Here is a 46,779-nt window from a genome sequence, read left to right as displayed (position 1 = left end):
GTCTGTAAGATGAAGAAGGAGAGAGTTTGAGCAGGTACCAATCTAGCTATCTTATTGTCAGAATTCTGTGTGTTTCACAAACAATGGTGGAGAGACTTGATTATATATTAAAGCCAAAGCTAGATGCAAAAGAGCTCTTAAACGTTTTGAAGAAAGCCGCAAACAAAATCCCTTCATTTCAATTAAGCGAAAATAAGCTGGATATCAATCATTCAGTAGATCAAATCATCGAAAAGTTGATTTCCGGTTATGAGACCAGCTATAATTCAAAAATTATTTCCGAAGTTTTTCCTTACGATTATTACTGCTTATTAGGTGTATATCTTAAGAAACGTCCTTCCACAAGGATGGACGATTTTCCTAATCATGTTACAGAAAAAATTGAAACGTTACTGGGTAAAAGCTTAGGCCAGGCTGTTTGCCGATCCTTTACTACGGAAGATAATGTAACCGCATTCATTCTAAATATGAAAAAGAAGGAAATTTTAGAGATCATTGAATTTGCCAATCTCTTAGCAGAGTTCGAACCTGACTATGGATTCGTTCTAAGTGAGCAGTTTATAAATTTTTCAGAAGTTGGGAATATATACAAAGAAAGTTTTTTAAAATTGCTGCAATATCGATTTTATTTTCCGAACAAGTTACTTTTGTTGCAACAGAATCTTCCTAAACAAGCTCCTAACTGTGGCTCTTTTAATTTGGACTGGTTTACTGAGGAAATAAAGCATGAGCGTTTTGATTCAGCATTTAACTATTTAAAAGAACATACAACTGCACGATCTAATTGTTATACTATGGATATTTTTGAATATAAATCCTTTTATGGAAATATTATTTTTAACATCACCATTTTATTAGGGAATATGGAATATGAAGTAAAGGAACTGGAAGATTCAAAATATATCTATTTTAAATCTATTGAAGATGCCATAACTGCTGAGGAAGTGGATAAACTATTAAACCAATTTATTTCCGATGTGTACAAATGTATATCCAGCAAGAGAAAAGATTCTGGAAATTCAAATATAAAGTTGCTTTTAGACTATATCCATGAACATTATGCTGAACCACTTACTCTTGCAAGTGTGGCGAAGCATTTTCATTTTAATCCTTCCTATCTATCAAGCTATTTTGCCGCTCATAATAAAGAAGGAATTATTGAATATTTAAATAAAATACGAATTGAAGAAGCATCTAAACTGCTGCTAAAGAGTCCTGAAGCGATATCAGAAATAAGCGCAAGGGTTGGTTATTCGGACCACAGTTATTTTTGTAAGGTTTTTAAGAAAATAAAGGGGTTATCTCCAAGTAAATATCGGAGAAAAAATAGATAAAAGATGGGATATAAATGAGATTAATAAGGGATCAATTTAAACATAACAGTTTATTTATCGTCATGTTTCTTATATCTGTCATAAGTATTATTTCCGTTTCTATCATAATTACCTGGACAATCATTCGCATGTCTGAACAATTTTTTATTGAAAAGTTCAGCATCACAAACGCTAAGGTGATAAATCAGGTTAAGGAAAGCGCTGAGTCATTTAATTACTCGGTTGTAATAGCGTCCAATAACCTTCTGCATAGCGGGACACTTAAAACAATTCTCACTGAAAAGCAAACTAATGCTCATAAAATGAGCTCATATTTTACCATGAGTCAATTAATGAAGCGAAACAAATCAAACTTAGATGCCTTTAATATAAGTATCATGGTTACAGGCAGAAATGGTATGAACTATTCGACTGATCGCAGCTATTGGCCGATTACTGATAAGGAATTACAGAATAGTGACTTTACCCGCAAAACATTAAAAGAACCAAAAAAACTAATGTATCATTATGACGAACGAGAGAATTCCAATGAAAATACTGGGAAAGAATCGTATATTGTAGCAGCTAAGGCGTTAATGAATCGTTTTTCGGGAAATGTCTATGGCACTATGTATTTCGCTATTAACGAAAACGAATTTCGAAAGTTTTATACTAGCTATACTAGCCAGGGGAATGATGTTTTCGTAATTGATAGGTCTGGAATGATTGTTTCTAGCAATCGGAACGAGCTTATCGGAAAAAGTGAAAAGGACTTTCTAAGTTACGCGGAAGATCTTAATGACAAATCCAAAAACTATTTCATTAAAAGATTTATGGGAAAGGACCATATTTTTTTCGTAGAATACCTCCCATCCTTTGATATGTACCTCTTTAATGTAATCGACAAGCAAACGGCAATTGGTGGTTTAATTGACAAGAAACAACTTGCATTTATCTTTATAGGGATTATATTAGTGGCTTTAATTATTATCTTTTTTGTGTCTAGGAGATTGACAAACTCACTATCGAAGCTGGTAAAGGAAATTTCAAATGCATCAAAACACGATTTTCACCAATATGTTTCGGTAAACGGCACTTATGAGACAAGACAAATTGGTAATGCCTTCAATTCAATGCTCGAAGAACTTCATGAATATGTAGAAAAACTTGTTAAATCCCAAAAACAACAGCGTAATGCCGAACTTGCTGCGCTGCAGCAGCAAATTAACCCACATTTTTTATATAATACATTGACATCCATAAAGTTCATGGTACTGCAAGGAAATAGGGGAGAGGCTGAAGATGCGATTAATGCTTTTATATCATTACTGCAAAATACGATCGGTAATGTCGACGAAACTATTACTGTAAGGCAGGAAGTTGAGAATCTAAAAAATTACGTTTTAATTAATCAAAAACGCTATGGGAATAGAATTAAAGTGAACTATTTTATTGCACCTGATTGTATGGAACATTTTATACCAAAACTAATTTTGCAGCCTTTTATTGAAAATGCATTTTTTCATGGATTCAATCGTAAGCCTCAAGGCTATATAAATGTATTAGTGTGGAGGGAAAAAGAAGAACTAATTTGTGAGGTCTTAGACAATGGGGATGGAATGGAAATTTCCTTAGAAAGCAACCTCCCTATTTCTAAGCGGAAACAAGAACGTTTCACTGGAATCGGTGTACGAAATGTATTAGAACGGATTCAACTGATTTACGGGGAAGCTTATGGTGTGAATGTATCTAGTGAGTTGGGAAAGGGGACCAGGGTGCGGATCTCCTTTCCAATCAAATAATAGAAAAATGGGGTAGCGTCCCATACCCATCAAGCTAAGTTAAAATCATACCTTTAAAAGGAAAAAACGCTATGCTTATCGTAAGAAGTTTACGAGAAAGGATGGTGTTTTTTAATGAATCCTATCATTTTAAATGAACTGAAACTGTTCGCACAAGAGCTACAATTAGGAGACTTACAAGCCATTCATGATAAAGAGACTTTCTATATCTCGCGATTGAAGCTAAATACACGTATTTATATCAAGAACGCTGAGGCAGAATTCTTCAACAATGGCACGTTAAAAGCTTCTTGTTGGAAATATTTTAGTAACACGGCAAAGCCCAAACGGTTCGCTTCTGTTTTATTCCCCTTAGATATGTAATTCATTTGGCATTAACATAAAGTTGCTAAAAGTTCTTCTTTAGTCCAATTTTTCTTCACTTCCCCCTCTGATCTATATGTTTTTTTAACATCTAGGTAACGAAAAAAATCATCATAATTAAACAATTTTACTTTTATTGTAATTTATCTGACGGTCCGTTAAGAGTGGGATAAAAATAATTATAAAACCTAAATATATTACAAATTTCCATTATGTAAACGAATTCATTGTGTGAAAATAATACAAGTTTAAGAAAAAATCGTCCTAACCTGAAGACCCCGGCAAGTGATAACATTACAATTGCAGGATAGATAGCGCTTACATTAATAAATCATTTTATTTGGGGGAATATCGATGAAAAAAATACTTGCTCTACTTTTAGTCAGCATGATGGTGTTGACAGCATGCTCTTCTGGATCCACAAATGGTCAAACTGAAGAGGCTACAGATACAAACGAATTAACCGTTTGGGCATGGGATCCTAACTTTAACATTCAAGCAATGGAGTTGGCTGGTGAAGCATATCAATCGGAAGATTCAGATGTTAAGTTGAATATTATTGAAAATGCCCAAGATGATATCATTCAAAAGCTAAATACCAGCTTAAGTTCTGGTACAACAAAAGGGTTACCGAATATGGTCTTAATTGAAGATTATCGCGCGCAAAGCTTCCTTCAAGCTTATCCGGACGCGTTCTATGAGGTCACTGGTTCATTTAAACCAGATGATTTTGCCAAATACAAAGTTGCTGCTACTAGTATAGAAGATAAAAACTACGGAGTTCCGTTCGACTCAGGGGTAACGGGGCTATATGTTAGAACAGACTATTTAGAAGAAGCGGGATACACAGTAGAAGATTTAAAAAACATAGACTGGAATGAGTACATTGAAATTGGTAAAAAAGTAAAAGAAGCAACAGGCAAACATATGCTAACACTTGACCCCAATGATCTTGGACAAATTCGTATGATGATCCAATCAAGCGGCTCATGGTATTTAAAGGAAGATGGAGTTACACCTGACTTAGCTGGTAATGAAGCTCTTAAAAAAGCGTTCGAAGTATACAAAAAGCTTTTAGATGCTGATATTGTGAAGCCTGTCTCTGACTGGAGTCAATTTCTTGCTGGTTTTAACAGCGGCGAGGTTGCTAGCATACCTACTGGAAACTGGGTTACGGCTTCTGTAAAGGCAGAAGCTTCACAGTCTGGAAAGTGGGCAATCGTGCCCCAGCCTAGACTTCCAGGAATAGAGAATTCAGTAAACGCCTCTAACTTAGGGGGGAGCTCCTGGTATGTTCTTAACATCCCTGGTAAAGAAAAAGCTGTCGACTTCTTAGCAAAAACATTTGGTTCAAATGTAGATTTATACCAGAAGTTAGTCAAGGAAACGGGGGCAATTGGTGCATACAAACCAGCTGCTGAGGGAGAAGCATATAAAGCAGAAGATGAATTCTTTGGTGGACAATCGATCACTTCTGATTTCTTAGATTGGACAGAGCAAATTCCTCAAATTAATTACGGTATGCATACCTATGCAATTGAGGATATCTTGATTGTCGAAATGCAAAATTATCTTAACGGTAAAGATATTAATAAAGTACTTGAAGACGCCCAAAAACAAGCGGAGGGACAACTTTAATCAACCTCCCAGCTCCATTAATGATTCTTAAAAAATATATAGAGATTAATCCTCGGAAACTCTTAGTTTATTAGGAAGAACAGATTATCTAATCATCCAGGGGAAGAGTTCCGAGGTATTTTTATACAAATGGTAAGGAGTTGACAGGAAGTGATTACAGCAAAAACCAATCCGGTCATCCAGTCAGCCAGATCTAGAAAGAAGATGATTACAAAAAATGTTTTTATTGGCTGGTCTTTTATTACAGTTGCATCACTAATGATCTGCTTGTTTTATTTTTATCCAATGGTTCAGGCATTAATCATGTCTTTTCAATCAGGAGCAGGAACAAATTTGAAATTTACTGGGTTTGAAAATTATGCCCGCTTATTTACAGATCCAACATTTATCTCTGCCGTAACAAACACAGTGATTTACCTCTTGATTCAAGTACCGGTTATGATCTTGCTTGCTCTATTTTTATCTGTTTTGTTGAATGACAAAAAGCTGAAGCTAAAGGGTTTGTTTCGTACGGCAATATTTTTGCCATGTGTAACATCACTTGTTGCCTATTCAGTTATTTTTAAATATTTGTTTGGAGTCGATGGGATCATTAACATGATGCTGATGAAAGTATCTCTTATTTCAGAGCCAATAGAGTGGCTTACAGATCCTTTTTGGGCAAAAATAGCCATAATCGTCGCTATTACATGGCGTTGGACAGGCTATAACATGATTTTCTATCTTTCCTCACTACAAAACATTGATCAGTCTATATATGAAGCAGCTAAAATAGATGGCGCATCAGCTATTCAACAATTCTTTAAAATTACGATACCGATGTTGAAGCCTATTATTTTGTTTACATCCATAACTTCAACTATTGGTACACTTCAGCTGTTTGATGAAGTCATGAACATTACGAAGGGCGGTCCTGGAGACGCGACTATTACGATATCACAATACATCTATAATCTATCTTTTAAATACACGCCAGACTTTGGCTATGCTGCTACCGTCTCTTACGCTATCGTAATCATGATTGTCTTCTTCTCTATCATTCAGTTTAAAGTGGCAGGTGATAAAAAATGAGTAACCTTAAACGTATTTTTCCTTACGCAGTATTAACGATTGCTACAATCATCTCGGTCTTTCCCTTTTTATGGATGATCATCAGTGCAACAAATAAATCAGTAGATGTAACAAAAGGTAGATTATTACCGGGCAGTCATTTTTTTGAAAACTTTACCAACCTATTAGAAACGGTTAATATCGTACCCGCTTTAATAAATTCCGCAAAGATCTCTATTTCAACAACGGTGCTTTCGTTATTAATCTCATCATTGGCGGGCTACGGATTTGAAATTTATAAAAGCAGGGCAAAGGATATTGTCTTCAATATCCTGTTACTTTCCATGATGATTCCTTTTGCAGCTTTAATGGTTCCATTATTCCGTATGTTTGGAACAATCTCTCTAACTATTCCTTTTCTTGGAATTGATACTTTAACAGCAGCCGTTTTACCAACTATTACAACAGCATTTCTCATCTTTTTCTTTCGACAAAGTACAAAGATGTTTCCAAAGGACATTCTTGAAGCGGGGAGGATTGACGGTTTGAGTGAGTTGGGAGTGTTCTTCAGAATTTATGTTCCAACAATGAAAACTACTTATGCCGCAGCAGCTATTATTACTTTCATGGCAAGCTGGAACAATTATTTGTGGCCCCTTGTTGTATTGCAGTCTCCTGAGAATCAGACGATCCCGCTGCTCATATCCAACCTTGGATCAAGTTATTCACCTGACTTTGGTATCATTATGACTGCAATCGTCATAGCAACCTTACCCTCGGCCCTCATCTTTTTCATAATGCAAAAGCATTTTGTGGCTGGGATGATGGGTTCAGTAAAATAGTAGGATGAATCATTTGAAAGGAAGTGTGATAAATGACAACAACTCCAACAATAAGCTGGCTTTCTGACCCAAAAGTATTTTCGGTAAATCGGCTGTCTGCCCATTCTGATCATTGTTATTATGAAACGATGGACGAGGCAAGAAGCAGCTCACCAATGAAGATGCGACATAATTTAAATGGAAACTGGAAGTTTAACTATGCAGTAAACCCGCTAATTCGACCAGAATATTTTTATCAACTTGATTTCGATTCCTCAGGATGGGGAAATATTACTGTGCCGGGACACATTCAGTTACAGGGTTTCGGCAAACCGCAATATGTGAATACAATGTACCCATGGGACGGGCATAATCATATCCGTCCACCAGAAATTCCGTCTGATCATAATCCGGTTGGGAGCTATTTAAAGTCATTTTCCGTACCTGATAACATGATAAGCAAACCGGTATATATCTCTTTTCAAGGTGTAGAGTCTGCTTTCTTTGTATGGTTAAACGGTGAGTTTGTTGGATATAGTGAGGATTCATTTACACCTGCTGAATTCGAGCTTACGTCTTTTTTAACTGCAGGTGAGAACAAGCTTGCAGTTGAAGTGTACCAAAGGAGCACAGGAAGTTGGCTTGAGGATCAAGATTTTTGGAGATTTTCTGGGATTTTTCGAGATGTGTACCTCTATACTGTCCCGAAAGTACATGCCAGTGATGTACATGTGCGCACGGATTTGGACTCAACCTATACAAACGGGACCCTTAACGCTGATCTAAAGTTTCTATCACCGATTCCTAGCGATTTAAAAGTAGCAGCAGAGTTGTACGATGCAAACGGTCGTTTAGTAGTAAAGAAATACGGCGATCTTAGTGAATCGAAATGTTCACTCTCGATAGAACTTGATGAACCAAAGCTATGGAGTGCGGAAAATCCTTATTTATATAAATTATTTATTCAGATCTATGATTCTACTGGGAACTTGGTTGAAGTCATCCCTCAGAAAGTTGGCTTCAGAAAATTTGAGCTTATTGACAAAATTATGCATATCAATGGAAAAAGGATCGTATTCAAAGGTGTCAATCGCCATGAATTCAACTGCCGCAGCGGCCGTACAATTACTAAGGAAGATATGATATGGGACATTATAGCGCTAAAGCGAAATAACATAAATGCCGTTCGAACATCCCATTATCCGAATCAGAGCTTGTGGTATGAGTTGTGTGACGAATATGGAGTATATGTCATCGACGAAATGAACTTGGAAACCCATGGTTCTTGGCAAAAAATGGGTAAAGTTGAGCCATCCTGGAACATACCTGGAAATAAAAAAGAATGGGAGAACATCGTTTTAGACAGAGCAGTTTCAATGTTTGAGAGGGACAAAAATCATCCTTCTATCCTGATCTGGTCTTGCGGTAATGAATCTTATGCAGGTGAAGTCATTTTAAACGTCTCCAAATATTTTAAGTCAGTTGATCAAAGTCGTCTAGTTCATTACGAAGGGGTCTTCCATAATCGCGACTATAATGAAACGAGTGATATGGAAAGCCGTATGTATGCGAAACCGGCTGATATTAAAAAATATTTAACGGAAAATCCTGATAAGCCTTACATTAGCTGTGAATATATGCATGCTATGGGAAATTCGCTCGGAGGTATGAATAAATATACTGACTTGGAGAGTAAATATCCAATGTATCAGGGAGGTTTCATTTGGGACTTCATTGATCAATCTATTATTAAGAAAGACCGGTATGGAAAGGAATTCTTGGCATACGGAGGAGATTTTGGAGATCGTCCAACTGATTATGGCTTCTGTACCAATGGAATCGTTTACGCAAATCGAGAGCTGTCACCTAAAATGCAAGAAGTCAAATTTTTATACCAGAACTTTAAGCTTGCCCCAAACCAAAATGGGGTAACCATCCTAAACGAAAGTCTGTTTACTAATACGGCCGATTATGATTTAGAATATATCTTGTTCCTTGAAGGAAAGGAATTATATCGAAGCACGGTTCATGTTGATGTACGGCCTCAAAGTAAAGTCAGAGCAGAATTTGGATGGCCAGTTGGAATGATAGGTGAAGCAGGGGAGTATTGTATTCAGACTTCTTTTAAGTTGAAGGAAAATACACTTTGGGCAGACGCAGGGTATGAAATAGCTTTTGGTCAATTTGTATTTAAAGAAAGCAAAAAACAAGAACCAGAAAAAATTCATATTCAAAAGAGTGATTTAAGAGTTGTAAATGGCGATGTAAATATTGGTGTTCACGGAAAAGATTTTACAATCATGTTCTCCAAACAGGTTGGAAGCTTAATATCACTTAACTATGCTGGTAAAGAAATGATTGAGTCTCCACCCGCACCGTTGTTTTGGAGAGCTGCGACAGATAATGATAGAGGCTATTCACAAAGCTATTATTCAGGATGCTGGCTTACAGCCAGTCTTGCCCGAAAATGTGTTGGCATTGAGATAGAGGAAGAAAAGGATTCTGTAAGTGTAGGTTTTACCTATAACCTATCAATTAGTGATGATACTCAAGTGAAGATTTGTTATACGGTTTACCAGGATGGAGGCATGCGAGTCAAGTCAGCTTATCATGGGGCTGAGAATCTCCCGCAAATGCCGATCTTTGCAGTTTCTTTCAAGGTTCCAGCAGATTATACTCAACTAGAATGGTATGCGATGGGACCTGAAGAGAATTATTCTGACCGATCTATGGGAGCAAAGCTGAGTATATTTAAAAATCAAGTATCTGACAATCTATCCGGCTATGTTGTTCCGCAAGAATCAGGTAACCGTACTGGTGTTCGCTGGGTAAAACTAACTAATAGCGATGGACAAGGCATTAGCATTTCCTATTCAGTAGAACCATTAGAGTGCAATTTCTCCCCATATACTGCCCTGGAGCTGGAGAATGCACGCCATCATTACGAGCTTCCAAATGTTCACCATACAGTAGTTACAGTAGCAGGTAAACAAATGGGCGTTGGAGGAGACGACAGCTGGGGTGCACCAGTTCATGACGAATATCTAATAAAAGCAAACGAAGATTTGGAATTCGAATTTATGATAAATAGAATCTGAAAAGTATTAGTTTGTTCTAAGAGGTAAAGAGCTTGGTATCCCCAAGCTCTTTTTACTGTTGTATTTTTAACAATAAATTTTATCCTGAGTGAGAAAGTAGATGGATCATTTTTTTTGTTAATGAAATTATCACTTTTGAGTTGAAATATCTTTTTTTAAGAAGAAAAAAGAAAACATGATTTTGTCGCTTAACGTAAAAATAAAAAGGTGTGTTTATAAATTGAAGCAGTTTCAAGCTTTCAATCATAAAAAATGGGTTGACACTTGCATAGTATCATTCTATGTTTTTTATAAAGGAAATAATAAAAACATAGTAAGGAGGTTAAGAAAACTTGTTTGTGGTATAAAGTGAGAAAACCTGATTAAATGTGGTTATCAATCTCAAATAATTTAAATTTATTCAAGAATACTTCCTAATGTACTTTATAGAGAAAGAGTAGAGAGCCGGTGAGAAAATTGAAGGTTACAATAAAGGATATAGCAAATATTTGCGGGGTTTCACTTGGAACAGTAGATAGAGCTTTAAATAATCGCAATGGCATAAGTGAAAAAACTAGGAAAAAGGTGCTGCAGGTTGCGGAAGAATTGAATTATAAACCAGATTATATGGCAAGAAGCCTGGTGATGGGAAAAACAATGACAATAGGCGTTGTGCTTTTTGATTTATATAATCGATCTTTTGCACAATTGTTAAATGCAATTGAATTAAAAGCTAGAAAGCTTGGATACTTTGTCTATATTACGTTAACAGACAAAAATCCAGAGAATGAACTTCAATGTATTGAATATTTGGTTAATCGTAAAGTAGATGGCATTATTCTTTTCTCAGTAAACCAAGGGAATGAGTTTGATGAATATTTACGAAAATTGCAAATTCCCATTATAACAATTTTTAATTATATTTCGAATGAGTGGGAATATGTGGGTATTCAAGAACGTGAAGCAATGAAGGAGGCTACTAAATTCATTGCAAGTAGGGATTATAAACATTATGTATATATTTGTCCACCACTTGCCTATTCGGGTAAATCAAATATTTATACGCAAGAGGAACGGGTGAATGGATTTCTGGAAGGCCTTTCTGAAAGCAATATCGATTCCAAACCTCAGATCATAAAAAATAGGGAGTATATTCAAGCTTTAGAGAAAATGACGTTTAATGAGAAGGAGAGAACCGCTGTTATATGTTCCTGCGATTTGTATGCTCTTGAGGTCTTGAATTTTTTTAAGTCAAAAGGATATGAGATCCCAGAAAAAGTAGGAATTATGGGATTTGATGACATCGATATGTTGAAATATGTAACTCCAAGACTAACAACAGTCAAATACCCTATTGTTGAAATTGGAATAAAAGCTGTTGAAAGTCTAGTTCATAAAATTGATCAAGGACGTTATTTATCAACTCCATTACTAGAGTATGAGATAATTAAGGGTGAATCAATTTAAAAAAATTCAGAAAAATTACAAAAAGGGGATTGACTGCTTTCGATTCACGATGTTACTATTCATTTAACAAAAAGATTCTTCTCCTTAGAATTTTTCGTGTACGTACACGAAATTTTAACTTCGAATGTTTATTCAAGCAATAACATACTAGCAGCTACATTTTCTATTATTTTCAACTTTAAAATCTTAATACTAATAACTAAAAACGAACTTCTTAGAGCATTTAAAACCTATGAATTTAATCATTTTTAGATTTTTTCGTGCACGTACACGTTCCGCTATGTTTACAAGAGTTTATATTACTAGAACCTAATCAAGTGTTTTAGGGGGTGGTAAGACATTATCGTTTCAAATATAAAACGTTGATTGTAAGCGCTTAATTATAGTGAATGGAGGAGTAAGGATGCTAAAAAGAAGTTTGCTTTTTATGCTTATTGGATTAATGACACTATTATTAATAGCTTGTAACAAGAATTCAGCTACTTCTGGCGAAGCAGAAGAAACAGTTGTTATTGGGGATGAAGAAGATGCGACTGAATTAACATTTTGGACATTTGTTGAATTACATACTGATCTTTTTAAAGATTCAGTTGAACGGTGGAATAAAGAATTTCCTGATAAAAAAATTAAGCTAGTAGCTGAAACGTATCCATATGATAACATGCATAACAATTTACTCTTGGCATTACAATCAGGAAAAGGTGCTCCAGACATAGCTGATATTGAAATCTCTCGCTTTCCAAATTACTTGCAAGGGGAACCTCAGTTAGAGCCAATGAATGACTATGTAGAACCAGTAAAAGATAAATTTGTAGAATCACGATTTGATATTTATGCAAAAGATGAGAATTATTACGGTATTCCTACACATGTTGGAGCAACAGTCATGTATTACAATACAGAAATAATGGAAGAAGCTGGTGTAGACATTGATTCAATCAAAACGTGGGATGATTATGTTGAAGCTGGGAAAAAAGTTGTTGAGAATACAGACGCTGTAATGACAACAGTTGAGACAGAAGGATTTAATACGTATTGGGCAATGATTTCTCAACAAGACTCAGACTTTTTTGATAAAAATGGAGAAGTTATTATTGAAAACGAAACGAATGTAAAGACGTTACAATTTTTGAACGCCATGGTCCACAAGGACAAAATTGCTGAGATGACTCCTGGTGGTGAGAGCCATGCTGAGGAATATTATAAATTTATGAACGAAGGTGGAGCTGCTTCCATTGCGATGCCGATGTGGTATATGGGTAGATTCACAGATTACATGGAAGATTTGAAAGGGAAAATAACAATTCGTCCATTACCAGCTTGGGAGGAAGGTGGTAAACGTTCTGCAGGAATGGGTGGGACTGGTACTGTCATTACAAACCAATCTGAACATGCTGAGCTGGCAAAAGAATTTCTTGCATATACGAAGCTTTCTGAAAAAGGGAATATCGCATTGTGGAAGGTTTTAGGTTTTGATCCTCCGCGTTGGGATGTTTGGGAGCACAAAGCTATGAAAGAAGATAACAAGTTTTATCAATATTTCGGAACCAATATTTTTGATGTTCTTCTAGAAATTAAAGATGAAATTAATGCTGTTAATGTAACCGCAAAAACACCGCTCGTACAACAAAAATTTAATACAACTGTCTTTAATAATGTCATAAGACAGCAATCCCAAACGCCAGAAGAGGCACTGAAGCAAACAGCAGAAGAGGTTAGGAACAATTAAAGAATGAGCACAAAATACAAGGTGCTCATCTTTAGCACCTTGTATTCAGGATTAATATGAAATCAATAGAAGGAGTTGATTGTCATGGAACCAGTCGTGTCTCATGAAAAAGAGTACGTAAAAGCTCCTAGAAAACTTAATTTTCTATTTTCTCAAAAAGGTGCACCATATGTTTTTGTAGCCCCATTCATCCTTTCATTTTTACTTCTTTTTTTGTACCCGTTATTGAATGGGATCTTAATGAGCTTTCAAAGTATTTTACCTGGTCAAGTTACATTTGTAGGGTTAAGTAATTATATGAAAATCTTTAATTCTACGTTTTATCAAGCTCTTTATAACACAACTGTATATGTCATTTTAACAACCATTATCCTTGTGGTGGTTCCTATGATTTTGGCGACAATTTTAAGTTCAAGATTTATTAAATTTGCTGATTTTTTCCGAGCTGCACTATTTATACCTTCCCTGACGTCTGTGATTGTGGCCGGTGTTATTTTTCGTCTAATGTTTGGCGAGTCAGAGACCGGGTTAGCAAATGCTATTATTGGTCTTTTCGGAATGGATCCTGTTAAATGGCGTTATGGTGCAGGTACTGGAATGTTTTTAATGGTTTTACTTGCTTCATGGAAATGGATTGGTGTTAATGTCATTTATTTTATGGCAGGTCTAACAAATATTCAAAAAGAGTTGTACGAAGCAGCAGATATTGATGGGGCAGGTATGTTTCAGAAGTTTTATCATATAACGTTACCTTTATTAAAGCCTGTTACTCTTTATGTTGCAACCATAACGATTATTGGCGGCTTTCGAATGTATGAAGAAAGCTTCGTATTTTGGGAAAATGGCTCCCCCGGCAATATTGGTCTTACGGTAGTTGGGTACATATACCAACAAGGTTTCCAAATGAATAACATGGGTTTTGGCTCTGCAATCGGTGTGGTTCTCATGCTTATCATTTTAATTATCAGCTTTATTCAACTTAAATTCTTTGGTGCCCTAAAGAAGGAGGGGTAAGGAATTGAATAAAAAAGAAAAACTATTATCATGGATTCTTATCGTGATGATGGCAATTATTGCATTTCTTGCCATTTCTCCATTATTAAGCCTTTTGATTTCATCCTTACGTCCATCTGCAGAATTGATTAGAAATGGGATTACATTAACAATTCCATGGAATGAACTAAGTATAAAAAACTATATAAATATGTTTACAAATGCAGGAAACTATTGGACATGGTATCTAAATAGTCTTCTCATTTCAGGGCTTACAATTGTTCTATCCTTATTCTTTTCATCAATGGTTGGTTATGCTCTTGCCGTCTATAAATTTAAAGGTCAACAATTTATATTCATTTTGGTCCTTTTGATTCTCATGGTACCTTTCGAGATCTTAATGTTACCTTTATATCAATTAATGACAGCGTTAGGAATGATTGATAATTATATTGCCGTTATATTGCCGATGATTGTAGCACCTGTTGCGATTTTTTTCTTTAGGCAGTATGCGATTGGTCTACCAAAAGAATTAATGGAATCAGCACGAATGGACGGTTGTACGGAATATGGCATCTTTTTTAAAGTCATGGCTCCATTGATGCTGCCATCCTTTGCTGCAATGGCGATTCTTCAAGGGCTAGGCAGTTGGAACAACTTTTTATGGCCGTTAGTCGTCCTTCGTTCAAATACGATGTTTACGTTGCCGATTGGTTTGTCAACTCTCCTTACACCTTATGGCAATAACTATGATGTCTTGATCGCAGGTTCAGTAATGACCGTTTTACCAGTTATTGTTCTGTTTTTGATCTTCCAGCGTTATTTTATTTCAGGTTTAGCGGTTGGTGGAGTTAAGGGGTAATCATTCGCTCTAATGATTTACAAGTGGAAGCTGGGAGGTATTGCAGTGGAAGGAAACCTATTCATAACTAAACTTAATACGTTATTTTTATGGGTGACAAAATTAGCTTATTTAAACGGATTATGGATATTGTTTAGCTTAATAGGCTTAGTTATTGTTGGACTGTTTCCTGCTTCCGTGGCCATGCTGACTATTTGTAGAAAATGGTTACATGGAGAAAGCACCCTGCCTATTTTTAAAACCTTTGTAAAAACCTATAAATCTGCGCTTTTATCATCCAATCTTTTAGGATGGATTTTAGCCGGAGTTGGGATTCTGCTATATATTAATTTTCTAATCCTTCAGGCGAACACAGGGCAAATCAACATTGTAACGATTTCTGCGTTCTATCTGTTTCTGGTTTTTTTCCTGATTACAGTTTCACATGCTTTACCAGTATTTGTGCACTATCGCATTTCAATACTTAATTGTATACGACACGCGTTTATAATCGGTTTACTCAATGTACATCTTTCGATTGCGATTATGATAAGTCAATCATCATTCTTTTATTTGATGTTTTCATACCCTAGTTCAGCAGTGTTTTTCCTAGGAAGCATTCTCTCAATTATTCAAATGTGGCTTGCACTTTGTTCCTTCAAAAGAATAGATAAAAGGGCTATGAAGAAAAAATCGGTAAAAGCTTTTGCATAAAGAGGGTGTAAAGAGTAATCTCGATAAAAAAATAAATGAGGTTTTAAGAAAGGGAGAGCTATAATGACAGTAACCGCAAAAATGACCATTGATAAAGAATATAAAATAGGTCAGATTGATGAAAGAATTTATGGATCGTTTATCGAGCATTTAGGAAGAGCCGTTTACGAAGGAATTTATGAGCCGGATCACCCATCAGCTGATGAACAAGGCTTTCGTACAGATGTGATCGAGTTGGTAAAACAATTAAGAGTACCATTAGTTAGATATCCGGGGGGGAATTTTGTGTCCGGGTATAATTGGGAGGATGGAGTAGGTCCTGTTGGAGATCGCCCTCGAAGATTAGAGCTGGCGTGGAGAACAACTGAGACGAATCAAATTGGTACAAATGAATTTGTGGCTTGGGCAAAAAAGATTAATGCAGAGGTAAATATGGCTGTCAATCTAGGAACGCGCGGAATTGATGCAGCTCGCAATCTAGTTGAATACTGTAACCATCCATCTGGTTCGTATTGGAGTGATCTCCGTATTTCCCACGGATACAAGGATTCACACAAAATTAAAACATGGTGCTTAGGAAATGAAATGGATGGTCACTGGCAAATTGGACATAAAACAGCTGATGAATATGGACGGCTCGCAGTTGAAACAGCGAAAGCAATGAAGTGGATTGACCCAACAATTGAATTAGTAGCTTGTGGAAGCTCAAACAGACATATGGCTACTTTTGCTGAGTGGGAAGCAACAGTTTTAGAGCATACCTATGAGCATGTTGACTATATTTCCTTGCATACGTATTACGGAAATCGCGATAATGATTTAGGAAACTATTTAGCACAATCGATGGATATGGATCACTTTATTTATTCAGTCATTTCAACTGCGGACTATATAAAAGCGAAAAAACGAAGTAAGAAAACTATTAATCTATCCTTTGATGAGTGGAATGTTTGGTTTCATTCAAATGAAGCGGATAAAAAAATTGAGCCTTGGTCCATTGCACCTCCACAGCTTGAGGATATTTATACATTTGAAGATTCCTTATTAGTTGGAAGTATGCTCATTTCGATGTTAAAGCGAGCAGATCGATTGAAAATTGCTTGTCTTGCACAGCTTGTTAACGTTATTGCACCAATTATGACGGAAAAAGGCGGGGAAGCTTGGAAGCAAACAATCTTCTATCCGTACATGCATGCATCTGTCTTTGGAAGGGGGAATGCATTACATACGATTGTTGCATCTCCAAAATATGATAGTAAGGATTTCACTGATATTCCATATCTTGATACTGTTTCAGTTCATGATGAAGAAAATGAAACACTTACCATCTTTGCAGTGAATCGGCATCAAACAGATGTTTTAAGTCTTGATGCGGATGTAAGGAGCTTTGAAGGTTATAAAGTTATTGAACATATCGTTTTAGAAAATAAAGATGTAAAAGCAACAAATCAATATAATCGTTCAAATGTAACTCCACACAACAATGGAAATGCTCAAGTAGACAACGGTCTGCTAAATGCACATCTCCCTAAACTTTCTTGGAATGTTATTCGCTTGGCGAAATAAGAATAAAAGCAAAAAACCGTTACTATTTATAGGGTCTCTAAAATAGTAACGGTTTTTTAAAATATTGGAAATTACTTTCAATATACAGAAAATAAAAGAAGCTGACAGCCTGTTAGCTTCTTTTTCACTCACTAACAGGACTTTGCAATTATTGGGGCGTGGCAAGGATTTTAGATTGCCTATGTAAAAATACCAGTGTTTATCGTTACATTAGCAGGGATGCTTTTATTTAGATGGTTAACAATGCTTGTTCTAGAGGGTGAATCGATTGCCCTTTCCCAGAATCATTCCAAAAAGTAAGTTCTGGATTTATTCCTGATGTAGCAAGAATAATTCTTGAAAAAATAGTGAAAAGATGTTTTTTAGATTAACTGCTCATGGTGTATAATGAGCATAGTTGTACGAATAAGTTAATTTGGTAACATACAAGTTGAAAGTGGTGACATAATGGCTCAACAAACGAAAGCCGGCATGGTAAAACAAAAAGTAAAAGAATGGATTTTAGAAGGAAAAGTTTTGCCGGGCAACAAAATTTACTCAGAAAATGAGCTGGTGAAGATGTTTGGAGTAAGCAGGCATACCGTACGGCAAGCTGTCGGGGATCTTGTTCATGAAGGGTGGTTGTATAGAGAACAGGGAGCAGGTACTTTTGTCTCAAGCAGGTCAGCACAATCTCAAGCTCAACCCGAAAACTTAAGAAAAAACATTGGAGTCATAACAACCTATATTTCTGACTATATCTTTCCCTCTATCATTAAGGGAATTGAATCGTATTTGTCTGCACACGGATACTCTTTAACATTCGCATGTACTGATAATGATCCTGAAAAAGAAAAACAATGCTTAGAAGGAATGCTAAACCGCCAAATTGATGGTTTAATTGTAGAACCTACAAGAAGCGGAAGTTATAACCCAAATCTTCATTATTACTTAAAAATGGAGCAGTATAATATTCCCTATTTAATGATAAACCAATATTACCCTCAACTTAATCCACCGAATATTATTTTAAATGATGAAAAAGGTGGATTTATTGCAACTGAGCATTTGATTAAACTAGGACATAAAAAAGTGATCGGTTTGTTTAAGAGTGATGATACCCAAGGTTTGGATCGGATGAAGGGGTTTATAAGAGCTTTTAGAGAAAATAACATACCCGTTTTTCCTGAAATGATTGTAACCTTTACTACCGAAAATAAAGAAGCCTCGTTGTTGAATAGTCTGAAAGATATCCTCATGTCAGAAGAAAATAGACCGAGTGGAATCGTTTGTTACAACGATGAAATTGCTATAAATGTATTGAATTTATTAAGAGAATTGGAAATCAGAGTTCCAGGTGAACTCTCAATTATTGGTTATGATGATTCTTATTTAACTGAAGCTTCTGAAATAAAGCTTACCTCTGTTACACACCCAAAGATGGATATGGGAATTGAGGCTGCTAAATGGATTGTTGCTGCAGTAGAAAAGAAAGAACTTGAATCATTTGAAAACAGGCAGAAGGTCTATGAACCACAGTTAGTCGTAAGAAGCTCAACAAGTGCAATTAATAAGGGGAACGATGGAAATAAAATTGTTATTTAAATAAATACATCTGAATGGCTGTTCAAGACGTAGAAGATCATTCAGTTGTAGTTATTTGTTTTAAGGGAATTATTTGATGGTCGACTTACCTTTGGGATTTTCATTTGATTAGGGGGAACATAAAATGATCGCTTTAAACAAACTTTCGAGTCTGTCAAAGAAATGCAGGTGCGGAAACAACCATTATGATATTTCGATTGATCATATTGTTATTGACTATAATGCATTAAATCAAGCTGTTTCTTACATAACGAATCAATCGTTTCAGAAGGTTGCTATTATAGCTGATCAGACTACCTTTGAAGTGGCTGGACAGAGGCTTTCATACCTTTTAACAGAATCAAATGTTAACCATGAAACAGTGGTCATTCAAGTAAATGAAGTAAATGATGTTATTGCCGACGAAAGGTCTTTGATTGAGGCAATGTTAGGTATATCACAGGATACAGATGTTGTGATCGCCGTAGGGGCAGGGACGATCCATGATATTACAAGATTTGCAAGCTTTAAGATGGGAAAGCCTTTTATTTCAGTACCAACAGCTCCATCAGTAGATGGTTTTAATTCAATGGGTGCGCCAGTTGTAATAAAGGGAATGAAAATAACTTACCAAATGCAATCTCCGATTGCGTTATTTGCCGATATCACAATTTTAAAAGAAGCTCCGAAAGAAATGATAGCTGCTGGTTTTGGAGATATGAGCGGGAAATATACATCATTAGCTGATTGGAAGTTTTCGCACCTTATTGGAGATGAACCTTATTGTCAGCTCGCGGCTCAATTGACAAAAGAAGCACTAGAAGACTGTGTCAAAAATACTGATTTGATAATAAAAGCAGAAGATGATGGTATTAAGATCTTAATTGAAGCGCTTATCCAATCTGGTTTGGCGATGCTTTTAGTCGGCCATTCATCTCCAGCTTCAGGTAGTGAACACCATTTATCCCACTATTGGGAGATGGAATTTCTGAAGCAAAATCAAGCACAGGTGCTTCATGGTGCTAAGATCGGTGTTTCATCTCAACTTATTTTAAATTTATATAAGCATGATGTTTTAAAGCTTATATCTGATAAAAGTGGATTAGAGCAAATAAATACTAAAGATAAAGATATATTTCATAGAGTCATAGAAAAAAAGGATGACTTGGCTGATATTATAAACTCACTACCTGAAGCTGCTACTTTGACATTATTATTACAGAAATTATCAGGAGCAACACATCCAGCTGATCTAGGGATTAGTCCCGAACTTGTCCGCAATAGTTTAAACGAGGCTCACCGTTTAAGAAACAGGTATACCATGCTGAGATTTTGGAATGAACATGGAGGGGTACATCATTATGAATAGTATAAGAGAGGCAGAAGCCATTTTTTTTGATCTTGATGACACGCTCTATGACCATTTAATGCCTTTTCACATGGCGCTCAAGCATTGCAATCTCAATTTACCTGCAGCTAAACTAGAAGAAGTATTCAAGAGAGTTAGATATTATAGTGACGTTCTTTGGAAAGTGTATACGAAAGGGGAAATTAGCCTTGATTTATTAAGGATAGAGAGGTTGAGATATGCTTTTAACGAATTTGGTATTTTATTATCAAAAGAACAAGCAAAAGCAATTCAAGAACGCTATGTCAAAGAACAGCAACAAATAAAGGCATTTCCTGAAATTCTCTCATTCATTCAAAATTTAATGAAATGTAAACCAATTGTTGGAATCCTAACAAACGGACCGGCAGATCACCAAATGAATAAAATTAAAATCCTGCAAATTGATCAAATCATTCCAAAGGAGAGAATTTTCATCTCTGATAGCATTGGTCTCGCAAAACCAGATAAAAGAGTGTTTCAATATATTCAAAAACAGATGAATATCGAACCAAATAAATGTTGTTATATTGGTGACACATGGAAAAATGATATCGTGCCATCAATTGAAGCCGGCTGGCAATGTATTTGGTTTAATCATCGAAAAAGAAAGCCGGAATCCCATCACATTCCTCACGAGATCATCATGAATTATCATGACATTTTTATTTAATTAAATAGCTTTTTGTATTTTCTCCAAATCTCGAATTCAGCTATGAAATAAACCAAAACCATACCTTGTAAACAGGGAATTTCGGGAACCCCGAAAGCTCCCTCAAAACGTCTTCTGACAGCGTAGAGCGGCTCGTTCAACAAGCCATGGAATCGGGAATCAATTCTGAATTTCCTGCGTTTGCTCTACCGCTCTTTGCGAAAGCTACAGCGGCGGGTTACGGAGATGAGGAAGTTTCCGCGATTATCAAAGTACTTCGTAACGGCTCGGCCTCTAACAAAAGCCATGCATGAAATGTGAAATCTGAAGGGTATATACCTCTTCAGATTTTTCCATAATCTGATCTCTCTATCTGCAAGATAGCGATATGCTCTTCAATGAAATAATTAGATTGCTAGCCTCTTCTCTAGTTTTTGCTAACCCCAACAAATGAATTTGATCGCAAAAAAAGTTCCAGTGATAAAAAAAAGGAATGGAAAAAACATGGTTTTTTTTACCCAGCCCCTTTAGCTTTTTTAAATAGATATTCTATGAAGGACACAATACGACCGTTTTATATACTGAATTATCACTCAAAAATTATTTTAAGAGCTTTTTAAACCTGACATACAAGATGTCAGGTTTAATGGTATATTCTATGATTATCCCAATATTGAAAGGAGTTTTTAAGATGACTGCTTTAAATCATGAACAAGAAAGACAAACTTCAAAACAGGAAGATGATTCCATTCAACCATTCCGAATCGAGGTTTCAAAAATCGACATTGACGATTTAAAAGAACGGTTACGCCGTACTCGTTGGCCAGACGAACTGCCGGGAACCGGATGGGAGCGTGGTGTACCGAAGCATTACTTGGAGGAACTGACCGATTATTGGAAAAATAACTATGACTGGCGTAAGCATGAAGCACAGCTCAACGAGTTCCCTCAGTTTACAACGAAAATTGATGGGCAAAACATTCACTTTCTTCATATAAAGTCACCAGAACCTAATGCAACTCCGTTGATGCTAATTCACGGGTGGCCGGGATCATTTGTTGAGTTTATTGATGTTATCGGTCCTTTAACGAATCCAGTTGTTCATGGCGGGAAAGCTGCGGATGCATTTCACCTTGTTATTCCATCGATACCGGGCTTTGGTTATTCCGTACCATTGAGTGAGCCAGGTTGGACCCCCGGTCGTATTGCAGAAGCATTTATTCAATTAATGGATCGGCTCGGTTACAAACAGTTTGGGGTGCAGGGCGGTGACACAGGTGCTTTTATTGCTCCCGAAATGGGACATAATTCACCGGAGCGAATAATTGGTTTACACCTCAATGCTTTACTTACTTTTCCATCAGGTGAAGAAGGAGAGCTGGAAAAATTAACAGAAGATGAACAAATACGTATGACAAGGTTAGAAACGTTTAATGATGGTTATTTGCAAATTCAATCCAAAAGCCCACAAACCCTCGCTTACGGATTACATGATTCTCCAATCGGCCAACTCGCCTGGATTGTCGAGATATTCAAAAAATGGTCGGATCCAATGGATGGTTTACCCGAGGAATCGATAAACCGCGACCGGATACTGACGAATATTAGCTTGTACTGGTTTACCGGAACTGCCGGTTCATCAGCCCAGGTTTATTATGAGTCCATGCATGACGAATCTGCTTGGGTACCAAAGGGGCGTGGTACAGTTCCGACTGGTGTGCTGCTATCCCTCTCTCACGATACAGCCATCAAGCGTTTGGCAGAAAAAGATCATAACCTCGTGCATTGGAAGGAATATGAACAAGGCGGACATTTTTTTGCGTTAGAACAACCTGAACTTTTTGCTGAAGATGTACGTTTGTTTTTCCGTAATATCCAATCACAATAGCCCACTTGTAGGGTTAGAACAACTTGAATTTTCAAGCAAATGAAAGTCATGTTTTTGTGACATCCTTTAATCGGAAAACAATCAACTAAAGGTGTCTTACTGCGAGGAGCATGTACAAGAAAAGGGGGCCATCCTTGAAGATGATTTATTCATCAATTAATTGAATTGAAGAGTTGAAGAAAATAATTATTGATAGTATGTTCAGGAAGAGAAAGTTCTAGTATCGTTCATGTACCCCTTTGAAATAGAGGTTGTTAGTTAGAAAAGTGTATTAGTATGAGGAGTGAAAAAGATGAAACTCGATCGTCTGCTGGGTATTACGATGGCATTGTTAACGAAAAAAAAAGTGACGGCCTCAGAATTAGCTTCTAGGTTCGAGGTCTCTATTCGAACAATCTATCGTGATATTGAATTGATTAATCAATCCGGTATTCCTGTTAGCTCATTCTCTGGAAAAGATGGTGGTTTTAAGATAATGAGCGGGTTCTTCTTAACAAAGCAACATTTCTCAATTGATGACTTTTCAATGATCTACAATCTTTTAAAGGGTGGGGAAGGTGCTGTTGGCGGGACAAAATTCACATCTTTAATCAATAAGCTTAGTACCTTACAACCTGCTCTTTTAAATGAAGAGCGCCAGGACAAAATGATTTTCGATATAAGCGCTTCAAAAGGAGAGAAAGAAATTGTTCTTCCCTTATTGGAAGCGATCGATCAATCGAAAAGGATTACATGTACCTATACAAATGCTTCAGGTCAAGTATCGGAGAGAAAGATAGAACCGTTGAATCTTTTATGGGAGCGGGGAATTTGGTACTTGGACGGCTATTGTTTATTTCGAAAAGACAAGCGCTATTTTCGTGTTTCAAGAATGGCTGATCTCGAAGTGTCAAAAGAGCAATTTAGTCCAAGGGCGGAGTATAAACGTCCGGTTCAAGAACAAGAAGGCACAAACACCCACCTACGTTTTGATTTAACCGCACAGCCGAGAGTATTTGAGCAATTTCCAGGAGAATTCACACATCACGGAGATTTTATTGACGTGCAAACGACTTTTTATTCAAGAGAATATGCTGTCTCTGTCATTTTAAGTTTCGGAGCAAAAGTTGAAATCCTTTCCCCCGACGACTTAAAAAAAGATTTAATAGAAAAAATTAATGAGATACGGAAAATCTATTTTTGATACGAGGAGGATGCAAAATGACAATTTTAGTAACAGGTGCTACGGGAACGGTAGGAAGGCATGTCGTAGACCAGCTCGTTCGTAAAGGAGAGAAAGTAAGAGCAGTGTCTCGCACCCCAGAAAGAGCACATTTTCCTGAAGGCGTAGAGGTTATAGCAGGAGATCTCATGTCTCCGGAAACGTTGATTCCAGCATTAAAAGACGTGACTGCACTATACTTAATCACTTCAAGTGATCAAACAGGTGCGACGTTACAAACCAACCCTCGAATCGTTGAGCTGGCAGAAAAGACGGGTGTTCAAAGAGTGTCTTTATTGACGGTATATGGTGATGGTCCTGTGGAGCAGGCACTTAAAAGCAGTCGTCTTGAATGGACATTTGTGCAACCAGTTGGATTTATGGCCAATGCTATTGATGACTGGCAGGAATCGATTCGAGAGGAAGGGGTCGTTCGTGAGTTTGGTGGCGAAACACGTGGCGCAATCATCCATGAAGCTGACATTGCGGCAGTTTTTGTTGAAACCCTTCTTGAGAAAGGGCATCACGGAAACTGTTATACACTTACTGGTCCGGAAGCACTCTCAACCATTGATCAAGTGGAGATGATTAGTATGGCCATTGGTAAAGATATTACATTTGAAGAACTAACCGAAGAGCAAGCACGAAGGAAATGGCGAGAGATGGGCCACGATGAAGAAAGCATTGATTTTTTTGTTCAAATGAGTAAAAATCCGCCTGAGATTGGCTATACCGTTTTGCCAACGGTCGAAAAAATAACAGGACGACCTGCAAAAATGTTTACGGAGTGGGTTTCGGATCATAGAAGCAATTTTATGTAATCCTTAATTCAGTGATGTCCCGGTTTGCAAGCTAGGACATTTTTAACAAACTATTAAAGAATAATAAAGAGCTGACCCAAAAGCAGAAAGTCGAAGGATCAAAATGAATCTGTTTTTGTAGGAAAAGAGAGCAAGAAGTAGAAAGCCCATCATTGATGGGCTTAATCCCATTTATTAGACAGATGACCCCTAAATCGATGGATGTTATCATTCTCCTATTGGATCAACTTGTAAGTACAAATAAGTAAAAAAAATTAAAAAATGACAATCACTTAAGAAATAGTTGAGGAATTATTAAAATTTGTATTGAAAAAAACTAGAATGGTGCTAAAATTTATGTAAGGTCATACGTATAAGTTGTAAATAATTTATAATAACACCCAATAAAAGCGCATTTATATAAATACTTGTACGTATAAATGCAGTTGACAACTTGTTACTTTGTAATTGTAGTTAGATTTACAATAGGACGAGGCGAGGTGATTCAAATGGCAAAATATTCAATTGGAGTAGATTATGGAACGCAATCTGGAAGAGCTGTCCTAGTTGAAATAGGCAGTGGGAAAGAAGTTGCAACATCTGTGAAACCGTATACACATGGAGTAATGGATGAATTTTTACCGAATGGGAAAACAAAACTTGAGAATGATTGGGCTCTGCAGCATCCGGCAGACTATATGGAAGTGTTGGAGGCGACAATTCCAGATGTATTAAAACAAGCAAATATATCAGCTGATGAAGTAATCGGGATAGGTATTGATTTTACAGCATGTACGGTACTGCCGATCGATTCTTATGGAACACCTTTGTGCTTAATAGAGAGATTTAAGAATCATCCCCATAGCTATGTAAAGCTTTGGAAGCACCATTCTGCACAAGAAGAAGCAAACCGATTAAACGAAATAGCGGAAGCAAGAGGTGAGAATTTCCTGCAAAGGTATGGCGGGAAAATTTCGTCCGAGTGGTTAGTCCCTAAGCTTTGGCAGATTCTTAACGAAGCACCAGAAATTTTTGATGAAATCGACCAATTTGTTGAAGCAACTGATTGGGTTATTTATCAATTAACAGGCGATTTAAAGAGAAATAGCTGTACTGCAGGATATAAAGCAATTTGGCATAAGCAGGATGGATATCCATCTAAAGAATTTTTTAAAGTACTTGATGAACGATTAGAACATGTCGTTGAAGAAAAATTATCCAATGATATTGTCCCAATTGGCTCTAAAGCAGGAGAATTAACTGAACAATCTGCTAAATTAATCGGTCTAAATCCAGGAACAGCAGTTGCTATTGCAAATGTAGATGCCCATGTTGCTGTCCCAGCTGTGGGAATCACTGAACCTGGAAAGCTGTTAATGATTATGGGAACGTCAACATGTCACATTTTGCTAGGGGATGCAGAAAAGGTTGTCCCCGGCATGTGTGGAGTTGTTGAAGATGGAGTTATCCCTGGATTAATGGGATATGAAGCAGGTCAGTCCTGTGTAGGAGACCATTTTGAATGGTTCACTGAAAATTGTGTTCCTGCAAGCTATTATGAGGAAGCCAAGGCAAAGGGTGTTAACATCCACCAGCTTTTAACAGAAAAGGCGGCTCAGCTGCAGATTGGTGAAAGCGGTTTAATTGCATTGGACTGGTGGAATGGCAACCGATCAACATTGGTTGATGCCGATTTAACTGGGGTTTTAATAGGTGCAACCTTACTTACAAAGCCCGAAGAAATTTATCGTGCCCTCATTGAAGCTACCGCATATGGAACACGTACCATAGTTGAAGCCTTCAGAAATAGTGGTGTTCCAATTAATGAAGTATATGCCTGCGGGGGCATTGCTGAGAAAAACGAGCTTATGATGCAAATTTACTCAGATGTATTAAATATGGATATCCGCATTTCAGCCTCTTCACAAACACCAGCACTGGGATCTGCAATGTTTGGAGCAGTTGCAGCTGGGAAAGAACGCGGCGGATATGATGATATTAAAGAGGCTGCAAAAGAGATGGCTAGATTAAAAGATTACATCTATCAACCAAATCCGCGCAATGCAAATATATATGACCAATTGTTTGCAGAATACTCCCGTCTATATGATTATTTTGGACGTGGGGAAAACGATGTCATGAAAAACTTGAAGAAAATTAAGAAAGCAAGCGTTTCTCAGGCTCAAGATAAAACTGAAATCACACACTAATAATTTGTAGGAACCTATTATGCGGTGGAGTGTTGAGGTATACACCGGAGCTTTTCTATCCTTCAAAAAAGGGGAGATAACAAAATGCTTGAAGCATTAAAACAACAAGTACTTAATGCCAATTTACTGTTACCAAAATATGAAATGGTCACATTTACGTGGGGAAATGTTAGTGGCATTGATCGTGAAAAGGACCTCGTCGTAATCAAACCAAGTGGAATCCCTTACGAGAATCTTAAATTAAAAGATTTAGTTGTGGTGAATTTAGAAGGAGAAATCGTGGAAGGAGATATGCGTCCTTCTTCAGATACTGCAACACATTTAGCACTCTATAAAGCATTCCCTGTGATCGGCGGGGTTGTCCATACACATTCACCTTGGGCGACAAGCTGGGCACAGTCAGGTCGTTCCATACCAGCATTAGGAACAACACATGCTGATTATTATTATGGGGAAATTCCTTGTACAAGAATATTAACAAAGGATGAAATCACTCGCGGTTATGAGCTGGAAACTGGCAAAGTCATTATTGAAACCTTTGAAACAGGTGGGATTGATCCAGTAGCAATGCCGGGTGTATTAGTATCAGGCCATGCACCATTTTGCTGGGGAAAAGATGCGATGCAAGCAGTACACAATGCAGTCGTATTAGAAGAAGTTGCTAAAATGGCCCTGCACACTTACCAATTGAAGCCTGATATCAATCCAATTGATCAATTTCTATTGGATAAGCACTATCTTCGAAAGCATGGAGATAACGCGTACTACGGCCAAAGCAATGCAAAAATAAAGTGAACCATCCATCAAGGGGGGATTTGCTGCACATGAAGAGTGGGCTAAATCAATAATTCAATTGACTAGGGGGAAAAACATGTTAACAGTTAAACCATATGAATTCTGGTTTGTAACAGGCAGTCAAGACTTATATGGAGAAGAAACCATAAGAGAAGTTGAGGCAAATTCAAGAGTCATAACGGAAGGTCTGGATTCTGCCTCTTCCGTAACACATAAATTAGTATTTAAATCTGTTTTAAAAGAAGCAGATTCGATTCGCAGATTATGTTTAGAAGCAAATGCAGATGAGAACTGTGCAGGCATTATCACATGGATGCATACGTTCTCACCTGCAAAAATGTGGATCGCCGGCCTTTCTTCCTTTCAAAAACCGATGCTGCACCTTCACACTCAATTTAACCGGGATATTCCTTGGGACAGCATAGATATGGATTTCATGAACACAAACCAATCTGCCCATGGAGACCGTGAATTTGGCTTTATGGCAAGCAGATTGAATGTAAAAAGAAAAGTTGTAGTAGGGCATTGGGAAAATAGTGAAGTAAGAAGCAAAATCGGCAGCTGGATGCGTACAGCAGTTGCATTTTCTGAAGGACAGCATCTAAAAGTTGCTCGCTTTGGTGATAACATGCGCAGAGTAGCGGTGACGGAAGGTGATAAAGTTGAAGCTCAAATCAAACTAGGCTGGACGGTTAATGGTTATGGAATCGGTGATTTAGTTCAACGTGTTAATGATATTTCAGAACAAGAAGTTGATCAGCTCATGGAAGAGTATGCTAAAGAGTATGATATTGTTCCTGAAGGGTTAGAGGAAAGTTCTTTTGTTCGTGAATCTATTCGTTATCAAGCAAGCATCGAGCTAGGCATGAAAGCCTTCCTACAAGATGGAAAATACACAGCATTTACAACTACCTTCGAAGACTTACACGGTATGAAGCAGCTGCCAGGACTAGCTGTTCAGCGCTTAATGGCTGGGGGCTATGGCTTTGCTGGTGAAGGTGACTGGAAAACAGCAGCCCTTCTTCGGACATTAAAAATTATTTCTGATAATAAAGATACTTCGTTTATGGAAGATTACACCTATCACTTTGAGCCAGGAAACGAGCTTGTGCTGGGATCCCATATGCTTGAGGTTTGTCCAACCATTTCGGCAACGAAACCAAAAATTGCTGTCTATCCATTAGGAATTGGTGGAAAAGAAGATCCAGCAAGACTAATTTTTGACGGTAGAAGCGGAGCAGCACTTAATGCTTCAATTGTTGATCTTGGACATCGTTTCCGATTAATTGTCAATGAAGTTGATGCAATACAACCTGAAATTGAATTGCCAAACCTGCCAGTAGCAAGAGTCCTCTGGAACCCGCAGCCATCCCTAAGTGAAGGTGCTGAAAACTGGATTATCGCTGGCGGTGCCCACCATACAGTATTTTCTTATAAAGTTACAACTGAACAGCTAAGAGACTGGGCTGAATTAGTTGGAATGGAATGCGTAATTATTAATAAAGACACAAATAAACATACTTTCAAAAATGAACTAAAATGGAACGATGTTGTTTTTAAATAATAAGAACTTAACAAAAACGAGGTATAAATTTTACCTTGTTTTTTTATTAATGCTTCTTTTAAAAACCCCAGGTTATACCATTGAAAAGCTATGCTTATGTAATAGAAAAAGTCAGTCCCATTCTGTAAATTAGTCAGTGATTCAAGCCTTATAATACACAGAAAAGGAGACTAACCATTGGACAAAAGTTTATTACAAACAGAATGGAATTGTAAATATCACATCGTTTTTATACCAAAATATCGCAGAAAGATAATCTATGGAAAATACAGCTAAGCATGCCACCTAAGCATCAGGTAACATGCCCGTATATAGCGTAATCAAGCCGCCTGTTTTACAGGTGGAAGCGTGAACAAATGACTCTTCAAATCTATTCCATTCAGCAACTTCCATTCATTTCGTTTAAAGGCTAATGAGTTGCCTTAGCTTGATGAGCCCTTATATTGAGGTTGAGTGGTCTGACACTTTGGTTTTGAGTCACTCTCTAACTTTTACCTTAGAAATCGTAGTCATCAATATTATCCTTCGTAAATACAACCCGATCTGGCAGCAAAATTATCCCGCTGTCATCAGCTGTGTAATCATATCCCTGGATTGTGTTTGGTTCAATTTTTACTTTGCCGATTCCAGGAACTTCAAATTCATCTCCTACTTTTAGTTCTTTTTCTTCAGCAGTCATAAGGTAAGCTACATAGGCTGCAAGTGCCCCTTGTTTTTTTACATCCCATAGACCAAATTGTTTCACTGTATCCCGCTTTACGTAATCTCTCATCACATTTGGAGTAGAGAATCCGGTAATGGCTACTTCACCTGCTTTTCCGAGGTTTTCAGCTGCTTGTGCCATTGCCGGAAGGGCAGTTGCATCAGGACAGATGATAGCATTAATATCTGGATATGTTTTTAAGATGCTTTCACCAACAGATAATGATTTTTGAGCATCATTTTCTCCATATTGCGTTGTAACGATTTCCCAGCCAGGATATTTCTCTGCAATGATTTCTTTTGCTTTTGTGACCCATTGGTTTTGGTCGGTAACGGTCGGGCTTGAGTAGAAGAAAGCAACTTTTCCTTTATCTCCAATTTGGTCAGAAGTCATTTGAATAAGAAGCTCCGCCAGCTGTTCTGGAGTTCCTTGGTTAATATAGAAGGAACGGTCTTCAGGATTCACATCAGAATCCCAGGTTAACACTTTTACACCGCGGTCTTTTGCACGCTTTAATGCCTGGCTAAGGCCATCAACCGAAACTGAGGATACCATGAGAGCATCGTAGCCTTGGTTGACAAAGTTATTGATAAATTGGACCTGACCAGCAACAGATGCCTCAGTTGGTCCATCATATTTTAATTCAACTCCTAATGAATCTGCCATTTCTTGGGCACCCTGGCCACCTGAAGTGAAAAATCCGACCCCTGTTAGCTTTGGGATAAAGGCAAGCTTAACGTCTTTGTTTTCTGCGGTTTTCTCATCCTTTGAACCTGAATTTTCCGACTTAGACTGCTTGCCGCTGCTGCATGCAAGTAAAGAACCAACTAATAATAGAAAAACCATCATTAATACAAAAGGTCTTAACATTTTCATTTTCAATCTACCCCTTATTTTTTCACTGCTGAAGCAGTATTTTTTCTAATGATCAATGTTTTTAAAACAGGCCATTTTGTATTTCTCAATAAAACAGCAATAATTAACATAGCTCCAATGACAACACTAGTTTCCTGACTTGTCATGCTCGACATTTGCAAACCGTATTGTGTCATCCCAATCACTATACTTGCAACTGCTGTCCCAAAGACACTTCCTTTCCCGCCAAAAATACTCGTTCCGCCAAGTACAACTGCCGTAATAACAGGTAAAACAGCTTCAGCACCTAAATCGGATCTAGCAGAACTAAAGTAGGATGTCATCATTACACCACTAATCCCACCTCCAAGTCCTGATAACATGTAAGTACTCATGATCGTCCACTTCGTGCGAACACCGCTGTAAACTGCAGCCTTTCGATTGATTCCCACTAAAAGCACGTTTCGTCCGTAACGAGTCAAGTGAAGTAAACCACCGAATATAAATAAACTGACTAGTAAAATCCAAAAAGGATTAGGAATACCGAAAAGCTGTCCATTAGCTAGTTCCACAAATGCATCAGGAAAGCCGCTGATTCCTTCATATCCCGAAGTACTCGAGCCTCCTGATACCACTAAGGCAATACCAGAAAATAAGAACATCCCGCCTAATGTCACCACAAGGGGCTGTACATTAGTATGGGCGACTAATATCCCATTAAGAAAACCTGCAAGTATGGCAACAACTAATGTGATCAGCAGAGCCAGCCATATATTTATGCCATGTGTCCAGAAGACCCCAAGTACAATTGAGGAAAGTCCCATGATCGAACCAACTGATACATCAATTCCTCCTGTGATGATGACAAATGTCATTGGAATTGCTGCCAAGGCAATATAAACATAATCATTCATGCTATAAAGGAGGTTGTTTACGTTTAGGAAATCGGGGGAGATCCGACCAAACAATAGTAATTCAAATAAAAGAAATAAGACTAGAACTGCTTCCCACTTAAGTAGCTGCTTTATTTTCTTTGTCATTATCAACACCTCCTTTTGTAGGGAGAGCTTCACGTTTTTCTTTTTTTCTTTTTTTTGAGATTTGATCATTTAAGTATTGCTGAAACTTTGAATCTCCTACAACAATCAACAATAATAGTAATCCTGAAATTGCGCTGTTCCAGTAAGCTGGTATTTTTAAATAAATCAAAGAGTTGTTGATGACTGTAAAAAAAATAGCTCCCAGTCCGGCTCCAAAGACAGTGCCGACTCCTCCTGTCAGGCTCACACCGCCAAGAACAGCGGCTGCAATAACCTGAAGTTCGATACCGCTTCCTGTTTCATTGGGAACAAATCCAATATTCATGACAAAAACGAGTCCCGCCATTGCAGCTGATATTCCAGAAAAGATAAACGCTAACACGGTAACCTTATTCACAGGAATTCCAACTATCCTTGCTCCTTCAAAATTGTCGCCTACTGCATAAAAATAGCGACCGAATTTAGTTTTTGTAAGAGCTAGGTGTGTAAAGACTAAAATCACCATTGCTACCCACACAGTTACGTTTAATCCTAAAAAATGGACACCAGCTATTTTTTTATAAAAGTTTGGGATGTCTTCAATCCACTTTCCTTCGGTATAGATCAGCATATAACCTCTAATAATGCCAAGTGTCCCGAGTGTCATAATAATAGAAGGGATCTTAAACAATCCGACGCCGATTCCGTTTATCAGTCCGATAAAAGCCCCGATAAGCAAAACAATCGGAAGCATCACCCACAGACTATATCCAGAGGTTAGCAGGACTCCGCAAACAGCTGCCGAAATCCCCATAATCGATCCGACTGAAACATCGATATTAGAGGTGAAAAGGACAAAAGATTGACCAATTGCCATCACTAAAAGAATCACACTGGCTTTTACGAGCAGGGAAATCGATTCTCCTGTAGTAAATTCCTGATTAATGGAACCTACAAGCAGGACATATACGATCATTAATAAAACAATCGAAAGTTCACGTGCTTTCATTATTCGAATAAGGGTTGAAGTCATCAATTGATCACCTCTTTTTTTACACCAAAAGCTGAAGTCGTGATGATATCAATATGAACTTCATGTTTAGCAAGGGTTTTTACGATTTTTCCCTCATGCATGACAAGGACACGATCACTTAGCTTTTCAATTTCCTCGATGTCGGATGAAATTAATAAGACGGCCAGCCCTTTAGCTTTTAGATCTTGTATGATCCGGTAAATATCCCTCCGAGCATTTGCATCAATGCCCCGGGTTGGTTCATCTAAAATAATAACTTTTGGCTCAGCAGCCAGATATTTGCCAAGCACTACTTTTTGCTGATTCCCACCAGAAATATCCTTAAGTTCCTGGCCGATACCCGTTGATTTGATCTTTAGGTCAGCAACATATTTAGAAGCGATCTTCTTTTCCTGGTTGCTTGGCAATAATAATCCCTTGAGCCGATCCAGGATAGTAGAGGTGATATTTTTTTGGATAGATGCGATCGAAAAAATACCATGTGAATGGCGATCTTCGGGAACATAGACAAGACCTCTATTAATTCTTTCCCGAACTGAAAATTTTCCAATATCGGTTCCTTCTAATAAAATGGTTCCATGATCAGCAGGAGTCAACCCAATCAAGGCTTCCGCAACTTCTGTGCGTCCGGCTCCAACGACACCTGCAATCCCAAGAACTTCACCGGTATTTAGTGTGAAGGTAATATTTTCAAAACCGTTTCCACAGAGGTTTTCAATGACTAAGGCACATGCAGGATGAGAGGGGTTTTCCTCAATGAGTACAGGAACAGTTTGAGCAGGAATTTTGGCTTGGCGGGGCATATTTTCAGGCATCAGCCCATCCAGCAATTTTTCATAAGTGAATGTGGATACAGCTCCTTGAGCAGATATAATACCATCCCTTAGGACAGATACAGTATCAGCAAGGGTAAAAATTTCTGTAAAGCGGTGGGTGATGTAAAAAACGCCCAGTCCTTGTTCAGTTAGTTGTTGAATGGTCTGAAATAGTGAGTTAATTTCTCCAAAAGTAAGGGTTGATGTTGGTTCATCTAGTATTAAAATTTCTGCTTCCCTCACTAATCCTCTGATAATTTCTAGGAGCTGCTGTTCAGCAATGGAAAGACTTAACGCACTTTGATCCAATTCTAACTTCCAGCATAGATTACGGATAATATTTTCCATTTTTTCTTTGAGAACCTTTTTTTTATCTGGAAGTCCAATCATTATATTTTCTTCGACTGACATATTTGGAAAGATTAAAGGCTCCTGTGGTACGAGGTAAATACCATGCTTGTGTGCTTCTTGGGTGTTCGAAAAGGCAACATCCTTTCCTTTTATTTTTATTATCCCGTTGTCAGGTTTATAGATGCCTGTAATCATCTTCATTAACGTTGATTTACCCGCTCCATTTCCGCCGACAAGCGCATGAACCTCTCCTTTCTGAAGCGTTAGCGAGACTCCCTTTAATACCGAATTGCCTGAAAATTGTTTATACATATCGTCAATCTGAAGCAGAGCGATTGCTTCATTCTTCATTGTAATTTTTTTCACCTCCAAAAGAGAAAGATTCAGAAAACGCTTACAAAGAGAACAAAATTAAAAAGAGCAGATAAATGTTCATCAATAACGAAAAGCTAGTTAATTATTACACAGCAAACTACGAAAATATTACTAGGAGCTGAAAAAATTTTGAGTCTCAAAGTAACAAAAAATCGTGGTCTTTTTTTAAATTAACGTAGATATACTTTTTGTAAGTTGTGAACAAAAAAAAGCCAATTGAACTTTTGTTAAGGGGTGTACCTGACCATGAGCCATGATAACTATTCAGAAAATATGCTAATAAAAGCAGCTTGGTACTATTATAAAGAGGATTTAACCCAGAATGAGATTGCAGATCTATTAAGCCTGTCCCGAACAAAGGTCGTACGCCTTTTGGAAAGGGCAAGAGAGGCAGGAATTGTTCAATTTCAAATAAAAGGCCATGGACTTAATTGCCTTGCAATCGAGAAAGAGTTTAAAGAAGTATTTTCATTGCAGGATGCTTTTATTATCCCCACTCCACTTAATCAAAATAAACTAAGCAACTCTTTATCGAAAGCCGCTGCACAGTATTTGGTGAATAATCTACAGCAAAACGACCTTCTCGGGTTAGGATGGGGCAAGGCTGTTTCAAGAACCATCGATTATCTTTCCATCGAGCCTGACAGTAATGTATCGGTTGTTACGTTGACCGGAGGAGTCAATTATTATCTCCACAACCGGCGTTTTCAAGATGGCGGAATGGAGCAATTCGAGGAAATTCATGTGATCCCTGCACCGTTCCTTGCATCCACAGAGGAAATGGCGGAGAGCTTTCTTTCAGAACCGTCTATTAAGGAGATTCTTGACCTTGCGAGGTTATCCAAATATATGATTGTGGGGATCGGGGGCATTTACCCAGATGCGACTATCATTCAGGAAGAAAAAATGACGCTTAATGAGCTTACATTTATCAAACAGCAGAATGCTGTCGGTGATATTCTCGGACAATTTTTCGATCGTAAGGGCCGGGTACTAGAACTACCCCACCATAAGAGGTTAATCGGAATTTCACTTTCCTCATTAAAAGAGATGAATCAAGTTATCGGAGTTGCAGGAGGTGAGAAAAAAGCAGAAGCCATTTATGGTGCGTTAAAAGGTAAATACATTCATACCATGATTACGGATGAAGCAACAGCTGTGTCTTTACTTAAAATGGAGGTGAATGATGAGAATGGAATACATTCTAGTATTTGACGCCGGCACAGGCAGCATTCGTGCTGTACTTTTTGACCGGCATGGAAGACAGGCGGGGGTTTCCCAAATTGAATGGCACCATCTTTCTGAGGAGAGCTATCCAGGCTCCATGAATTTTGATTGGGAAAAGAACTGGCAATTGGTTGTTCGGTGTGCCAAAGAGGTTATTAAAAAAACAGATATCAATCGGTGTGATATTAAAGCCATCAGTGCCACGAGCATGAGAGAAGGAATTGTTCTATACAACAAAGACGGAAATGAGATTTGGGCATGCGCAAATGTGGATGCACGTGCTTCAGAGGAAGTTTCATTCTTAAAACAGCTCGATCCTGAGCTAGAACAAAAAATTTACGATATATCAGGTCAAACCTTCGCCCTCAGTGCCCTTCCCAGGCTTTTATGGCTAAAGAATCATCAGCCACATATTTATGAAAAGGCTGATGCAATGACAATGATCAATGACTGGATATTATATAAATTATGCGGAAGGCTGCAAGTTGACCCGTCTAATGGATGTACAACTGGCATTTTTGATTTGGCCTCACGGAAATGGAACAATTCCATTGCTGAAATTTGCAATATTAAAAGCAGCATATTGCCTAAGGTAAACGAAGCAGGAACAGTCTTAGGGCATGTCACTAATGAAACCGCTGTTATAACCGGTCTTTTAAAAGGAACTCCCGTTATTTCCGGAGGGGGCGATGCACAAATGGCTTCAATTGGGGTCGGAGCGGTTGAGGATAAGCAAACCGTTGTTTCAGGCGGTTCTTTTTGGCAGCAGGAAGTCAACATTAAGCAGCCTTTGACCGATAAGCATGGACGAATCCGAGTTAATTGCCATGTGGTCCCTGATCTTTGGCAATTAGAGACGATTGCATTTTTTCCAGGGCTTGTAATGAGATGGTTTCGGGATGCCTTTTGTGATGAAGAAAAAAACGAATCACAACGAACAGGAAAGGATCCTTATGAAATTTTAGAAGAAAAAGCGAGGAATGTCCCTGTAGGAGCTAATGGAATCATGCCGATTTTTTCCGATATTATGAATTACATGTCCTGGCGGCATGCTGCACCATCTTTTATTAACCTCACTTTAGATCCTCAAAAAACAGGGAAAAAAGAAATGTTCAAATCTTTGCAGGAAAACGCCGCGCTTATTACACTTGGTAATCTAAAACTTATTCAAGAAGAAACAGGGTTTTATCCCAAAGAGGTGATCTTTGCTGGTGGTGCCTCAAAAGGAAAACTGTGGAGCCAGACATTAGCTGATTGTTTAGGAGTACCTGTAAAAGTTCCTGTAATAAAGGAGGCTGCCGCTTTGGGAACTGCTTTATACGCGGGGATAGGAGCGGGGCTCTACTCCAGCATTCAGGAAGCGGTCAATCTTACGATAAAATGGGAGCGTAATCACCAGCCAAATATGGACCATCACAAACAATATCTAGCAATCTATGATAATTGGAGAAAAATTTATAATGAACAGCTGAAACTGGCAGACAGCGGTCTGACTACCCATATGTGGAAAGCACCAGGTTTTTTCTCAATTGAAAGGAGGTGAACGAGTGAAGAAAGTAAATGAACAGGATTTTAAATACAGATTTGGTGACAATGGGCCAAAGTACTTATCAAAGGGCCCTAACGTCGATGTTGGTGTTGTCGTTTTAAAGCCTGGTCAGGATTTTCCTAACCATTATCATACAGTTTGTGAAGAAATCTTTTATATTCTTGAAGGGGAAATTGACTTCTATATTAATGAAAAACGAGTGCCTGCGAGGCCTGGTGATATGATTCAATGTCGTCCAAAAGATTCTCATTATCTTATCAATACATCTAACGAATACTTTAAAGCCATCTTTATAAAATCGCCGCATATATCAGAAAAGGATTCCGTTGTAATTGATAAACCTATTATAAAAGGAGTGGAATAGCAATGAGCTGGGGATTTCAAAACCGCATAAAGAAAATTTTGCCAAATGGCAGAGCTGTTATGCTCGCGATTGACCATGGCTATTTCTTGGGACCTATATCAGGTCTGGAAAAACCGGGTGAAACTGTAAAAAACCTTTTGCCTTATACTGACTCCTTATACTTAACAAGAGGAACACTTGCCGCATGTATTCCTGAAGATACCGAAAAACCGATGGTGCTTCGCGTTTCAGGAGGCCCTACTGTAGTTGGTAAAGACTTAGCCAATGAAACAATTGTCACTCCTGTTAAGGAAGCGATTCGGCATAACGTAGTTGGAGTTGGTGTATCAATTTTTGTAGGCTCTGAATATGAAACACAAACCGTTACCAATTTAGCTAATGCTGTTACAGAAGCACATGATTATGGGATACCTGTCCTCGGAATTACCGCAGTAGGAAAAGAGCTTGAAAAAAGGGATGCCCGCTTTCTAGCATTAGCGTCACGCGTAGCAGCTGAAATGGGGGCCGATATTGTAAAAACGTATTATTGCGATGATTTTGAACAGGTTACAAGCAAGTGTCCAGTACCAATCGTGATCGCAGGTGGTCCTAAATTCGATACAATAAAAGAAGCGCTTGACATTACGTACAATGCACTAAATCAAGGAGCAGCAGGAGTGGATATGGGAAGAAACATCTGGCAATCCGAACAGCCGCTTGCCATGATGAAGGCGATCCATTCGATCGTCCATAAAGGATACAGTGTAAACGAAGCGGTTGAATTATATGAATCTGAGTCAAATAGGAAAGCATAATAATCGTTTAAACAAAAAAACTCATGAGTTTAATTTTTCATGGGTTTTTCATTTGTGGTTTCCGAAAGTATAAGTAAATTAAAGTGTTAATGCGTTAAAGTAATTTATCATTGTCTAGTTCCAGGCGCCATCAGCCCTTAGGTCATAAGCCAATCCGTCAAAAAGGGTATAGTACAACCTTTCTGCCGGTTCGCCCGAATGTTTGTCGCCGAATGACTAGCGCCCCTGAGTTTTTCGTTCGAAACTACTAATATAGCACCCTCCATAAATAAAACGTTGCGTATGACTCCCAATTTGTCCAAGTTAAAGAGAGTTTTTTGATTTCTTCTTTAGTAGGTTTGTTCTCTGTCCCTAAAACGAGCTTTATTGAGTTATGGAGACCAACATCATCAATTGGAAATGCTGATGGAAATCTAAGGCAGCGCATCAAGACATAGTTTGCAGTCCACGGTCCAATTCCACGTATACTTACCAGACGTTTTTCAGCTGTTTTATAATCTCCAGCTTCCAGCAATAAATTTTTGGAGAGGATTCCTTCGGATAAAAGCTTTGCGACTCCAATCAAATATTCACTCTTTTTAACAGTCATTTTTAAATCAGCCAGATCGTTTACGGTCAATGCAGCTATTTCATTAGGGGATGGAAATATCCAATAGGTTTGTCCATTCCATTTTATGTGCCGGCCAAAGGATTCTACAAAACGCCTTTTCAATGTGTAAGCATAGGTAAGGTTTATTTGTTGTCCAATAATTCCCCAACACAATGCCTCGAATAGATCAGGTATTCCGACATTGCGCAACCCATAAAATTCACTTACAGGTTTTTTCAGCAGACTATCATTTTTTGCTAATTCATAAAAAGGAACTAAATCAGTATCCAAATCAAACCATTCTCTAACATACCGGGCTACTTCAGCTCGAACCCATTTACGTGAAGGTGTAGTGTTTCCTAAAAACCGTATTGTAAGTACATTTTCATTTTCACAACTTACCTCAATTAAAGGAATTTCATCTTCTATAGGAATGGCCCGATAGATCTTGTTATCCTTAATTTCAAACATACATTCATTAGGAGACCTTGACAGATACTTTAAGTTTTCAACAAAGCTAAACTCTTTTGGAACAATCACATTTATTTTTTGTTGATGATCTTCCCATGCTCCATGCAGGATACCTGAATAACAATTTTTACAGGTGCAGAACCCAGCTTTTTCGGCTTCAGCCCTAGACATTAGTTTAATAGTGTTTTCAGGCTTTGGTTTTCTTCTACACCAAGGGAAACAATAAATTTTCATTGTTTTTACACCTATAAAATATGGAGCATCCCATTCTTTGGACTTAACATTATCGTTCATTATAATCCTCCTAGTATACGAACAGAAAGACAGAAAGAGCTAGAATTCCAATTGGCTGGGACCTTCAATAATTCACTCTAGACTTCACTCTATCCATACTTCACATTTATTTTTATCACAATTTGGGTTAGATAACTTTTGAAATCTTGCTCTTTTATTCGAGAATGCTAATTAAAAGGGGGAGAGGCAGCATCGTCGATATTCAATAAATAGAATTGAGTGATCATCTTTTTTAACTACACATCACTCATTTCCTCAGTGCCAATTACTGTGTTCATCATACAAGATTTTAAAGAATGATAATCGATTCTCCTATCAATAGTAAATCTACTCTAATCTATAATTAAATGATTAAATGGTACAGGAGAGTTCTTTTGTCTGAATTGACCAGGTGAAGTACCAACTATTTTACGGAATACTTTATAAAAATAATTAGCATCAGCAAATCCAACTTGTTCTGAAATATCCTTAATGGTATTATCTGTATGCTGTAAGAAGTGGAAAGCTTTTTCAATTCTATATTTTGTTAGATATTGTAATGGTGAGGTATGCATAGATTCTTTGAATTTTTTAATAAAATAGTATTTTGATAAGTTTGCTTCTGTTGCGAGATCCTCTAATGTTAGAGGTTTATGATACTGTGTTTGCATGTATACTAATGCCCTATTAATATTTTCCGGTATCTCTCTATTTTGCTTCGAGCGGTTATGAAAATACCGGTAGCATTCCGTAACAAATTCGTATGCCTTTAACGAGTTAATGTAAGGGTCATTTATTTTCCCCTCAGTTGTATCCTGAAAGACCGATAATAAGTACTGAATAAGTGAAGAATCTGAAGGAAATTCAAGAACATGGCCATATGTTTGATTAATAAAATTCCAACATTTTTTTGCCTCTTGGCCACGTAAGGTGATATAGATGAATTGCCACTTTTCACTTTCTTCTGGGAGATAATATCGATTGTCGCCAGGAACACCTGCTATAAAAGCTTTTCCCGGCGATACTTCATATTCCACGTTATTCATTTCAAATACTCCTCTGCCTGAAAGAGTGTATTGAAAGATATAAGTTTCCATATCCCCTCGTTTTCTGCCATCCCAATAGTATTCGCGTGAAGTCCGTTCCTCACAACCTATTACATGAATTGCAGCTATATCATTTTGTTGGATATCTTGGAAACAAAAGCCGTAGGAGTCATTTCGGTCTTTATTTGATTTTATAAGCAATATTTTACCCTCCATTCACACTTTATTACCGTTGTGATAGCTTGTATTCCATCATACTATTATTATAACGTAATTAGTTTGAAGCTTCATTATTAATAGTTACGTATAAGGTTGAACAATTTTTTTCTATTGGAGGGAAAATGAATGTCAAAAATTACATTTTTAGGTGCAGGTAGTACAGTATTTGCAAAAAACATTCTTGGAGATTGTATGTTTGTTCCTGAGTTAGAAGGTTTTGAATTCGCATTATATGATATAGACGAACAGCGGTTAAGGGATTCAGAAAAAATGTTGAATAACCTTAAGGAATCCCTACAGAAAAATATTTCGATTCATGCATATTTAGATCGTAAGGATGCACTTCAAAATGCCAAATACGTGATTAATGCAATTCAAGTTGGCGGTTACAAACCAAGTACAGTCATTGATTTTGAAATACCAAAAAAATATGGTCTAAGGCAAACTATAGCAGATACTGTAGGAATTGGAGGCATTTTTAGAAATCTACGAACAATTCCAGTTATGTTGGATTTTGCAAAAGATATGGAAGAAGTATGTCCGAATGCTTTATTTCTAAATTATACAAATCCAATGGCAGTATTAACCGGCGTAATGAATCGCTTTACTGCTATCAATACAGTTGGGTTGTGTCATAGTGTACAGGCTTGTACAAAACACTTATTTAATGGACTAGATATGGATCTAAATGGGATTGAAGAAAAAATTGCCGGAATAAACCACATGGCTTGGTTATTAGAAATAAAGCGTAATGGAGAGGATCTCTATCCAGAAATAAAACGACGTGCAAAAGAAAAGCAAAAAACAAAGCACGATGATATGGTACGTTTTGAGCTGATGGATAAATTCGGATATTATGTGACAGAATCATCTGAACATAATGCTGAATATCATCCATATTTTATAAAATCCAGGTACCCAGAACTTATTGAAAAACTTAATATTCCATTAGATGAATATCCACGTCGTTGTGAAGATCAAATAAATAGATGGGAAACAATGAGAAAGGACTTAGTGAATAATAAAGAATTAAGCCATACAAGATCAAATGAATATGGTTCACGAATAATTGAGGCAATTGAAACAAATAATCCATTCAAGTTTGGTGGAAATGTCTTAAACACTGGAAGGCTTATAAGCAATTTACCGGAAAAAGCATGTGTAGAGGTACCTTGTATTGCTGATCGGAGTGGTGTAAGTCCTACTTATGTTGGTGACCTTCCAGAACAACTCGCTGCATTAAATCGTACGAATATTAATACTCAATTACTTACAATTGAAGCAGCAATTACTCGTAAAAAGGAATATATTTATCAAGCTGCTATGCTTGACCCACACACTGCAGCTGAATTATCTCTTGATGATATTGTTTCACTTTGCAATGATCTAATAGAAGCTCACGGAGAATGGCTACCGGAATTTAAATAAAGTTATTCTGGCTCTATACAACATCAAGGGAAAATGCCAAATTCTTGTAAGGCTATAAGAGGTTCAATTCCCAAAAGAGCCACCCCTTGGTAACACAGAAGAAACTGTGAAATTGGGAATAATATGATATGTAGCATTGAAAATGTATAGGAAAGCCTACCTTTTCGGCAAAAATTCGAATGTCGTATAGCTTAATCCATATCCAAATGGGAATAATGGCTCAACATTTTTTGGTAGATTCCGCAATGGCAATACGTCTGCGGCGGCAATGAAAGAATAGGAAAACTGTTTTGTACGTTCGTCTTTAACGTAGTAACCACTCTCTGGATCGGTTGTGCTTTCTTTGATTTCCTTCGATTCTTCTTTCTCAAACTTATCCGGTGGGAACGGTTTTTTCCCATGATTTTCACGGTCTTGGACGGCCACCACCTTTGTAGGGTTCAACCAACAAAGAGTCGTTTAGCTTTTCGACGGCTTCATGAACAATAGTTGATAGGTGATTTTGCGGAATAAGAATTTCAAGGTCTAATGGAAGAACTAACTGATTCATGTTATAATTAACGAAAGAGATTTGATCATATTTCATAAAATCTTTGATAATTTTGTGTGGCAACTTCATTATACAAAGAGGAACGATTTTTTTGTTTTTTTATGCTTAAAACAAAAGGGACTAAACCCAAAAATCTAATTATCTAGACTTTTGGGTCAGCCTCTTTTCACTACTATTAATATATGATTCTTACTTTGTTTTATCCAAAAAGGGCTCTAGTTATTAAAAAGAGAATCGATGGCGCCATCAAACAGCCGAGACCTGTATAAAATGTTGCTGTCACAGCACCATAGGGGACTAGTTTTGGATCTGTTGCAGCTAATCCACCAGCTACACCGCTGGTTGTTCCCATTAATCCTCCGTAAACCATTGCTGTACGGGGATTATTTAGCCCTATGTATTTCGCAATAAATGGTGTTCCGATCATAGTTAAGATTGATTTTACAAGACCTGCAGCAATGCTGATTGTTATTACTTCAGAACTTGCTCCAATTGCAGCACCGGTGACTGGTCCTACAATATATGTTGCGGTACCTGCACCGATCGTTGTGAGGCTTACAGCATCTGAATACCCAAAGGCGAAGGCGATCGCCACACCTACGATAAAAGAAAGGATTACACCAATAAATAGTGAAGCAATCCCATTGAGCCCAGCTTTTTTTATTTCATCAAAATTTGCACCGAACGCAGTAGCTACAATTGCAAAATCACGAAGCATTCCACCGCCCATTAAACCGATTCCAGCAAAGATGCTAATATCGGATAATCCTTTCTCACCACCTGTTGTAACACCGCCAATATAGGCTAGAAGCAAACCAATAATAATAGCTATAGCCGACCCGTGAATTCTCCCTTTCGTTAATTTATTGGAGATAACATATGCGATGTACATTGTGATCCCTACAATTGCAAAAGAAACGATAAGCTGGTTTTCAATAAATACATTACTTAATGTTTCGAACATTTGTAGTTTTCCCTCCAATGATATCGTTATCTACAGTGATGTTTTCACTTGATGTTTGGGATTTGCTTTTGCTTAGAATAGGTACAAACATCCAACTAATTAATACTACAGCAATACCGGTAATGATTGCGAGAGGACCGCCATCAAGCGCACCTGCAACATTTTGGTTAGCTGACATAGCAATGACGATTGGAATATACATTGCACTCCAAAAACCTACACCATCTTGAGCAGCTTTGCTTAGCTTGTCACGTTTCTTTAGGTAATCAACGATAAGGACAAGCATTAACATCGCGATTCCTACACCGCCAACATTTGCTTCAATACCAAGTGATAGTCCCATCATTTCACCTAAAAAGATACCAGTCAGCATACAAATCGAAAGCAATGCAACACCGAAAATAACCATGAATTCACCTCACTGTTTTTTGAAGAAAAAACACAGCCGTAATATAGGAATGGCAGCAGGTGTTAGAAAGCGTTTTCAAAATATCGTAGTATAAAGTCGACTGTATTCTAGGGTTAATCATAAAGGTGAAAAATATAAAAATCAAGTATAATTTTGAATTTTTAAAAAATATTGAACTCATCTTTAAATTTTTGTATAATAAAATCGACAGTCGACTATATTCTGTATGCGGTTTAAGGAGGATCTATAGCTTGAAGTCAAAATTTGAAAATAACGCCTTATCTGATTCAATTGCAAAGCATATCACAGAACAAATCATCACAGGTGAACTGAAGCCTGGTGAAAAATTAGTTGAACATATATATGCAGAAGAGTATGGAACAAGCAGGGCACCGGTCCGAGAAGCAATCTATTTACTTGCGATTGAAGGTCTTGTTGAAAGAATTCCTCGTAAAGGTGCAGTTGTAAAAGAATATACCGAAAATGAAATATACGATCTCTTAGAGATTCGAAATATGCTTGAAAACATGGGAATGGATCGTATTAAGAAACATGGAACAAATCAAAACTTGTTAGAAGAAATGAAACAAATTCTAATGCAAATGAAATCAATGGATAATGTTTACACCTATACACAATTAAATCACTCGTTTCATATGTATCTCATCATGATGAGCAAGAGCGAAACAATTAAAAATATGTACTTACGTCTTGGCTGGCCGCTGTTAAGGGTTCAAAGCGTGTCATTCACAAATGAAGGCAATATTGAAAAGTCGATCACAGAGCATGAACTTATCATTCAATTTTTAGAAGAACAAAAACTTGACGAGTTATCAAAGTTATTGGCTAAGCATAATGAAGACGTCATATTAAGTGTTCAAAAAATGCTTCGTTCCTAGTTGATTGGTGGAGGTGACATTGTGAAACTTGCCTTTTTGTTTCCCGGTCAGGGCTCACAACGACCTGGGATGCTAGATGACTTGCCGAAGTGTAATGCAGTGGAAAATGTACTAGAAACTGCATCCGAAATATTAAATAAAAACGTATACAACTTTCAAACAAAGGAGTCACTTGTATCAACCAAAGCGGTTCAGCTCTCTCTTCTTGCAGCAGAGGTTGCTGCTTTTAAAGCGTTTGAAGCAAAAGGAGTTACCCCTGATTTTGTCGCAGGTCATTCTGTTGGTGCTTTTAGTGCTGCAGTGGCTGCAGGAGCAATTGATTTTAAAGATGCAGTGAAAATCGTCCAATTGCGTGGCCATTTAATGGAACAAGCTCATCCTAATGGTTATGGGATGGGAGTGATTCTCGGTTTAAATGGAACTCAACTTGAAGCTTTTCTTACTGACCATTTCGAAGAAAAAAGTCCAGTATATATTGCGAATCGAAATGCACCAGATCAACTAACGATATCAGGAGCTCTGCCAGGGATACATAGGATTTTAAAAATCGCAGAGGAAAATGGTGCACGCTGTGCTTCCCTGTTAAACGTTTCAACACCATCACATTGTCCATTATTAGCTCCTGTTTCAGAAGCACTTGCTTATGCGCTTCATGATATTACATTTAAACGGCCGAAAATACCTTATGCAGGAAATCGTCGGGCAAGGCTATTAAATGATCCTGAGGAAATTCGTCTTGATCTTGCTGAAAGTGTTTCTTCCGCTGTTCAGTGGCATGATGCAGCTACGATTCTATATGAAAAAGGCGCCAGGTTATTTATCGAAATGCCACCAGGAACCATTTTGTCAAATCTGGCAGCAAGGGCCTTTCCCGAAGCAAGAATTCTTTCTGTTGATGGAAATGGATTTGACGATTGTCAGTATGTTGCAAAGCGTGAACGAAAGAAATAAGTAAGACTTCCATCGGTAGGGGTTTTTTTGTCCCCACTGATGGTTAGCGAAACTTATCACGCTCAGAACGGCCACCTCCTGTGGCTTCGCCTGACTTGGACGTCCTGTCCTTCGTCGGATTTTTACAGGCAGTTATCTCCCGCTAATCTTCTTTTGTTTTTTTAGGGTTTTACTGCCTATTGAGAATGGGATAAACAAGGGGGATTTATGATGGTTATGATAAAACAGGCAGAAGGTCAAAAGAAGTCATGGACAACACGTCTTGACGCAAAAAAGAAGCGAATTGAAAGTGTTAAAGGGTTGGTCGAAGGGATATTAATTCCTACCGAACATATTGTTGATGCAATGGAAAAATTAATTAGACCAGGCGATCGTGTCGTGATGGAAGGAAATAATCAGAAGCAAGCATCGTTTTTATCAGAAGCACTCGCTCAGATCAATCCGAAAAAAGTACATGATTT

General features: G+C 37.6%; 37 protein-coding genes and 5 pseudogenes (1 of these 42 only partly in view). 32 read left to right on the top strand and 10 right to left on the bottom strand.

Features of this window, described 5'->3' with window-relative positions; all coding sequences use genetic code 11:
* Positions 1 to 26: 26 nt before the first annotated feature.
* Together IC621_RS04455 and IC621_RS04450 are read left to right on the top strand one after the other, a co-directional pair.
* Positions 27 to 1,334 carry an AraC family transcriptional regulator gene (locus tag IC621_RS04455; RefSeq protein WP_191156107.1) on the top strand — a complete coding sequence of 436 codons (1,308 nt, stop codon included), beginning with the start codon at positions 27 to 29 and terminating at the stop codon, positions 1,332 to 1,334.
* Between the two features lie 14 nt (positions 1,335 to 1,348).
* Positions 1,349 to 3,115, top strand: a complete 1,767-nt coding sequence (locus IC621_RS04450) for a sensor histidine kinase (protein WP_191156105.1) — start codon at positions 1,349 to 1,351, stop codon at positions 3,113 to 3,115.
* A gap of 284 nt (positions 3,116 to 3,399) precedes the next feature.
* Here IC621_RS04450 and IC621_RS27330 read toward each other — a convergent pair.
* A pseudogene (locus IC621_RS27330) lies at positions 3,400 to 3,537 on the bottom strand (DUF4158 domain-containing protein); the annotation flags it as partial.
* A 295-nt stretch (positions 3,538 to 3,832) separates the two neighbouring features.
* Here IC621_RS27330 and IC621_RS04440 point away from each other — a divergent pair.
* From IC621_RS04440 to IC621_RS04345, 22 genes and pseudogenes are all read left to right on the top strand, one after another.
* Positions 3,833 to 5,116 (top strand): ABC transporter substrate-binding protein, encoded by a 1,284-nt coding sequence (locus IC621_RS04440; RefSeq protein WP_191156103.1) that lies wholly within the window; start codon positions 3,833 to 3,835, stop codon positions 5,114 to 5,116.
* 204 nt (positions 5,117 to 5,320) lie between these two features.
* Positions 5,321 to 6,187, top strand: a complete 867-nt coding sequence (locus IC621_RS04435; RefSeq protein WP_191156161.1) for a carbohydrate ABC transporter permease — start codon at positions 5,321 to 5,323, stop codon at positions 6,185 to 6,187.
* Positions 6,184 to 7,008, top strand: a complete 825-nt coding sequence (locus tag IC621_RS04430) for a carbohydrate ABC transporter permease (protein WP_191156101.1) — start codon at positions 6,184 to 6,186, stop codon at positions 7,006 to 7,008. Before IC621_RS04435 ends, IC621_RS04430 begins: the two co-directional genes overlap by 4 nt.
* A 32-nt stretch (positions 7,009 to 7,040) precedes the next feature.
* Complete coding sequence (locus IC621_RS04425) at positions 7,041 to 10,085, top strand: glycoside hydrolase family 2 TIM barrel-domain containing protein (protein ID WP_191156099.1); 3,045 nt, start codon at positions 7,041 to 7,043, stop codon at positions 10,083 to 10,085.
* 447 nt (positions 10,086 to 10,532) lie between these two features.
* Complete coding sequence (locus IC621_RS04420) at positions 10,533 to 11,531, top strand: LacI family DNA-binding transcriptional regulator (RefSeq protein WP_191156097.1); 999 nt, start codon at positions 10,533 to 10,535, stop codon at positions 11,529 to 11,531.
* 403 nt (positions 11,532 to 11,934) lie between these two features.
* Positions 11,935 to 13,260 carry an ABC transporter substrate-binding protein gene (locus IC621_RS04415; protein ID WP_191156095.1) on the top strand — a complete coding sequence of 442 codons (1,326 nt, stop codon included), beginning with the start codon at positions 11,935 to 11,937 and terminating at the stop codon, positions 13,258 to 13,260.
* Positions 13,261 to 13,344: 84 nt separating this feature from the next.
* Positions 13,345 to 14,274: a carbohydrate ABC transporter permease gene (locus tag IC621_RS04410; RefSeq protein ID WP_191156093.1), complete on the top strand. Its 930-nt coding sequence runs from the start codon at positions 13,345 to 13,347 to the stop codon at positions 14,272 to 14,274.
* Positions 14,275 to 14,320: 46 nt separating this feature from the next.
* Entirely contained in the window at positions 14,321 to 15,115 is a 795-nt protein-coding gene (locus IC621_RS04405; RefSeq protein ID WP_191156159.1) for a carbohydrate ABC transporter permease, read from the top strand.
* A gap of 45 nt (positions 15,116 to 15,160) precedes the next feature.
* The gene (locus IC621_RS04400) at positions 15,161 to 15,808 is read left to right on the top strand and encodes a YesL family protein (protein WP_191156091.1); all 648 of its coding nucleotides are present in this window, start codon (positions 15,161 to 15,163) and stop codon (positions 15,806 to 15,808) included.
* A 63-nt stretch (positions 15,809 to 15,871) separates the two neighbouring features.
* Positions 15,872 to 17,374 carry an arabinosylfuranosidase ArfA gene (gene arfA, locus IC621_RS04395; protein ID WP_191156090.1) on the top strand — a complete coding sequence of 501 codons (1,503 nt, stop codon included), beginning with the start codon at positions 15,872 to 15,874 and terminating at the stop codon, positions 17,372 to 17,374.
* 144 nt (positions 17,375 to 17,518) lie between these two features.
* Positions 17,519 to 17,694, top strand: a pseudogene (locus IC621_RS26340) (sugar ABC transporter permease); the annotation flags it as partial.
* A gap of 127 nt (positions 17,695 to 17,821) precedes the next feature.
* The gene (locus IC621_RS04390; RefSeq protein ID WP_191156088.1) at positions 17,822 to 18,958 is read left to right on the top strand and encodes a GntR family transcriptional regulator; all 1,137 of its coding nucleotides are present in this window, start codon (positions 17,822 to 17,824) and stop codon (positions 18,956 to 18,958) included.
* A 124-nt stretch (positions 18,959 to 19,082) separates the two neighbouring features.
* On the top strand, positions 19,083 to 20,306 hold the full coding sequence (locus IC621_RS04385) for a sn-glycerol-1-phosphate dehydrogenase (protein ID WP_191156086.1): 1,224 nt from the start codon (positions 19,083 to 19,085) through the stop codon (positions 20,304 to 20,306).
* Positions 20,299 to 20,997, top strand: coding sequence for an HAD family hydrolase (locus IC621_RS04380; protein WP_191156084.1), 699 nt, complete (start codon positions 20,299 to 20,301; stop codon positions 20,995 to 20,997). Before IC621_RS04385 ends, IC621_RS04380 begins: the two co-directional genes overlap by 8 nt.
* Before the next feature lie 86 nt (positions 20,998 to 21,083).
* Positions 21,084 to 21,290, top strand: a pseudogene (locus tag IC621_RS27135) (imine reductase family protein); the annotation flags it as partial.
* A 332-nt stretch (positions 21,291 to 21,622) separates the two neighbouring features.
* Positions 21,623 to 22,864, top strand: coding sequence for an epoxide hydrolase family protein (locus tag IC621_RS04375; RefSeq protein ID WP_224752305.1), 1,242 nt, complete (start codon positions 21,623 to 21,625; stop codon positions 22,862 to 22,864).
* 292 nt (positions 22,865 to 23,156) lie between these two features.
* Complete coding sequence (locus IC621_RS04370) at positions 23,157 to 24,047, top strand: helix-turn-helix transcriptional regulator (RefSeq protein ID WP_191156082.1); 891 nt, start codon at positions 23,157 to 23,159, stop codon at positions 24,045 to 24,047.
* A 17-nt stretch (positions 24,048 to 24,064) separates the two neighbouring features.
* Complete coding sequence (locus tag IC621_RS04365; RefSeq protein WP_191156080.1) at positions 24,065 to 24,886, top strand: SDR family oxidoreductase; 822 nt, start codon at positions 24,065 to 24,067, stop codon at positions 24,884 to 24,886.
* A gap of 488 nt (positions 24,887 to 25,374) precedes the next feature.
* The gene (araB, locus tag IC621_RS04360) at positions 25,375 to 27,075 is read left to right on the top strand and encodes a ribulokinase (RefSeq protein WP_191156078.1); all 1,701 of its coding nucleotides are present in this window, start codon (positions 25,375 to 25,377) and stop codon (positions 27,073 to 27,075) included.
* An 84-nt stretch (positions 27,076 to 27,159) separates the two neighbouring features.
* Entirely contained in the window at positions 27,160 to 27,870 is a 711-nt protein-coding gene (gene araD, locus IC621_RS04355) for an L-ribulose-5-phosphate 4-epimerase (RefSeq protein ID WP_191156076.1), read from the top strand.
* Between the two features lie 76 nt (positions 27,871 to 27,946).
* Positions 27,947 to 29,434 (top strand): L-arabinose isomerase, encoded by a 1,488-nt coding sequence (gene araA, locus IC621_RS04350; RefSeq protein WP_191156074.1) that lies wholly within the window; start codon positions 27,947 to 27,949, stop codon positions 29,432 to 29,434.
* A gap of 177 nt (positions 29,435 to 29,611) precedes the next feature.
* Positions 29,612 to 29,701: pseudogene (locus tag IC621_RS04345) on the top strand (transposase); the annotation flags it as partial.
* Positions 29,702 to 29,930: 229 nt separating this feature from the next.
* Here IC621_RS04345 and lsrB read toward each other — a convergent pair.
* The 4 genes from lsrB to IC621_RS04325 are packed head-to-tail and all read right to left on the bottom strand — an operon-like array spanning position 29,931 to position 34,561.
* Positions 29,931 to 31,007, bottom strand: a complete 1,077-nt coding sequence (gene lsrB / locus IC621_RS04340; protein WP_224752317.1) for an autoinducer 2 ABC transporter substrate-binding protein LsrB — start codon at positions 31,005 to 31,007, stop codon at positions 29,931 to 29,933.
* 20 nt (positions 31,008 to 31,027) lie between these two features.
* Positions 31,028 to 32,020 carry an ABC transporter permease gene (locus IC621_RS04335; RefSeq protein WP_191156154.1) on the bottom strand — a complete coding sequence of 331 codons (993 nt, stop codon included), beginning with the start codon at positions 32,018 to 32,020 and terminating at the stop codon, positions 31,028 to 31,030.
* Positions 32,004 to 33,044, bottom strand: coding sequence for an ABC transporter permease subunit (locus IC621_RS04330; protein ID WP_191156072.1), 1,041 nt, complete (start codon positions 33,042 to 33,044; stop codon positions 32,004 to 32,006). Before IC621_RS04330 ends, IC621_RS04335 begins: the two co-directional genes overlap by 17 nt.
* The gene (locus IC621_RS04325) at positions 33,044 to 34,561 is read right to left on the bottom strand and encodes a sugar ABC transporter ATP-binding protein (RefSeq protein WP_191156070.1); all 1,518 of its coding nucleotides are present in this window, start codon (positions 34,559 to 34,561) and stop codon (positions 33,044 to 33,046) included. The genes IC621_RS04330 and IC621_RS04325 overlap by 1 nt, the downstream gene beginning before the upstream one ends.
* 270 nt (positions 34,562 to 34,831) lie before the next feature.
* Between IC621_RS04325 and IC621_RS04320 the strand changes: the two genes are divergently transcribed.
* From IC621_RS04320 to lsrF, 4 genes are read left to right on the top strand one after another with little or no spacing between them, the layout of a single operon-like run.
* Entirely contained in the window at positions 34,832 to 35,800 is a 969-nt protein-coding gene (locus tag IC621_RS04320) for a sugar-binding transcriptional regulator (protein ID WP_191156068.1), read from the top strand.
* Complete coding sequence (lsrK, locus tag IC621_RS04315) at positions 35,778 to 37,355, top strand: autoinducer-2 kinase (protein WP_191156152.1); 1,578 nt, start codon at positions 35,778 to 35,780, stop codon at positions 37,353 to 37,355. Before IC621_RS04320 ends, lsrK begins: the two co-directional genes overlap by 23 nt.
* 4 nt (positions 37,356 to 37,359) lie before the next feature.
* The gene (locus tag IC621_RS04310) at positions 37,360 to 37,725 is read left to right on the top strand and encodes a cupin domain-containing protein (protein WP_191156066.1); all 366 of its coding nucleotides are present in this window, start codon (positions 37,360 to 37,362) and stop codon (positions 37,723 to 37,725) included.
* 2 nt (positions 37,726 to 37,727) lie between these two features.
* Positions 37,728 to 38,519 carry a 3-hydroxy-5-phosphonooxypentane-2,4-dione thiolase gene (gene lsrF / locus IC621_RS04305; protein WP_191156064.1) on the top strand — a complete coding sequence of 264 codons (792 nt, stop codon included), beginning with the start codon at positions 37,728 to 37,730 and terminating at the stop codon, positions 38,517 to 38,519.
* 247 nt (positions 38,520 to 38,766) lie between these two features.
* Here lsrF and IC621_RS04300 read toward each other — a convergent pair whose 3' ends face one another.
* On the bottom strand, positions 38,767 to 39,873 hold the full coding sequence (locus tag IC621_RS04300; protein WP_191156062.1) for an Ada metal-binding domain-containing protein: 1,107 nt from the start codon (positions 39,871 to 39,873) through the stop codon (positions 38,767 to 38,769).
* A 332-nt stretch (positions 39,874 to 40,205) separates the two neighbouring features.
* Complete coding sequence (locus tag IC621_RS04295; RefSeq protein WP_191156060.1) at positions 40,206 to 41,099, bottom strand: AraC family transcriptional regulator; 894 nt, start codon at positions 41,097 to 41,099, stop codon at positions 40,206 to 40,208.
* A gap of 144 nt (positions 41,100 to 41,243) precedes the next feature.
* Between IC621_RS04295 and melA the strand changes: the two genes are divergently transcribed.
* Positions 41,244 to 42,545 carry an alpha-glucosidase/alpha-galactosidase gene (melA, locus tag IC621_RS04290; protein ID WP_191156058.1) on the top strand — a complete coding sequence of 434 codons (1,302 nt, stop codon included), beginning with the start codon at positions 41,244 to 41,246 and terminating at the stop codon, positions 42,543 to 42,545.
* Positions 42,546 to 42,800: 255 nt separating this feature from the next.
* Here melA and IC621_RS04285 read toward each other — a convergent pair.
* From IC621_RS04285 to madL, 3 genes and pseudogenes are all read right to left on the bottom strand, one after another.
* Positions 42,801 to 42,959 (bottom strand): annotated as a pseudogene (locus IC621_RS04285) (IS5/IS1182 family transposase); the annotation flags it as partial.
* Positions 42,960 to 43,294: 335 nt separating this feature from the next.
* Complete coding sequence (gene madM, locus IC621_RS04280) at positions 43,295 to 44,059, bottom strand: malonate transporter subunit MadM (RefSeq protein ID WP_191156056.1); 765 nt, start codon at positions 44,057 to 44,059, stop codon at positions 43,295 to 43,297.
* Complete coding sequence (gene madL / locus IC621_RS04275; RefSeq protein ID WP_191156054.1) at positions 44,040 to 44,468, bottom strand: malonate transporter subunit MadL; 429 nt, start codon at positions 44,466 to 44,468, stop codon at positions 44,040 to 44,042. Before madL ends, madM begins: the two co-directional genes overlap by 20 nt.
* A gap of 251 nt (positions 44,469 to 44,719) precedes the next feature.
* On the opposite strand from madL, the gene IC621_RS04270 reads away from it, so the two are divergent.
* The 3 genes from IC621_RS04270 to mdcA form a co-directional block, all read left to right on the top strand.
* Positions 44,720 to 45,367 carry a GntR family transcriptional regulator gene (locus IC621_RS04270; RefSeq protein ID WP_191156052.1) on the top strand — a complete coding sequence of 216 codons (648 nt, stop codon included), beginning with the start codon at positions 44,720 to 44,722 and terminating at the stop codon, positions 45,365 to 45,367.
* Between the two features lie 21 nt (positions 45,368 to 45,388).
* The gene (gene mdcH / locus IC621_RS04265) at positions 45,389 to 46,318 is read left to right on the top strand and encodes a malonate decarboxylase subunit epsilon (protein WP_191156050.1); all 930 of its coding nucleotides are present in this window, start codon (positions 45,389 to 45,391) and stop codon (positions 46,316 to 46,318) included.
* Positions 46,319 to 46,528: 210 nt separating this feature from the next.
* Positions 46,529 to 46,779 carry the start of a malonate decarboxylase subunit alpha gene (mdcA, locus tag IC621_RS04260; protein ID WP_191156048.1) on the top strand. It continues 1,411 nt past the right edge of the window, so the window shows 251 of its 1,662 coding nt (coding positions 1-251); it begins with the start codon at positions 46,529 to 46,531; its stop codon lies beyond the right edge, outside the window.

Origin of the sequence: Metabacillus arenae (genome assembly GCF_014773385.1) — a bacterium.
Classification (GTDB): Bacteria; Bacillota; Bacilli; order Bacillales; family Bacillaceae; genus Metabacillus_D; species Metabacillus_D arenae.
The sequence above is the reverse complement of the archived record's forward strand: the minus strand, read 5'-3'. Positions and strand labels throughout refer to the sequence as shown.

Bases quoted from the DNA above. Each gene is read 5' to 3' on its own strand.
- IC621_RS04450 (WP_191156105.1), top strand. From the start codon at position 1,349: ATGAGATTAATAAGGGATCAATTTAAACATAACAGTTTATTTATCGTC.
- IC621_RS04440 (WP_191156103.1), top strand. From the start codon at position 3,833: ATGAAAAAAATACTTGCTCTACTTTTAGTCAGCATGATGGTGTTGACA.
- IC621_RS04435 (WP_191156161.1), top strand. From the start codon at position 5,321: ATGATTACAAAAAATGTTTTTATTGGCTGGTCTTTTATTACAGTTGCA.
- IC621_RS04430 (WP_191156101.1), top strand. From the start codon at position 6,184: ATGAGTAACCTTAAACGTATTTTTCCTTACGCAGTATTAACGATTGCT.
- IC621_RS04425 (WP_191156099.1), top strand. From the start codon at position 7,041: ATGACAACAACTCCAACAATAAGCTGGCTTTCTGACCCAAAAGTATTT.
- IC621_RS04415 (WP_191156095.1), top strand. From the start codon at position 11,935: ATGCTAAAAAGAAGTTTGCTTTTTATGCTTATTGGATTAATGACACTA.
- IC621_RS04410 (WP_191156093.1), top strand. From the start codon at position 13,345: ATGGAACCAGTCGTGTCTCATGAAAAAGAGTACGTAAAAGCTCCTAGA.
- IC621_RS04405 (WP_191156159.1), top strand. From the start codon at position 14,321: ATGATGGCAATTATTGCATTTCTTGCCATTTCTCCATTATTAAGCCTT.
- arfA (WP_191156090.1), top strand. From the start codon at position 15,872: ATGACAGTAACCGCAAAAATGACCATTGATAAAGAATATAAAATAGGT.
- IC621_RS04390 (WP_191156088.1), top strand. From the start codon at position 17,822: ATGGCTCAACAAACGAAAGCCGGCATGGTAAAACAAAAAGTAAAAGAA.
- IC621_RS04385 (WP_191156086.1), top strand. From the start codon at position 19,083: ATGATCGCTTTAAACAAACTTTCGAGTCTGTCAAAGAAATGCAGGTGC.
- IC621_RS04380 (WP_191156084.1), top strand. From the start codon at position 20,299: ATGAATAGTATAAGAGAGGCAGAAGCCATTTTTTTTGATCTTGATGAC.
- IC621_RS04375 (WP_224752305.1), top strand. From the start codon at position 21,623: ATGGTATATTCTATGATTATCCCAATATTGAAAGGAGTTTTTAAGATG.
- IC621_RS04370 (WP_191156082.1), top strand. From the start codon at position 23,157: ATGAAACTCGATCGTCTGCTGGGTATTACGATGGCATTGTTAACGAAA.
- IC621_RS04365 (WP_191156080.1), top strand. From the start codon at position 24,065: ATGACAATTTTAGTAACAGGTGCTACGGGAACGGTAGGAAGGCATGTC.
- araB (WP_191156078.1), top strand. From the start codon at position 25,375: ATGGCAAAATATTCAATTGGAGTAGATTATGGAACGCAATCTGGAAGA.
- araD (WP_191156076.1), top strand. From the start codon at position 27,160: ATGCTTGAAGCATTAAAACAACAAGTACTTAATGCCAATTTACTGTTA.
- araA (WP_191156074.1), top strand. From the start codon at position 27,947: ATGTTAACAGTTAAACCATATGAATTCTGGTTTGTAACAGGCAGTCAA.
- lsrB (WP_224752317.1), bottom strand. From the start codon at position 31,007: ATGTTAAGACCTTTTGTATTAATGATGGTTTTTCTATTATTAGTTGGT.
- IC621_RS04330 (WP_191156072.1), bottom strand. From the start codon at position 33,044: ATGACTTCAACCCTTATTCGAATAATGAAAGCACGTGAACTTTCGATT.
- IC621_RS04325 (WP_191156070.1), bottom strand. From the start codon at position 34,561: ATGAAGAATGAAGCAATCGCTCTGCTTCAGATTGACGATATGTATAAA.
- IC621_RS04320 (WP_191156068.1), top strand. From the start codon at position 34,832: ATGAGCCATGATAACTATTCAGAAAATATGCTAATAAAAGCAGCTTGG.
- lsrK (WP_191156152.1), top strand. From the start codon at position 35,778: ATGGAATACATTCTAGTATTTGACGCCGGCACAGGCAGCATTCGTGCT.
- lsrF (WP_191156064.1), top strand. From the start codon at position 37,728: ATGAGCTGGGGATTTCAAAACCGCATAAAGAAAATTTTGCCAAATGGC.
- IC621_RS04300 (WP_191156062.1), bottom strand. From the start codon at position 39,873: ATGAACGATAATGTTAAGTCCAAAGAATGGGATGCTCCATATTTTATA.
- melA (WP_191156058.1), top strand. From the start codon at position 41,244: ATGTCAAAAATTACATTTTTAGGTGCAGGTAGTACAGTATTTGCAAAA.
- madM (WP_191156056.1), bottom strand. From the start codon at position 44,059: ATGTTCGAAACATTAAGTAATGTATTTATTGAAAACCAGCTTATCGTT.
- madL (WP_191156054.1), bottom strand. From the start codon at position 44,468: ATGGTTATTTTCGGTGTTGCATTGCTTTCGATTTGTATGCTGACTGGT.